The 56,231-nt window shown below is 64.8% G+C and carries 55 protein-coding genes and 4 pseudogenes (2 of these 59 only partly in view); 42 read left to right on the forward strand and 17 right to left on the reverse strand.

Going from position 1 to position 56,231, the window contains the following annotated elements; all coding sequences use genetic code 11:
- The 4 genes in view from ABT23_RS05100 to ampD are tightly spaced (at most 42 nt apart) and all read right to left on the reverse strand, a layout consistent with a single transcriptional unit that may run on beyond the window.
- Positions 1-107, reverse strand: the 5' portion of a protein-coding gene (locus tag ABT23_RS05100; protein WP_296632091.1) for a group II truncated hemoglobin. It extends 244 nt beyond the left edge of the window; 107 of the gene's 351 nt are visible here — the first part of the coding sequence; its start codon is at positions 105-107; its stop codon lies off the left edge, out of view.
- A 3-nt stretch (positions 108-110) separates the two neighbouring features.
- Positions 111-1,307 carry a formate-dependent phosphoribosylglycinamide formyltransferase gene (purT, locus tag ABT23_RS05105; RefSeq protein WP_296632092.1) on the reverse strand — a complete coding sequence of 399 codons (1,197 nt, stop codon included), beginning with the start codon at positions 1,305-1,307 and terminating at the stop codon, positions 111-113.
- A 42-nt stretch (positions 1,308-1,349) separates the two neighbouring features.
- Positions 1,350-2,930 carry a phospholipase D family protein gene (locus ABT23_RS05110; protein WP_296632094.1) on the reverse strand — a complete coding sequence of 527 codons (1,581 nt, stop codon included), beginning with the start codon at positions 2,928-2,930 and terminating at the stop codon, positions 1,350-1,352.
- Entirely contained in the window at positions 2,914-3,474 is a 561-nt protein-coding gene (gene ampD / locus ABT23_RS05115; RefSeq protein ID WP_296632096.1) for a 1,6-anhydro-N-acetylmuramyl-L-alanine amidase AmpD, read from the reverse strand. The genes ABT23_RS05110 and ampD overlap by 17 nt, the downstream gene beginning before the upstream one ends.
- 88 nt (positions 3,475-3,562) lie before the next feature.
- Between ampD and ABT23_RS05120 the strand changes: the two genes are divergently transcribed.
- The 6 genes from ABT23_RS05120 (at position 3,563) to ABT23_RS05145 (ending at position 6,846) form a co-directional block, all read left to right on the forward strand.
- Entirely contained in the window at positions 3,563-4,108 is a 546-nt protein-coding gene (locus ABT23_RS05120; protein ID WP_296632098.1) for a hypoxanthine-guanine phosphoribosyltransferase, read from the forward strand.
- A gap of 1 nt (position 4,109) precedes the next feature.
- Positions 4,110-4,871, forward strand: a complete 762-nt coding sequence (locus tag ABT23_RS05125; RefSeq protein WP_296632102.1) for an S-methyl-5'-thioinosine phosphorylase — start codon at positions 4,110-4,112, stop codon at positions 4,869-4,871.
- An 18-nt stretch (positions 4,872-4,889) separates the two neighbouring features.
- On the forward strand, positions 4,890-5,612 hold the full coding sequence (locus ABT23_RS05130; protein ID WP_296632105.1) for a 16S rRNA pseudouridine(516) synthase: 723 nt from the start codon (positions 4,890-4,892) through the stop codon (positions 5,610-5,612).
- A complete protein-coding gene (def, locus tag ABT23_RS05135; RefSeq protein WP_296632110.1) occupies positions 5,591-6,124 on the forward strand; it encodes a peptide deformylase in 534 nt (177 codons plus the stop codon). Before ABT23_RS05130 ends, def begins: the two co-directional genes overlap by 22 nt.
- Before the next feature lie 117 nt (positions 6,125-6,241).
- On the forward strand, positions 6,242-6,625 hold the full coding sequence (locus ABT23_RS05140) for a flagellar biosynthesis regulator FlaF (RefSeq protein WP_296632114.1): 384 nt from the start codon (positions 6,242-6,244) through the stop codon (positions 6,623-6,625).
- Positions 6,622-6,846 carry a hypothetical protein gene (locus ABT23_RS05145; protein WP_296632117.1) on the forward strand — a complete coding sequence of 75 codons (225 nt, stop codon included), beginning with the start codon at positions 6,622-6,624 and terminating at the stop codon, positions 6,844-6,846. Before ABT23_RS05140 ends, ABT23_RS05145 begins: the two co-directional genes overlap by 4 nt.
- Positions 6,847-6,859: 13 nt before the next feature.
- Here ABT23_RS05145 and ABT23_RS05150 read toward each other — a convergent pair whose 3' ends face one another.
- The 4 genes from ABT23_RS05150 to ABT23_RS05165 all read right to left on the reverse strand — a co-directional run bounded on the left by ABT23_RS05150 (position 6,860) and on the right by ABT23_RS05165 (position 11,020).
- A complete protein-coding gene (locus ABT23_RS05150) occupies positions 6,860-9,406 on the reverse strand; it encodes a [protein-PII] uridylyltransferase (RefSeq protein WP_296632119.1) in 2,547 nt (848 codons plus the stop codon).
- The gene (gene map, locus ABT23_RS05155) at positions 9,403-10,182 is read right to left on the reverse strand and encodes a type I methionyl aminopeptidase (protein WP_296632282.1); all 780 of its coding nucleotides are present in this window, start codon (positions 10,180-10,182) and stop codon (positions 9,403-9,405) included. The genes ABT23_RS05150 and map overlap by 4 nt, the downstream gene beginning before the upstream one ends.
- A 172-nt stretch (positions 10,183-10,354) precedes the next feature.
- Positions 10,355-10,657: a hypothetical protein gene (locus ABT23_RS05160; RefSeq protein WP_296632122.1), complete on the reverse strand. Its 303-nt coding sequence runs from the start codon at positions 10,655-10,657 to the stop codon at positions 10,355-10,357.
- Positions 10,658-10,681: 24 nt separating this feature from the next.
- Positions 10,682-11,020 (reverse strand): hypothetical protein, encoded by a 339-nt coding sequence (locus ABT23_RS05165; RefSeq protein ID WP_296632125.1) that lies wholly within the window; start codon positions 11,018-11,020, stop codon positions 10,682-10,684.
- Positions 11,021-11,280: 260 nt separating this feature from the next.
- On the opposite strand from ABT23_RS05165, the gene ABT23_RS05170 reads away from it, so the two are divergent.
- The 18 genes and pseudogenes from ABT23_RS05170 (at position 11,281) to ABT23_RS05255 (ending at position 27,912) form a co-directional block, all read left to right on the forward strand.
- Complete coding sequence (locus ABT23_RS05170; RefSeq protein ID WP_296632128.1) at positions 11,281-11,997, forward strand: response regulator; 717 nt, start codon at positions 11,281-11,283, stop codon at positions 11,995-11,997.
- On the forward strand, positions 11,994-13,316 hold the full coding sequence (locus tag ABT23_RS05175) for an ATP-binding protein (protein ID WP_296632131.1): 1,323 nt from the start codon (positions 11,994-11,996) through the stop codon (positions 13,314-13,316). Before ABT23_RS05170 ends, ABT23_RS05175 begins: the two co-directional genes overlap by 4 nt.
- 148 nt (positions 13,317-13,464) lie before the next feature.
- Entirely contained in the window at positions 13,465-14,208 is a 744-nt protein-coding gene (gene rpsB, locus ABT23_RS05180; RefSeq protein WP_296632135.1) for a 30S ribosomal protein S2, read from the forward strand.
- A 98-nt stretch (positions 14,209-14,306) separates the two neighbouring features.
- On the forward strand, positions 14,307-15,167 hold the full coding sequence (gene tsf, locus ABT23_RS05185) for a translation elongation factor Ts (protein WP_296632285.1): 861 nt from the start codon (positions 14,307-14,309) through the stop codon (positions 15,165-15,167).
- A gap of 6 nt (positions 15,168-15,173) precedes the next feature.
- Positions 15,174-15,887 (forward strand): UMP kinase, encoded by a 714-nt coding sequence (gene pyrH, locus ABT23_RS05190; protein ID WP_296632138.1) that lies wholly within the window; start codon positions 15,174-15,176, stop codon positions 15,885-15,887.
- Between the two features lie 9 nt (positions 15,888-15,896).
- The gene (frr, locus tag ABT23_RS05195) at positions 15,897-16,466 is read left to right on the forward strand and encodes a ribosome recycling factor (RefSeq protein ID WP_296632141.1); all 570 of its coding nucleotides are present in this window, start codon (positions 15,897-15,899) and stop codon (positions 16,464-16,466) included.
- Positions 16,467-16,489: 23 nt separating this feature from the next.
- The gene (gene uppS / locus ABT23_RS05200) at positions 16,490-17,236 is read left to right on the forward strand and encodes a polyprenyl diphosphate synthase (protein ID WP_296632143.1); all 747 of its coding nucleotides are present in this window, start codon (positions 16,490-16,492) and stop codon (positions 17,234-17,236) included.
- A gap of 22 nt (positions 17,237-17,258) precedes the next feature.
- Positions 17,259-18,065, forward strand: coding sequence for a phosphatidate cytidylyltransferase (locus tag ABT23_RS05205; RefSeq protein ID WP_296632146.1), 807 nt, complete (start codon positions 17,259-17,261; stop codon positions 18,063-18,065).
- Positions 18,062-19,258 carry a 1-deoxy-D-xylulose-5-phosphate reductoisomerase gene (gene ispC / locus ABT23_RS05210; RefSeq protein ID WP_296632147.1) on the forward strand — a complete coding sequence of 399 codons (1,197 nt, stop codon included), beginning with the start codon at positions 18,062-18,064 and terminating at the stop codon, positions 19,256-19,258. The genes ABT23_RS05205 and ispC overlap by 4 nt, the downstream gene beginning before the upstream one ends.
- Positions 19,255-20,607: an RIP metalloprotease RseP gene (gene rseP, locus ABT23_RS05215; protein ID WP_296632149.1), complete on the forward strand. Its 1,353-nt coding sequence runs from the start codon at positions 19,255-19,257 to the stop codon at positions 20,605-20,607. The genes ispC and rseP overlap by 4 nt, the downstream gene beginning before the upstream one ends.
- Before the next feature lie 8 nt (positions 20,608-20,615).
- A pseudogene (bamA, locus tag ABT23_RS05220) lies at positions 20,616-22,885 on the forward strand (outer membrane protein assembly factor BamA).
- Between the two features lie 24 nt (positions 22,886-22,909).
- Complete coding sequence (locus ABT23_RS05225) at positions 22,910-23,413, forward strand: OmpH family outer membrane protein (protein WP_296632154.1); 504 nt, start codon at positions 22,910-22,912, stop codon at positions 23,411-23,413.
- A 45-nt stretch (positions 23,414-23,458) separates the two neighbouring features.
- The gene (lpxD, locus tag ABT23_RS05230) at positions 23,459-24,490 is read left to right on the forward strand and encodes a UDP-3-O-(3-hydroxymyristoyl)glucosamine N-acyltransferase (RefSeq protein ID WP_296632157.1); all 1,032 of its coding nucleotides are present in this window, start codon (positions 23,459-23,461) and stop codon (positions 24,488-24,490) included.
- A complete protein-coding gene (fabZ, locus tag ABT23_RS05235) occupies positions 24,487-24,930 on the forward strand; it encodes a 3-hydroxyacyl-ACP dehydratase FabZ (RefSeq protein ID WP_018507626.1) in 444 nt (147 codons plus the stop codon). Before lpxD ends, fabZ begins: the two co-directional genes overlap by 4 nt.
- Before the next feature lies 1 nt (position 24,931).
- The gene (lpxA, locus tag ABT23_RS05240; RefSeq protein ID WP_296632160.1) at positions 24,932-25,708 is read left to right on the forward strand and encodes an acyl-ACP--UDP-N-acetylglucosamine O-acyltransferase; all 777 of its coding nucleotides are present in this window, start codon (positions 24,932-24,934) and stop codon (positions 25,706-25,708) included.
- Positions 25,705-26,838 carry a lipid-A-disaccharide synthase gene (gene lpxB / locus ABT23_RS05245; protein WP_296632163.1) on the forward strand — a complete coding sequence of 378 codons (1,134 nt, stop codon included), beginning with the start codon at positions 25,705-25,707 and terminating at the stop codon, positions 26,836-26,838. Before lpxA ends, lpxB begins: the two co-directional genes overlap by 4 nt.
- Positions 26,835-27,449 carry a ribonuclease HII gene (rnhB, locus tag ABT23_RS05250; RefSeq protein WP_296632167.1) on the forward strand — a complete coding sequence of 205 codons (615 nt, stop codon included), beginning with the start codon at positions 26,835-26,837 and terminating at the stop codon, positions 27,447-27,449. The genes lpxB and rnhB overlap by 4 nt, the downstream gene beginning before the upstream one ends.
- 22 nt (positions 27,450-27,471) lie before the next feature.
- Positions 27,472-27,912: pseudogene (locus ABT23_RS05255) on the forward strand (CopD family protein).
- 39 nt (positions 27,913-27,951) lie between these two features.
- Here the strand turns inward: ABT23_RS05255 and ABT23_RS05260 are convergent.
- The gene (locus ABT23_RS05260; protein ID WP_296632170.1) at positions 27,952-28,347 is read right to left on the reverse strand and encodes a thioredoxin family protein; all 396 of its coding nucleotides are present in this window, start codon (positions 28,345-28,347) and stop codon (positions 27,952-27,954) included.
- On the opposite strand from ABT23_RS05260, the gene ABT23_RS05265 reads away from it, so the two are divergent.
- On the forward strand, positions 28,346-29,347 hold the full coding sequence (locus ABT23_RS05265; protein WP_296632175.1) for a sodium:calcium antiporter: 1,002 nt from the start codon (positions 28,346-28,348) through the stop codon (positions 29,345-29,347). The genes ABT23_RS05260 and ABT23_RS05265 overlap by 2 nt on opposite strands.
- A 66-nt stretch (positions 29,348-29,413) precedes the next feature.
- Here the strand turns inward: ABT23_RS05265 and ABT23_RS05270 are convergent, their stop codons facing one another.
- Entirely contained in the window at positions 29,414-30,340 is a 927-nt protein-coding gene (locus ABT23_RS05270; RefSeq protein WP_296632177.1) for a PEPxxWA-CTERM sorting domain-containing protein, read from the reverse strand.
- A gap of 86 nt (positions 30,341-30,426) precedes the next feature.
- On the reverse strand, positions 30,427-31,629 hold the full coding sequence (locus tag ABT23_RS05275; RefSeq protein ID WP_296632179.1) for a GNAT family N-acetyltransferase: 1,203 nt from the start codon (positions 31,627-31,629) through the stop codon (positions 30,427-30,429).
- A 10-nt stretch (positions 31,630-31,639) separates the two neighbouring features.
- On the opposite strand from ABT23_RS05275, the gene sucC reads away from it, so the two are divergent.
- The 4 genes from sucC (at position 31,640) to ABT23_RS05295 (ending at position 35,740) form a co-directional block, all read left to right on the forward strand.
- On the forward strand, positions 31,640-32,800 hold the full coding sequence (sucC, locus tag ABT23_RS05280; protein WP_296632182.1) for an ADP-forming succinate--CoA ligase subunit beta: 1,161 nt from the start codon (positions 31,640-31,642) through the stop codon (positions 32,798-32,800).
- Between the two features lie 106 nt (positions 32,801-32,906).
- The gene (gene sucD / locus ABT23_RS05285; protein WP_296632184.1) at positions 32,907-33,782 is read left to right on the forward strand and encodes a succinate--CoA ligase subunit alpha; all 876 of its coding nucleotides are present in this window, start codon (positions 32,907-32,909) and stop codon (positions 33,780-33,782) included.
- A 9-nt stretch (positions 33,783-33,791) separates the two neighbouring features.
- Entirely contained in the window at positions 33,792-35,405 is a 1,614-nt protein-coding gene (locus ABT23_RS05290) for an NAD+ synthase (RefSeq protein WP_296632187.1), read from the forward strand.
- On the forward strand, positions 35,402-35,740 hold the full coding sequence (locus ABT23_RS05295; RefSeq protein ID WP_296632190.1) for a P-II family nitrogen regulator: 339 nt from the start codon (positions 35,402-35,404) through the stop codon (positions 35,738-35,740). The genes ABT23_RS05290 and ABT23_RS05295 overlap by 4 nt, the downstream gene beginning before the upstream one ends.
- A 51-nt stretch (positions 35,741-35,791) precedes the next feature.
- Here ABT23_RS05295 and ABT23_RS05300 read toward each other — a convergent pair whose 3' ends face one another.
- Complete coding sequence (locus ABT23_RS05300) at positions 35,792-36,619, reverse strand: outer membrane protein assembly factor BamD (protein ID WP_296632193.1); 828 nt, start codon at positions 36,617-36,619, stop codon at positions 35,792-35,794.
- Here ABT23_RS05300 and rluD point away from each other — a divergent pair.
- From rluD to ABT23_RS05315, 3 genes are all read left to right on the forward strand, one after another.
- Positions 36,618-37,595: a 23S rRNA pseudouridine(1911/1915/1917) synthase RluD gene (gene rluD, locus ABT23_RS05305; protein ID WP_296632196.1), complete on the forward strand. Its 978-nt coding sequence runs from the start codon at positions 36,618-36,620 to the stop codon at positions 37,593-37,595. The two genes, ABT23_RS05300 and rluD, sit on opposite strands and share 2 nt — an antisense overlap.
- The gene (pgeF, locus tag ABT23_RS05310) at positions 37,592-38,311 is read left to right on the forward strand and encodes a peptidoglycan editing factor PgeF (RefSeq protein WP_296632202.1); all 720 of its coding nucleotides are present in this window, start codon (positions 37,592-37,594) and stop codon (positions 38,309-38,311) included. The genes rluD and pgeF overlap by 4 nt, the downstream gene beginning before the upstream one ends.
- A gap of 69 nt (positions 38,312-38,380) precedes the next feature.
- Positions 38,381-38,965, forward strand: a complete 585-nt coding sequence (locus ABT23_RS05315; protein WP_296632205.1) for a TMEM175 family protein — start codon at positions 38,381-38,383, stop codon at positions 38,963-38,965.
- Between the two features lie 2 nt (positions 38,966-38,967).
- Here ABT23_RS05315 and ABT23_RS05320 read toward each other — a convergent pair whose 3' ends face one another.
- Genes ABT23_RS05320 through nadC form a run of 3 tightly spaced genes read right to left on the reverse strand, consistent with a single transcriptional unit; the run spans position 38,968 to position 41,139 of the window.
- Positions 38,968-39,819, reverse strand: a complete 852-nt coding sequence (locus ABT23_RS05320) for a DNA ligase (protein ID WP_296632207.1) — start codon at positions 39,817-39,819, stop codon at positions 38,968-38,970.
- The gene (locus ABT23_RS05325) at positions 39,807-40,289 is read right to left on the reverse strand and encodes a GNAT family N-acetyltransferase (protein ID WP_296632208.1); all 483 of its coding nucleotides are present in this window, start codon (positions 40,287-40,289) and stop codon (positions 39,807-39,809) included. Before ABT23_RS05325 ends, ABT23_RS05320 begins: the two co-directional genes overlap by 13 nt.
- Positions 40,290-40,296: 7 nt before the next feature.
- Positions 40,297-41,139 (reverse strand): carboxylating nicotinate-nucleotide diphosphorylase, encoded by an 843-nt coding sequence (nadC, locus tag ABT23_RS05330; protein WP_296632210.1) that lies wholly within the window; start codon positions 41,137-41,139, stop codon positions 40,297-40,299.
- 91 nt (positions 41,140-41,230) lie between these two features.
- Here nadC and clpB point away from each other — a divergent pair.
- The 9 genes and pseudogenes from clpB to yrfG all read left to right on the forward strand — a co-directional run bounded on the left by clpB (position 41,231) and on the right by yrfG (position 53,983).
- Positions 41,231-43,809: pseudogene (clpB, locus tag ABT23_RS05335) on the forward strand (ATP-dependent chaperone ClpB).
- Positions 43,810-43,957: 148 nt separating this feature from the next.
- Positions 43,958-44,404 (forward strand): SRPBCC family protein, encoded by a 447-nt coding sequence (locus ABT23_RS05340; protein ID WP_296632212.1) that lies wholly within the window; start codon positions 43,958-43,960, stop codon positions 44,402-44,404.
- Positions 44,405-44,474: 70 nt separating this feature from the next.
- Positions 44,475-46,211, forward strand: coding sequence for an autotransporter assembly complex family protein (locus ABT23_RS05345; RefSeq protein WP_296632214.1), 1,737 nt, complete (start codon positions 44,475-44,477; stop codon positions 46,209-46,211).
- Positions 46,212-46,216: 5 nt separating this feature from the next.
- On the forward strand, positions 46,217-49,933 hold the full coding sequence (locus ABT23_RS05350) for a translocation/assembly module TamB domain-containing protein (RefSeq protein WP_296632288.1): 3,717 nt from the start codon (positions 46,217-46,219) through the stop codon (positions 49,931-49,933).
- A 103-nt stretch (positions 49,934-50,036) separates the two neighbouring features.
- Positions 50,037-50,763 (forward strand): annotated as a pseudogene (gene surE, locus ABT23_RS05355) (5'/3'-nucleotidase SurE).
- Entirely contained in the window at positions 50,748-51,428 is a 681-nt protein-coding gene (locus ABT23_RS05360) for a protein-L-isoaspartate(D-aspartate) O-methyltransferase (RefSeq protein ID WP_296632216.1), read from the forward strand. The pseudogene surE and the gene ABT23_RS05360 overlap by 16 nt, the downstream one beginning before the upstream one ends.
- Positions 51,428-52,360, forward strand: a complete 933-nt coding sequence (locus tag ABT23_RS05365) for a peptidoglycan DD-metalloendopeptidase family protein (protein WP_296632220.1) — start codon at positions 51,428-51,430, stop codon at positions 52,358-52,360. Before ABT23_RS05360 ends, ABT23_RS05365 begins: the two co-directional genes overlap by 1 nt.
- The gene (gene rpoS / locus ABT23_RS05370; RefSeq protein ID WP_296632221.1) at positions 52,357-53,307 is read left to right on the forward strand and encodes an RNA polymerase sigma factor RpoS; all 951 of its coding nucleotides are present in this window, start codon (positions 52,357-52,359) and stop codon (positions 53,305-53,307) included. Before ABT23_RS05365 ends, rpoS begins: the two co-directional genes overlap by 4 nt.
- Before the next feature lie 22 nt (positions 53,308-53,329).
- Complete coding sequence (gene yrfG / locus ABT23_RS05375) at positions 53,330-53,983, forward strand: GMP/IMP nucleotidase (protein ID WP_296632225.1); 654 nt, start codon at positions 53,330-53,332, stop codon at positions 53,981-53,983.
- Between the two features lie 623 nt (positions 53,984-54,606).
- Here yrfG and ABT23_RS05380 read toward each other — a convergent pair.
- Both ABT23_RS05380 and ABT23_RS05385 read right to left on the reverse strand, forming a co-directional pair.
- Positions 54,607-54,924, reverse strand: coding sequence for a hypothetical protein (locus ABT23_RS05380; RefSeq protein WP_296632229.1), 318 nt, complete (start codon positions 54,922-54,924; stop codon positions 54,607-54,609).
- A 6-nt stretch (positions 54,925-54,930) separates the two neighbouring features.
- The gene (locus ABT23_RS05385) at positions 54,931-55,311 is read right to left on the reverse strand and encodes an Mth938-like domain-containing protein (protein WP_296632231.1); all 381 of its coding nucleotides are present in this window, start codon (positions 55,309-55,311) and stop codon (positions 54,931-54,933) included.
- A 166-nt stretch (positions 55,312-55,477) separates the two neighbouring features.
- Between ABT23_RS05385 and ABT23_RS05390 the strand changes: the two genes are divergently transcribed.
- Positions 55,478-56,231, forward strand: partial view of a pyridoxal phosphate-dependent aminotransferase gene (locus ABT23_RS05390; protein WP_296632233.1) — the 5' portion only. 491 nt of this gene lie beyond the right edge of the window; 754 of the gene's 1,245 nt are visible here — the first part of the coding sequence; its start codon is at positions 55,478-55,480; its stop codon lies beyond the right edge, outside the window.

Here is a 56,231-nt window from a genome sequence, read left to right on the forward strand (position 1 = left end):
CGCGATTCGCCGTAGTAATCCGGATCCTCGTCCATCAGGTCGTAGAAGCGGTCGACCAGTTTGCGGATGACGTCGCCGCCGCCGAGGCGTTCGTAATGGGTTTGCATGGTTCAGACCTTCACCGGTTTGACTGCGGCTGCTGCAGTTTTGGCGCGCAGACGCGCCTCGTCCGTGTCGGAGGCGGTGGCGAGCGCCACGCCCATGCGGCGGCGGGCGAAGGCCTGCGGCTTGCCGAACAGGCGGATATCGACGCCGGGCATGGCGAGCGCGTCGGCGACGCCGTCGAACGCAATGCCGGTCGCCTCCATGCAGCCGTAGATCACTGCGGAGGCCCCGGGTTCGCGCAGGCTGACGTCGACCGGCAGGCCGAGGATGGCGCGCGCGTGCAGCTCGAATTCGTTCTGCCGCTGCGTCGCCATCGTCACCATGCCGGTGTCGTGCGGGCGCGGGCTGACCTCGGAGAACCACACGGTATCACCCTTGACGAACAGCTCCACGCCGAAGATGCCGCGCCCGCCGAGGTTGCCGGTGATGGCGGCGGCGATGTCCTGCGCGCGTTTGAGTGCGGTGGTGGACATCGCCTGCGGCTGCCACGATTCGACGTAGTCGCCCTTCACCTGCACGTGGCCGATGGGGGCGCAGAAATGGGTCTCGATCTCGCCCGACAGCCCGCGTGCACGCACGGTCAGCAGTGTGATTTCATAATCGAAGTCGATCACGCCCTCGACGATGACGCGGCCCTTGTCCACCCGCCCGCCGCTGGCGGCATAGTCCCACGCTGTTTGCAACTGGCTGGCGTCGTCCACCCGCGACTGGCCCTTGCCGGACGACGACATCACCGGCTTGACGATCACCGGATAGCCCAGTTTCTCCGCTGCGGCCGTCATCTCGGCCAGGCTGTCGGCGAACACGTAGGGCGAGGTCGGCAGGTTCAGCGTTTCGGCGGCGAGCCGGCGGATGCCCTCGCGGTTCATGGTGAGGTTGGCGGCACGTGCCGTGGGAATGATTTCGGCCAGGCCGGCCGCCTCGATCTCCAACAGGGTCTCGGTGGCGATGGCCTCGATTTCCGGCACCACCAGATGCGGTTTCTCGGCCTCGATCAGCGCGCGCAGCGCCGAGCGGTCGCTCATGTCGGTCACGTAGGCCCGATGCGCGACCTGGTGACCGGGCGCATTGACGTAGCGGTCGACGGCGATGACTTCGACGCCGAGGCGCTGCAGCGCGATGATGACTTCCTTGCCGAGCTCGCCGGCGCCCAGGAGCATGACACGGGTGGCGGAAGGGGAAAGTGGGGTGCCGAGTCGCATAGGTCAATCCAGCAAAAACAGAAAAGCCGATTTTACCGTGGCTTACAGGTATTCCTCGATCGGCAACGCCTGCAATATGCGCAGCAGGCCGCGCTGGATCGGGGTGGTGTCGGGTTCGCGATCGAACGTGCGCGGGCTGCCTTGGTGCACGTCGGTCCATTGCAGGCGTCGCTCGATCTTTCCGTTGACGGTTTCGATGGCGAGTCGCGGCCGGAAACTGCGTTCGGGCCGCATTGCGTTCTCGGCCATGTCGGTGACCTCGCGGGCGAGTTCAGGCGAATGGATCACCAGGCCCATTTCGGTATTGAGCAGGGTCGAGCGTGGATCGAAGTTGAAGCTGCCGATGAACACGTGCTCGTCGTCGAATACGAAGGTCTTGGCATGCAGGCTGGCGCGCGACGAGCCGCCGGAGAGATCGCGCAGGCGGCCGCCGATGGGCTCGGCCACCGGTTTCAGCTCGTAGAGATTGACGCCGGCCTCCAGCAATGGGATGCGGTAGTTGGCATAGCCGGCGTGCACGATCGGCACGTCGCTGGCGGCGTAGGCGTTGGTCAGGACGTCGACCTGTATGCCCTGGCTGCGCCAGTAGTCGAAATAGGCCATGCCTGCGGCGCCGGGCACGAAATAGGGCGATACGATGAGGACGTGCCGGGTGGGGTTGACCCAGAGTCCGGCGAGTTGGCCGACCAGCAGACTGGAAGGTGATTTGCTGCGCTTGAGTACTTTTTCCGGCGGGTCGACGATGAGATCGGCGGACGCAATGCGCCAGGACGTGTCGCCTTTCAACAGTCCGGGAATGGGGTCGGCCGCGGTCAGGGCGCGGCCATACGCACTGTCGAGCTGCTGGGCGCGGAATTCATACAAACGCCGGGTGGTGCGTTGCAGCCGCTTGTCGCTGAGCGTGATCGGCAGGGCGGAGGCGGGTACGGCGGCCTCGCTGTTCCAGTAGGTATCGAACGACTGCGCCAGCGCATTGACGATGGCACCGGCCGCGATGACGTCGAGGTCGATGAAGGCGAGATCGTGGTCGGCACCGAAATATTCGTCGCCGATGTTGCGCCCGCCGGTGATGCCGACCTGGCTGTCGGCGATGAAGACCTTGTTGTGCATGCGGCGGTTGAGGCGGACGCTTTCGCGCAATGCCTGCCAGCCCCTGACCAGCAGACTGGTACTGCGGGTGTGGAAGGGATTGAACAGCCGCACCTGGATATTGGGGTGGGCATTCAGCGTGGCGAGCCCCAGTTCCTTGTCGGCGGTGTCGATGTCGTCGACCAGCAGGCGCACGCGCACGCCGCGGTCGGCTGCAGCCAGCAGCGAGGCGGCGACCATTTTGCCCGTGGTGTCGTTGTGGAACAGGTAGTACTGCACGTCCAGCGTACGGGTGGCGCGCTGTGCCAGCGCCAGGCGGGCCGCCAGTGCCGCCTGGCCGCTCTTCAGCAGATGAAAGCCCGATTCGCCGGGTGGAATCCGGGCCGCCAGCTGGGTTCTCAGCGGGCTGTCGGCGTGGCTGGACAGTGCTTGCGTGGGCAGGCGCCGGGCGTCGAGGTTGAGCATGGGCGCACAGCCGGCAAGCAGCAGCGCAAGCAGGCCGACGAAGACGAACGGGTCAGGCCGTATGCGCATCCAGCCGTTGCCAGGCGAAATGGGGGCCGGGGTCGGTCTTGCGGCCCGGCGCGATGTCGCTGTGGCCCACGACTGCCTGGATCGGGTAGGCCGTTTTGAGCGTGGTCAGCAGCGGGATCAGGGCCGCGTACTGGGCATCGGTAAAAGGCAGGTCGTCGCTGCCTTCCAGTTCGATGCCGATGGAAAAGTCGTTGCAGCGTTCGCGTCCCTGCCAGGTCGACTTGCCCGCATGCCAGGCGCGCAGTGCGCAGGGCACGAACTGGATCAGCGTGCCGTCGCGGCGGATGAAGAAGTGCGCCGACACCTCGAGGCCGCGTATGCCTTGGTAGTAAGGATGCGCATCCCAGTCGAGCCGGTTGGTGAAGAGGTCGATCACGGCGTCGCCGTCAAATACGCCGGGCGGCAAAGAAATATTGTGGATGACGATGAGCTCGATCGCCGCACCTTCCGGTCGCGCATCGCAATTCGGCGAAGGCAGGCGGCGTGCGCCGGCCAGCCATCCGGCGGCATCGAGCTCGCTGGGATCAAAGGCGGAAATCGACATGGCGCAAGCTTACTCGACCCGCGCAAAGTCTGGAAACATCGGCTGACACCGCTTAGACTGCCGACTTTCCAGGAATCCCGGGGGCCGCATGTCACGGCTGGATGCGCAACAATTGCTGGACCACGCCGAGTGCATCGCATCGGAAGAAGCGGTGCAGGCTGTGCTCGACCGCCTGGCGGACGAGATCGGACGCGGGCTGGCAGATTCATTTCCGCTGGTGCTGGCCGTCATGGGCGGGGCGGTGGTGTTCGCCGGCCAGCTGCTGCCGCGGCTGCGGTTCCCGCTGGAATTCGACTACCTGCACGTCACCCGCTACCGTGGCAAGACCGAGGGTGGCGAGGTGGAATGGCGGGTGCTGCCGGGGCAGAACGTGGTCGGCCGCAACGTGCTGGTGCTGGACGATATCCTGGACGAAGGCGAAACCCTCGCAGCCATCCGCGACAAGCTGGTCGGGATGGGCGCGGCGCACGTCTGGTCGGCGGTGCTGACCAACAAGGACAACGGGCTGAACAAGCCGATCCGGGCCGATTTTGTGGGGCTGGACGTGCCCAATCGCTACGTGTTCGGCTGCGGCATGGACGCTTACGGGCTGTGGCGCAACCTGCCGGCCATTTACGCTTTGAAGGACAAATAACATGCTGGGCATCATTGGTGGTACCGGCCTCACGCAACTGGCCAATCTTGAAATCACCCATCGCCAGGTGGCACGTACGCCCTACGGCGAACCCTCGGGCGCATTGACCTTCGGTCGCATCTGCGGGCAGGAGGTGATCTTCCTGGCGCGTCACGGCTACGGCCATACCATTCCGCCGCATGAGGTGAACTATCGCGCCAATCTGTGGGCGCTGAAGGAACACGGCGTCGACCGCGTGGTGTCGGTGGCCACGGTCGGCGGCATCCACCCCGAACTGATCCCCGGTACGCTGGCCATCCCCGACCAGATCATCGACTACACGCACAGCCGTGCCGCCACGTATTTCGCGGGCAGCGACAAGCCGGTGACCCATCTCGATTTCACCACCCCCTATTGCGGCGCCATGCGTACGGCGCTACTGCAAGCCGCCACCCGAGCCGGCATCAGCCTGCGCGACGGCGGCGTCTACGGTGCGGTACAGGGGCCGCGCCTGGAAACGGCGGCCGAAATCAACCGCATGGAGCGCGACGGCGCCGACATGGTGGGCATGACCGGCATGCCGGAGGCCTATCTGGCGCGCGAATTGGCGCTCTGCTACGCGACGGTGGGCGCAGTGGTCAATTATGCGGCTGGTCGCGGATTGTCCGCTGAGGGCATCCAGATGGGCGAAATCCAGGCCGTATTGGGCGAAGTGATGCTGCAGGTACGGCATCTGCTGGAACAGCTGGTGACCGACGACGCGGCCGGTTTGTGCACGTATTGAGCAGGGAATGGCTACCGCATGAAACTCTATCGCGCTCTGCAGTCGCAGGGGTTCGGCTCGCGCAAGGGCTGCGTGGCACGCGTGCGGTCGGGCGCCGTGGCAGTCAACGGCACGGTCTGCGACGACCCGGAGGCCGAGGTCGACCCGGCCGGGCTGCAACTGACGCTCGACGGCGTCGCCTGGGCATATCGCGAGAAGGCCTATGTGCTGATGCACAAGCCTGCCGGCTACGAGTGCTCGCATCATCCCAGCCATCACCCCAGCGTGTTTTCCCTGTTGCCGCCCCCGCTGCTGCAACGCGGGGTGCAGTGCGTGGGACGGCTCGACCAGGACACCACCGGCCTGCTGCTGTTTTCCGACGACGGGCAGTTCATCCACCGCATGATCTCGCCCCGAAAGGGCATTGCCAAAATCTACCGTGCCACCTGTGCCGAGCCCGTGACCGACGCCATGCTGGAGGCCTTGCGTCAAGGCGTGGCATTGAACGACGAACCGGCGCCGATTGCCGCGCTGGCCTGTGACAGACTCGATGCGCGCACGTTGCGCCTGACGCTCGCCGAAGGCAAATACCATCAGGTCAAACGCATGATCGCGGCGACGGGCAACCGGGTCGAGACGCTGCATCGCGAAACCATCGGCAGTCATGCCTTGCCCGCAGACCTGCCGCCCGGCGGCTGGCGCTGGCTGGAGCCTGCCGACCTGCAACAGCTGGAGCAGCCATGGCCATCCGCGAGGTCCTGAAAATGGGCGATCCGCGCCTGCTCGCGCAGGCGCAACCGGTGGAAGATTTCGCGTCGCCCGAACTGGCGCAACTGATCGTCGACATGCACGACACCATGCGTTCCCTCAACGGGGCCGGCTTGGCGGCGCCGCAGATCGGCATCGGCCTGCAGGTGGTGATTTTCGAAGTTGCCGCCAATCCGCGTTATCCCGATGCCGAGAACGTCCCGTTCACAGTGCTGATCAATCCCGTACTGACCCCCTTGTCCGACGTCATGGAAGACGGTTGGGAAGGGTGTCTGTCGGTACCGGGCATGCGCGGGCTCGTGCCGCGCCACGTATCCCTGCGCTACCAGGGCTTCGATGCCACCGGGCAGCCGATCGATCGCAGCGTGAGCGATTTCCATGCCCGCGTGGTGCAGCACGAGGTCGACCATCTGCGCGGCATTCTGTATCCGATGCGGATTCGCGATCTGCGCGATTTCGGTTTCACCGAGATACTGTTTCCGGGACAAACCTTGCAGGACGATTGACGGGTTTTCGACGCTTTCGGGCATGCATTTAGCTTGCCTAAAGTTGCGACGGTCCGCGCCGCTAACTTGTAGCGTAACCGTGGGCGATGTGCCCCGGCACACGCAGCAAGGACACCCATGATCCCGGAACATCAGATCCAGCAGGCCCAGCGTCATATCCACCACGCCGACGTGATGATGGACGAAGCAGCCCAGCTCGACGACATTGCCGCCCAGTTGATGGCCGTGCAGCGGCACTGGACCGATCCCAGTCGCCCGCTGCGCCTCATGGCCGCGCTGGAGGCCAGCCGCGGCGTCTGGCATGCGATCCAGGCCGGACTGGCCGAAGGCACATTGGCGCTGCCGCTGGACGTGCAGCACAACCTGCTGATCCTGTCGGTGTATGCCGACAGCAAGATCGGTTTGTGCGAGGCCACGCCCGACGTCGATACCCTGGGCAGCCTCATCGCCTTGACGCGCACGCTGGCCGGCAGCCTCAAGGAATGGCGGGAGGCGGCATGAGTGTGTTCCAGGATTACGAACGGTATTCTGGTCTGAATCTCGCCGACGTGGCGGGGGTCAGTACGTCGGTTCGCCCCGGGCGCGGGCGCAATCGCGTCAAGACCGAAGTGGACGAAAAGGTCAAGAAACCGGCCGACGGCGTACGCAAGAAATCGCCGCCTGCCCGCAAAACGCCGTCGCGCGGCCGTTACGTCGACGAATACGCGCGCCCGGCCGTCTAGGGCCCGACGCAGGTCACTTCAGCGCTTCGATCGTCTCGGCTTCCAGCGCCTCACGGCCCGCGGGCGTCTGCAAGGCCGTGCCCCGGATCAGAAACGTATCCTCCACCCGCTCGCCCAGGGTGTCGATCTTGGCGGCATAGACGTTCACGTCATGCCGCATCAGCACTTCCGCCACTGCGAACAGCAAGCCCCCGCGATCCGCGCAGGTGATCGACAGCATATGGCCGTGACCCTGGGCGTCGGCTTCCAGCCGTACCGTGGTGGGGTAGGGGTGGTGGCGCTGATGGCGTGACAGGCGGCCGCGCGGCACAGGCTGCATCGGACGCGCGGGGTCGAGGTCGCGCGCCAGTTCGTATTCCACGAAATTCAGGAAATCGCGGTAATGGATGCCGCGATTGGCCAGGTCCATCACCTGGAAACTGTCCAAAGCATACCCATTGCGCGTGGTGTGGATCTTGGCTTCGAGAATGGTGTACTGGATGCGGGCGAAAAAGCCGCAGATACGGGCGAAAAGGTCGGCCCGGTCGGGCGTGTAGACCAGCACCTGGATGCCCTCGCCGGCCGGCGACAGCCGCGCCCGCACGATGGCGTCGGCACTGTCGGTGCGGCGCCACAGCATGCGCGCCTGCCAGGCCATGTCGCGGGCGTCGAAGCGGACGAAATAGCGTTCGTCGAGATGCGCCCATAGCGCATCGGCGGCGCTGGCCGGCAGGCCGTACAGGGCGAGATTGACCCGTGCTTCGTTCTGCCGGGCGGCAATGTCTGCCACCGCGGCATCGCTGCCGGCCAGCCGAGCACGGGTGGCGTGATACAGGTCTTCCAGCAGCTTGCCTTTCCAGGCGTTCCAGACCTTCGGGCTGGTGCCGCGGATATCGGCCACGGTCAGCAGGTACAGGGCGGCCAGCCGGCGCATGTCGCCGACCCGGGCGGCGAAGGCGGCGATGACCGCGGGGTCGCTGATGTCTTCTTTTTGCGAGGTGCGCGACATCACCAGATGCATGTCCACCAGCCAGGCAACCAGCTCGCTGTCCGCCTTGTCGAGCTGGTGCTGGCGACAGAACCGTCGCGCATCGACGGCGCCGAGTTCGGAATGGTCGCCGCCGCGCCCTTTGGCGATGTCGTGAAACAGGGCGGCCAGGTAGAGCAGTTCGGGCTTGTCGAACGTGGCGATCAGCCGGCTGGCAAGCGGGAACTCGTGCGCCAGGTTCGGCACGGTGAAGCGCCGCACGTTGCGCAGCACGGTGAGAATGTGTTCGTCGACCGTGTAGACGTGGAAGAGGTCGTGCTGCATCTGTCCGACGACGCGGCCGAATGCCGGGATATAGCGACCGAGCAGACCGTAGCGATGCATCGCGCGCAGCGCCCGGGTGATGCCGACCGGCTGGCGCAGCAGCGTCATGAACAGGGCACGATGCAGCGGATCGGCGCGAAATGCGGCATCGATGCGCGTGCTGCCGCGCCACAGTGCGCGCAGCGTCGCCGGCTCGAAACCGGCAAGCGTCGGGTGCTGGGCATAGACAATGAAGGCGCGCAGCAGGGCATCCGGTTTGTGCTCGAACAGGTCGGCTGCGCGCGCTTCGAGCAGATTGGCACGCAACTGGAAATCGGCATCGATCGGCTCGGGCGGCGCGGTCACCGGGAACAGCCGTACGCGCAGCGACTGGATGAGGATGTCGTTGACGCGCTGGATCAGCTTGGCGGCGCGGTAATAGCCCTGCATCAGGCGCTCGCCGGGGCGGCGATGGGGCGTGGCGGTGAGCCCGAGGCGGGCGGCGAGTTCGGTCTGGTAATCGAAGGCGAGGCGGTCTTCGCGCCGCTTGGCCAGGAGGTGCAGATGAATCCGCAGCGCCGACAGCGTGCGCTCCTCGCGCGCGATGCGGCGAGCCTCGGCGTGGGTGAGCAGGCCGGCGCGCGCGATGCCGCTCCAGCCGCCCAGAATGCCGCAGGCCTGTGCCAGCCAGTGGACGGTGTGCAGGTCGCGCAGGCCGCCGGGGCTGTCCTTCAGGTTGGGTTCGAGCTTGTAGGCGCTGTCGTCGAAACGTGCGTGGCGCGCCTGCTGCTCGGCCAGCTTGCCGTCAAAAAAGTGCTGGGGGTCGAAACGCGCCTGGAAGCGGCGGCCGAATTCGTCGAACAGGTCCGCAGCCCCGCACACGAAGCGCGCCTCCAGCAGGTTGGTTTCCACCGTGATGTCCGCGGCTTCGGCCAGGCAGGCGTCGACCGTGCGCACGCTATGGCCGATCTCCAGCCCGACGTCCCAGCAGGCCTGCACCCAGTTTTCCAGCGTGGCCTGCTGGTCGGGGGTGGGGTCATGGGGCAGTACCATCAGTACGTCCACGTCGGACCCGGGGAACAGTTCGCCGCGTCCGTAGCCGCCGACGGCCGCGAGGCAAAACGTGGGGGGCAGGGCGAGCCGCGCCGAGAGCTCGATCAGCACGCTGTCGACCAGCGCAGCGTGGCGGCTCAGGTAGTGGGCGGTGGATTTGCGCAGAAAGGCCGCAGCCAGATCGGCGCGGCCCGATTTGAGCCGCTCGCGAAGATCGGCGAACGGCGGTTTGCTCACGCAGCGTGACGGATGTGGTCGGGAATGGCCGGGGTGCCGGCCGAGACGGTCAGGACTTCATAGCCGTTGTCGGTCACCAGGATCGTGTGTTCCCACTGCGCAGAGAGGCTGCGATCCTTGGTGACGATGGTCCAGCCGTCGGGCATCTGGCGGATGTCGCGGCGGCCGGCGTTGATCATCGGCTCGATGGTGAAGGTCATGCCCGGCTCCAGCACGAGGCCGGTGCCGGGCTTGCCGTAGTGCAGCACCTGCGGGTCCTCGTGGAAATTGAGACCGATGCCGTGGCCGCAGAACTCGCGTACCACGCTGTAGCCATGGTTTTCGGCGAAGCGCTGGATGGCGTGGCCGATGTCGCCCAGCCGGGCGCCCGGCTTGACGTGATCGATGCCGACCCACATGGCTTCGTAGGTGATCTGGATCAGGCGCTTGGCCTGGATCGATCCCTCGCCCGCCACGAACATGCGGCTGGTGTCGCCGTGCCAGCCGTCCTTGATGACGGTGATGTCGAGGTTCACGATGTCGCCGTTCTTCAGCGCCTTGTCGCCCGGCACGCCGTGGCAGACCTGGTTGTTGATCGAGGTGCAGATCGACTTGGGGTAGGGGGTGTGGCCGGACGGCGCGTAGTTCAGCGGCGCCGGGATCGTGCCCTGCACGTTGACCATGTAGTCGTGACACAGCCGGTCGAGCTCGCCCGTGGTGACGCCGGGTTTGACGAAGGGCGTGATGTAGTCGAGCACTTCCGAGGCAAGTCGTCCGGCGACGCGCATGCCTTCGATTTGACAGTCATGATGTTTGGGCTAGATGCGGAGCTTAAAGCAGCATTCTAGCGCGCCCGGCAGGCGCCGGAAAAACCATGCTTACGTCATGGGGGTGTGCAAGCGGGGGACGCACCGCTGCATCCCCGCTTGCATGCCTGGCCGGAAACTGCTCCGGCTATCTGCGTCGTCCCTACTGGCCCGCGGGTGACGCGCCGTTGCTACGAACCTGTTCGCGGGTTTCGGTGCGGATCTGGTCGCGGTTCTGGTTACGCTGCGCACTGTTGGCCTGGGCGCCATCGCGCGTCTGGATGCGCTTTTCATCGCGGCTTTGGATGCGCGTTTCCTTGCGTTGTGCCGAATCAGGGGAGGACATGCCGGTATTGCCCATTCCCATGCCGCCCCCCATCCCGGCGTGGCCGCCCTTGGCGTGGACTGCGCCGCTGGCCAGGCCGGCGGCAAGCAGGATGGCGGAAAGAATTTTGGTCGATTTCATGGTGCTCTCCTTGAATTGGTGGAATTAACGACCCCGTCGTCCGGCGCCGGCGCCAGGAGCGGCACCGGGACTGACGCCTGGCGCCGCCATGTCCTGGTGGCGATGCTCGTAGCCTGTGCCATAAGGCAGGGGGGCCGGAGCCCGCTGACTGTCCTGGGTTGGCGCGGGCGCGCGCAGATTGCGCTGCACCGCCTCGTCGACCTGACTTGTGCCGGGGGGATGCGGGAGATCGCGCGGCAACGACAGGTTGAGGGGGCGAGGCTGCGCGCTGTTCGCGTTGCCCTGGCGTGCCTCGGCCAGTGCCGGCATGGCAAGGGTCAGGACGGACGGGACAAGGAGCAGGCTCAGGCGGGGCAGGGTCATGTAGGGTTCGGGTTTCGTTGAGGCCGCGGGATTGCGGTGGAATGCAGTGTGGGCCGATTGTGTCTCTGGGCGATGTCGGCTGGATGGCACTGCATGTCAGTGTGTGTCCGTTTGTGACAGGCGGGCCGGAAAGGCCCTGTTGTGGGGTAGGATAAAACTATCGGACGCAGGGCCCGAAAACCGTAACCCGCCACCCAATCCGGACGCCGCATGATGCAATCGTTCAAGCCTGTTGTGCCCAACCCTGCCCGGAGTGCGTTGTGACGGTGTCCGCCGCGGCACGCATCCTGGTGGTGGACGACGACCCGGGGTTGCGCACCCTGTTGGAGGCGTATCTGGGCGACAGCGGATTCGCGGTGGAGACGGCGATGGACGGACCGGCAATGTGGCAGGTGCTGGAGCACGGCATGCCGGATGCCATCGTGCTCGACCTGATGATGCCCGGCGAGGATGGGTTGTCGCTGGCGCGCCGCCTGCGCAGCCAGTCGAACGTGCCGATCCTCATGCTGTCGGCGCGCGGCGAGGAAATCGACCGCGTGGTGGGCCTGGAAATGGGCGCCGACGATTACCTGGCCAAGCCCTTCAGTCCACGCGAGTTGCTGGCCCGCCTGCGTGCGCTGTTGCGGCGCAGCCAGGGTCAGGGTGAGCCAGTCTCTCAGCCGGCGCTGCCCAGCTTCGGGCCGTACCGGCTGGATGCGGCCAGCCACCGGCTTACCCGCGACGGCGTCGAGGTGAAACTGTCGACCGCCGAATTCGCCCTGTTGCGCATCTTCGTCGAGCACCCGCTGCGGGTACTGTCGCGCGATACCCTGATCGACATGCTGAAAGGCTACGAGCGCGATCCGTTCGACCGCAGCGTCGATACCCGCGTCACCCGCTTGCGCCGCAAGATCGAGCCCGATTCCACGGAGCCCGTCTATATCCGTACCGTGCGTGGCGAGGGCTATCTGTTCAATCCGCGCGGCAGCGAGGCGTGAGACTGTCGTCGCGTCTGAGCCTGACGCAGCAGAGCGCCTTGCTGCTGCTGGTGTTCTTCATCCTCTTCGAACTGCTGGTGGTATCGGCCATCACCTACTTTTTGATGGTGCCGATGGCGCGCCGTTCGGCGGCCGACCTAGCGGGTTTGATGACGTTGTCGGCACAGACCTGGAGCGAACTGCCACCGGTCACCCGTCCTGCTTTCGAGATCGAGTTGGCACGCTCGCATGCGCTGGCGCTGCGCGCCGAACCGCCGCACAACGCCGAGCCACCGTCATGGCGAGAGCCCTACCTGCGCTTCCTGGTGGCGTCCCTGAGCGTGCGAGTGGGTGGACCCGTTGCGACCTCGCGCGAGGAAATCCGGGGGCAGGAATGGTTCTGGGCGTCACTCCCTGCCGGCGATGGACGTCTGTCGGTAGGATTTCCCCACAGCCGCATCGGCCCGCGCCCGATCCATGCCGTGCTGGCCTCGTTGGCTGGCGGCACGCTGCTGACCCTGCTTGCGGCCTGGTGGCTGGCCCGTCGGACCACCCGGCCGCTGCAACGACTGCAGCAGGCGGTCACCTCGTTGGGCCGTGGGCAGACGCCGGAGCGTCTGCCCGAGACCGGGCCGCGTGAAATCGCAGCCCTGAGCCGCCGCTTCAACGAGATGACGAAACAGGTGGAGGACCTGCTGGCTGCCCGCACAGTGCTGCTGGCCGGCGTGTCGCATGACTTGCGTACGCCGCTGGCACGGCTGCGGCTGGCGGTGGAAATGCTGGTGAAGAAGCCGAGCGCGGAACTGGCGGCGCAGGTGGAGGGCGACATCGAGGCGATGGACCGTCTGATCGGCGATGTGCTGACGCTGGCACGCGGCTTCGGTCATGAGGCTGCCCGGCGGGTGGTACTGGCCGATCTACTGGCCGATCTGGTACGGTCCACGCCCGGCGCGGCCGAGCACGTGCAGATCGAGGCGGCCGATATTGCGCTCGAGGTGCCCATCGGCGCTTTGCGCCGCATCCTGGCCAACCTGCTGGAAAACGCCCTGCGCTATGGCGGAGGCCAGCCAGTGACGCTGCGTGCCGAGGCTGCGGAAGGAGGGTGTCGCATCGGCGTGCTCGACCGCGGCCCCGGGATTCCCGAGTCGGAGCAGGAGGCGGTGTTCCGTCCGTTCTACCGGATGGAAGCCTCGCGCAACGTTGCCACCGGCGGCTCAGGGCTGGGGTTGGCGATCGTGCGCCAACTGGCGGCCGCACAAGGGTGGGCGGTCAGCCTGCAGGACCGGCCCGGCGGCGGGCTGGCGGTGTGGCTGCAGATTGCCCTGCCGTCGGCACCTTGAAATAAGTGCCCGTTCGAATTAGAATCGCGGGCTGTCCGGAATGGTTCGGACAAATTCGCACACCTGTCATTAAAGGGTGGTTGCGCGTTCAGACTGAGACGGCGCGCGGCTGCTGACGGGTGGAGGCTCAACCCTTTAGGAGATTTTCATGTCTGTCACCATGCGCCAAATGCTGGAGGCCGGTGTCCATTTCGGCCACCAAACCCGCTTCTGGAACCCCAAGATGGCCCCGTTCATTTTCGGTCATCGCAACAAGATCCATATCGTCAACCTGGAAAAATCGCTGCCGATGTTCCAGGAGGCGCAGAAATTCGTGCGCCAGCTGGCCGCCAACAAGGGCAACGTGCTGTTCGTCGGCACCAAGCGCGCCGCACGCGACATCGTGCGCGAAGAAGCGCAGCGCGCCGGCATGCCTTACGTCGACAACCGCTGGCTCGGCGGCATGCTGACGAACTTCAAGACGGTCAAGCAGTCCATCAAACGCCTGAACGAACTGGAAGCCTCGCTGGCCGAACCGGGCCGTCTGTCGAAGAAGGAAATCCTCACCGTCCAGCGCGAAGTCGACAAGCTGAACCGCAGCCTGGGCGGCATCCGTGAAATGGGCGGCCTGCCCGACGCGCTGTTCATCATCGACGTCGGCTACCAGAAGGGCGCCGTGGTCGAGGCCAAGAAGCTGGGCATTCCGGTGATCGGCGTGGTCGACACCAACAACAGCCCGGAAGGCGTGGACTACATCGTCCCCGGCAACGATGACTCGGCGCGCGCGATTCGCCTGTACGCCCGCGGCATGGCCGATGCGGCGCTGGAAGGCCGTGCCCAGGTCATCAGCGAGATCGTCGGTGGCGAGGAGTTCGTCGAAGTGGAAGAAGAGGGTGGCGTCGCCGCTGAATAAACGCGACGTGCTCAATATCGCCGGGAGACATTCCCGGCGAACGTATTCGAGGAGGGGCGTTGGCCCCTCTTTCTGTATTGGCTGAATTTAATCGAGTAATTTGGGATAGGAGTTCGGACCTGCGCGAGAAAACCGACGCACCGATGATGGACTGCAAGAAGGCACTGTCGGAAGCCGGCGGCGACATGCAGAAGGCAGAAGAAATCCTGCGCGTGCGCTTCGGCAACAAGGCTGCCAAGAGCGCCGGCCGCGTGGCTGCCGAAGGGATCGTGACCATTGCCATCAGCGCCGACGGCAAGTCCGCCGCCATGGTCGAAGTCAACTGCGAAACCGACTTCGTGGCGAAGAACGACGACTTCATGGCGCTGTCCAATGCGCTCGCCGGCATGGTGCTGGAACAGAATCCGGCCGACGTCGCCGCCTTGTCCGCGCTACCCTACAAGGGCGCCACGGTGGAAGCCTTCCGCACCGAACTGGTCGGCAAGATCGGCGAAAACATGTCGGTGCGCCGCTTCGTGCGCCTGAACGGCCAGGGCAAGTTCGCCAGCTACATCCATGGCGGCAAGATCGGCGTGCTGGTCGACGTGACCGGCGACGAAGCGCTGGCGCGCGACATCGCGATGCATATCGCAGCATCCAAGCCGAAGTCACTGGATGCCTCGGGCGTCTCGCAGGAGCTGATTGACACGGAACGTCGTGTCGCGATCGAAAAGGCCAAGGAAGCCGGCAAGCCGGAAGCCATGCTGGAAAAAATCGCCGAAGGCACGGTACAGAAGTTTCTCAAGGAAGTCACGCTGCTGTCGCAGCCTTTCGTCAAGGACGACAAGCAGACCGTCGAGCAGGTGCTGAAGTCGAAGAACTCGCAGTGCCACGGCTTCGTGATGTACGTGGTGGGCGAGGGCATCGAGAAGAAGGTGTCCGACTTCGCCGCTGAAGTCGCGGCAGCCTCCAAGGTCTGACCGGGCATGGCGCCGGTGCGACGCATCCTGCTGAAGCTGTCCGGCGAGGCCCTGATGGGGCCGGACAACTTTGGCTATCACGCCGAGACCATGGCCGGCTTCGTCGGACAGATTCGTGAAGTCGTTGCGCTGGGTATACAGGTCGGTATCGTGGTCGGTGGGGGCAATCTGTTCCGTGGCGCCACCGGCGCACTGTCCGGAATGAACCGCGCCACCGCCGATTCGATGGGCATGCTGGCGACGGTGATGAATGCGCTGGCGCTGAAGGATGCGCTGCAGCAGGCCGGGGTCGAGGCACGCGTGCAGACGGCCGTGCACATCGCCCACCTGGGCGAAGATTTCGAGCGTGACGCGGCGGTGCGCGAACTGGAAGCCGGGCGGGTGGTGATTTTCGGCGGGGGAACCGGCAATCCGTTTTTCACCACGGATACCGCCGCTGCCCTGCGCGCGGCCGAGATCGGCGCCGACCTGCTGCTGAAGGCAACCAAAGTCGACGGCGTCTATACCGCCGACCCCAAGAAGGATGCGAATGCCCGCCGTTACGAGACCCTGAGTTTCGACGAGGCGATCGCCAACAATCTCGGCGTGCTCGACACCGCCGCCTTTGCCTTGTGTCGCGAACAGAAACTGTCGCTCGTCGTGTTCAACGTCTTCAAACCCGGCGCGCTGAAGCGCGTGGTGATGGGCGAGGACGAGGGTACGCGGGTAAGCAACCATTGAGGAGCTGAAATGGCTGAAACCACCATTGCCGACATCAAGCAGTCTGCCGAACAGAAAATGGGCAAGTCGCTGGAAGCGCTGAAGAACGATCTGGCCAAAGTGCGTACCGGACGCGCGCACGCCGGTATTCTCGACCACGTCATGGTCGACTACTACGGCAACCCGACGCCGGTGCCGCAGGTTGCCAACGTATCGCTGATCGATTCGCGCACGCTGGGCGTGCAGCCATACGAGAAAAACATGGTCGGCAAGGTCGAGAAGGCGATTCGCGATGGCGATCTGGGCCTGAATCCGGCGACACACGGCGACATCATCCGCGTGCCGATGCCTTCGCTGACCGAGGAGCGTCGCAAGGATCTGATCAAGGTCGTGCGCGGCGAGGCGGAAAATGCGCGCGTCGCGGTACGCAACATCCGCCGTGACGCCAATGGCACGTTGAAGGACATGGTCAAGGCCAAGACCGCGACCGAGGATGAAGAGCGCCGTACCCAGGACGAGGTGCAGAAACTGACGGACAAGTTCATCGGCGAGATCGACAAGATGCTGGCCGAAAAAGAGAAGGACCTGCTCGCGGTCTGAGCAATCAGGCGAGCATATCCAGCGTGTCTACCCGCAAGAAGCAAGCGACGCCTGCCGGCACTGACGTGCCGCGGCACATCGCCATCATCATGGATGGCAACGGTCGCTGGGCGAAGCGCCGGCTGATGCCGCGTGTTGCCGGGCATCGCAAGGGCGTCGAGGCGCTGCGCGGCGTGATCCGCGCCTGCGCCGAGCGCGGCGTGTCGCATCTCACCGTATTCGCCTTCAGTTCAGAGAACTGGCGACGTCCGCAGGAAGAAGTCACGCTGCTGATGGAGCTGTTCATGCGCGCACTGGAAAATGAGGTCGCGCGCCTGCACGAAAATGGCATCCGTTTCCGCGTCATCGGCGACCTGTCGGGCTTTTCCGAGCGTATCCAGACCCTGATCCGCGATGCGGAAGCGCTGACGCGCGGCAATACCCGCCTCACCTTCACCGTCGCGGCCAATTACGGCGGACGCTGGGACATCGTACAGGCGATGAAGAAATTGATGGCGGCCGGCGTGTCGCCGGACGAAGTGGATGAAGCGGCGCTGGCGCAGAAACTCAGTATTGCCGACATGCCCGAGCCGGACCTGTTCATCCGCACCGGCGGCGAGCAGCGCATCAGCAATTTTCTGCTGTGGCAGCTGGCCTACACTGAGCTTTATTTCACCGATGCGCTGTGGCCTGACTTCGATCCGGCGGCGCTGGACGAAGCGATCGCCTCCTATCGAACCCGTGAACGCCGTTTTGGCCGCACCAGCGAGCAGGTGCGATCCGCGTCGTGACGGCATTCCGGAGACGCCATCCATGACGCCGCTCCTCAGCAGGATAGGCACCGCCGTATTGCTGTTGGCCGTGTTCGTACCGGCCGCACTGTGGGCGCCAGCATGGTTGTGGGGGGTACTGATGGCGGGCGTGGTGGGCATGGCGGCTTACGAATGGGCGCGCCTGAGCCATTTTTCGCTACTGTCTGCGCGCGTCTACGCCATCGTGCTGACGCTGTGCGCACTGGTGCTGCCGTATGGGCTGGCCGGTGACTGGCCGATTTTCCAGCGCGTCCTGATTGTTCTGGCCATTGTCTTCTGGTTGCTGGTTGCCCCCCTGTGGCTGTTGGGACGCTGGGAAGCATCCCGCGTGTTCGTGCGTGCCGCGATCGGGGTCGTGCTTCTGCTGCCGACCTGGGCGGCGTTGCTCTATCTGCATGCGCGCGGGCCTGCCGTGTTGCTGGGCGTGATGGCGGTCGTCTGGATCGCCGATACCGCTGCCTATTTCTCCGGGCGTCTGTTCGGGCGCCACAAGCTCGCACCCGCCATCAGTCCCGGCAAGACCTGGGAAGGCGTGGCGGGCGCGTTCGTGGCACTGGCCGTGTATACCGTCGCCTTGAGTCTGTGGAGCGCTCTGCCTGTGCGGCCGTTGTTTTTCATGGTGTGCGGGCTGCTCTACCTGTCGGTACTGGGCGATCTGTTCGAGTCGTGGATCAAGCGCGTGTCGGGCATGAAGGACAGCGGCGACACCTTGCCGGGGCACGGCGGCGTGCTCGACCGGATCGATGCACTGACTTCCACTCTGCCGATCGCCACGGGCATGTGGATGTGGCTGGAGCATTCCCCATGAATGAACGCGACATGAAACCGCGTGTCCTCACCATCCTGGGCGCCACCGGCACCATCGGCGTCAACACGCTCGATGTCGTGGCGCGCCACCCCGGTCGTTTCAAGGTGTTCGCCCTCAGCGGCGCGACCCAGGTCGAACGCATGGTGGAGCAGATCCGTACGCACCGCCCGCGCTTCGCGGTGATGAGCGAGCCAGCCGCTGCTGCTGCCCTGCGCGATCGGGTGACTGCCGAAGGCCTGGCGATCGAGGTGCTCGAGGGGGCTGCCGCGCTCACCGAGGTGTCGACGGCGCCCGAGGTCGATACCGTGATGGCGGCGATCGTGGGCGCGGCCGGTCTGCCCGCGACGCTGGCGGCCGCCCAGGCCGGCAAGCGGATCCTGCTGGCCAACAAGGAAACCCTGGTGGTGTCCGGCCAGCTGTTCATGGACGCCATTGCCGCCAGCGGTGCCGAACTGCTGCCGATCGATTCCGAGCACAACGCCATTTTCCAGGCACTGCCGCGCGACTTCGACGGCGACTTCCAGCGCGCCGGGGTGAGGGCGCTGTGGCTGACCGCGTCGGGCGGGCCGTTCCGCACCCTGTCGGCCGAGGCGATCGCCGCCGCCACGCCGGCACAGGCGGTGGCGCATCCCAACTGGGTGATGGGCAGGAAGATTTCGGTCGATTCGGCAAGCCTGATGAACAAGGGGCTCGAAGTGATCGAGGCGCGCTGGCTGTTCAACGCGCGCCCCGAGCAGATCAAGGTGGTGGTGCATCCACAGAGCATCGTGCATTCCATGGTCGAGTACGCCGACGGCTCGGTGATCGCGCAGATGGGCACGCCCGACATGCGCACGCCGATCGCCTACGCGCTGGGCTTTCCCGAGCGCATCGAGGCCGGCGTGTCGGCGCTGGAACTGATGGGCAGGCAGCTGACGTTCGAAGCCCCCGATACCGTACGCTTCCCGTGCCTGCAACTGGCGTTCGATGCCCTGCATGCGGGGGGCAATGCCGCGGCGGTGCTGAATGCCGCCAACGAAGTCGCGGTGGCACGTTTCCTCGATGACGCGGTTCCGTTCAACGCCATCGCTGCCAGTATTGCCCACGCGCTGGACACGCTGGCGGGCGGCCCGGCGGATACGCTGGACGACCTGCTCGAAGCGGACCGCCAGGCGCGCCGCGTAGCGGGCGCCTACCTGGAGACCTGCGCATGAGCGTGCTGCATACCGTCGTCTGGTTCCTGGTCGCCATCGCCATCCTGGTGGTGGTGCACGAATTCGGTCACTACCTGGCGGCCCGGTTGGCCGGCGTCAAGGTGCTGCGTTTTTCGCTCGGATTTGGCCAACCCCTGTTCAGTCGTCGTTTCGGCCGCGACCAGACTGAATGGGCGCTGGCCGCGCTACCCTTTGGCGGTTACGTCAAGATGCTCGACGAACGCGAAGGCGTGGTTCCGGCCGCAGAGGCGCATCGCAGCTTCAATCGGGCGAGCGTCTGGCGCCGCATCGGTATCGTCGCGGCGGGTCCGATCGCCAATTTCCTACTGGCCATCGTGTTCTACTGGGCGCTGTTCCTGCACGGCATGCCAGCGATGAAGCCGCTGATCGGCGAGCCACCAGCCGGCACGCCGGCCGCGCAGGCGGGATTGGTGTCAGGGGATGAAATCCGCCGCGTCAATGGCACCGACACCCCGTCATTCCAGGACCTGCGACTGGAATTGCTACGCGCCGGTGTGGCGGGTGACCCGCTTGTGCTGGAATTGGCCGATGGCCGTAGCGTGCAGCTCGACGCGCCGCCGATGGATACCGATAACCTGGAACGGGACACCCTGCGCCCGCTCGGGATCGTGCGCTACGACCCCGAGATCGATCCGGTCATCGGCGAAGTGCTGCCCGGCGGCGCGGCGGCGCGTGCTGGCTTCCAGAGCGGAGACCGGCTGGTCGCCGCCGACGGGCAAGCCGTGTCGAACTGGCAGGACTGGGTGAAACTGATTCGCCAGCATCCGTCGCAATCCTTGCGCATCGAATACGAACGCGAAGGGCAGATGCACATATTGACGGTCGTGCCCGATACGGTGGATGAAAATGGCCAGCGTATCGGCAAGATCGGCGCTGGTCCCAAGGTCGATCCCGCGTTGATGGACGACCTGATGACCGAGGTACGCTACGGACCGATCGAGGCGCTGGGACGCGGCGCAGAAAAAACCTGGGACATGAGCCTGTTCACGCTCGAGATGATGGGGCGCATGGTGCTGGGGCAGGTGTCCTGGAAAAACCTGTCGGGCCCGCTGACCATTGCCGACTATGCCGGCCAGAGTGCCACGCTCGGGTGGATCAGTTTCGTCGGTTTTCTGGCGCTGGTGAGCGTGAGCCTGGGGGTGCTGAATCTGCTGCCTGTCCCGCTGTTGGATGGGGGACACCTCATGTATTATGTTGCCGAAGTTTTGACCGGTCGCCCGGTGTCCGAGCGCACCATGGAAATAGGGAGCCGGATCGGCATGATGCTCCTGCTCCTGCTGATGTCGTTTGCCCTGTTCAACGATTTGCAACGCCTGATAGGCGGATGATAACAACCATGATCCTGAACCGTTTGACGCTTGCCCTTGCCGTCGTATTCGCCGCGCAGCCCGTGTTCGCAGCAGAACCCTTTGTCGTCAAGGACATCCGGGTCGAAGGGATCCAGCGCACCGAGGCGGGCACGGTGTTCAGCTACCTGCCGGTCAAGGTCGGCGACACGATGACCGACGAGAAGACCGCCGCGGCGATCAAGGCGCTGTATGCCACCGGTTTCTTCAAGGACGTGCGCCTGGAAGCGCGCGACGGGGTAGTGATCGTCACCGTCGAGGAGCGTCCGTCGATCGCCAAGATCACCCTGACCGGCATCAAGGAGTTTTCCGAGGATGACCTGAAGAAGGGCCTCAAGGAAACCGGACTGGCCGAGGGCCGCGTGCTCGACCGCTCCCTGCTGGACAAGGCCGAGCAGGAACTGCAGCGGCAATACTTCAACCGCGGCAAGTATGCCGTCGAGATCAAGTCCACCCTGACGCCGCTGGAGCGCAACCGGGTCGCCGTCCAGTTCGACGTGGTGGAAGGCAACAGCGCAAAGATCCAGCAGATCAACATCGTCGGCAACCAGGCGTTCAAGGAAAAGGAACTGCTGAAGCAGTTCACCTCGACCACGCCGGGCTGGCTGACCTGGTACACCAAGAACGATTTGAAGCCCTGCGCTCGTTCTACCTCAATCGCGGCTATCTCGAGTTCAACGTCGATTCAACCCAGGTATCCATCTCGCCGGACAAGCAGGGCATCTACATCACCGTCAACGTGACCGAGGGCCCCCAGTACAAGGTGTCCGACGTCAAGCTGGCCGGGCAGATGCTGGTACCGGAAGCCGAACTGAAAAAGCTCATCACCATCAAGCCGGGCGAGGTGTTCGCGCGCGACCGTCTGACCGAGACCACCAAGGCCATTGGCGACCGTCTCGGCAACGACGGCTATGCTTTCGCCAACGTCAACGCGGTGCCCGACCTCGATAAGGAGAAGCGCACGGTCGCGTTCACGCTGTTCGTCGATCCGGGCCGCCGCGTATACGTGAATCGCGTCAACGTCTCGGGCAACACCAAGACCCGCGATGAAGTGGTGCGCCGCGAAGTACGCCAGATGGAAGGCGCGTATTACGACGCCGAGAAGATCAACCTGTCGCGCGACCGCCTCAATCGCCTGGGCTACTTCAACGAAGTGAACATCGAGACCCCGGCGGTGCAGGGCACCACCGACCAGGTCGACGTCAACGTGAGCGTGGCCGAGAAATCCACCGGCAGCATCATGCTGGGCGCAGGCTTCTCGTCGTCCGAGGGAATCGTTCTGTCGGGCTCGGTCTCGCAGAGCAACGTGTTCGGCACCGGCAACCGGCTGTCGGCGCAGATCAACTCGGGCAGCGTCAACACCGTGTATGCGCTGTCGTTCACCAATCCCTACTACACCATCGATGGCGTCAGCCTGGGCTATGACCTGTATCGCCGCGACGTCGATGCCACCTCGCTTTCCAACGTGGGCGCCTACAAGACCTCGACCTATGGCGCCGGCGTGCGATTCGGCCTGCCGGTCAACGAGCGCGATTTCCTCTCGTTCGGCCTGACCTACGAACAGACTTCGCTCACCACCTATTCGGACAGCCCGGTGCAGTACACGCGATTCGTCAACGAGTTCGGCAAGGACAACGATACCGTGCGTCTGGATACATCCTGGTCGCGCGATACCCGCGACAGCTACCTGTTCCCGACCAAAGGCTTGATGCAGCGGGTGGCGGCGGAGGTGGGCACGCCGGGCGGCAGCCTGCAGTACTACAAGCTGTCGTTCCAGCACCAGCAATATATCCCGCTGAGCAAGAGCTTCACCCTGATGCTGAATGGCGAGGTGGGGATAGGCGACGGCCTGTCCGGCAAGCCCCTGCCGTTCTTCAAGAACTTCTATGCGGGCGGCAACAGCTCGGTGCGTGGCTTCAAGACGGGCACCCTGGGACCCAAGGACGCGAACGGAGACGCGCTGGGCGGCGACAAGCGCGTGGTCGGCAATGCGGAGGTCTTCTTCCCCCTGCCGGGTCTCAAGGATGACCAGTCGCTACGCATGTCGGCGTTTGTCGATGCGGGCGCCACCTTCGGGCCCGACGACAAGGACAACCTGTACAAGACGTTCGCATTCGGCGACTTGCGCTATTCGGCGGGCATTGCCGTCCTCTGGGTTTCGCCGCTCGGCCCGCTCAAATTCAGCCTGGCGCAACCGATCGTCAAAAAGACGGGCGACAAAGCTGAAATGTTTCAATTCACCCTTGGCAATGTGTTCTGAGGGTAGGCCGTTACTGGAGTATTCATGATGAAGTTCAAGCAGCTGGCAGTTTCCCTGATCCTTGCGTCTGCGTTCGCGGCCGCGCCCGTCCTGGCCGACACCAAGATCGGCTTCGTCAACACCGAGAGGCTGCTGCGCGAGGCGCCCCTGTCGATTGCCGCGCAGAAAAAGCTGGAACGTGAGTTTGCCGGACGCGACCAGGAACTGCAGAAACTGGCCAAGCAGGCCCGTGACCTGCAGGCGCAGCTCGACAAGGATGGCGTGACCATGTCGGACAGCGACCGCAAGTCGAAGGAACGCGATCTCAACAATCTCAATCTCGAACTGCAGCGCAAGGGGCGCGAATTCCGCGAAGACCTCAACCTGCGCCGCAACGAAGAATTGAGCCAGATCCAGGAGCGCGCGCGCAAGGCGATCCAGGACATCGCCAAGACGGAGAAATTCGACCTGATCGTCGAGCAGGCCGTCTACGTCGATCCCAAGAACGACATCACCGATCGCGTGATGAAGGCCCTGGGTGGAAAATAAACGTGGCCGTGGAAAATAAACTCGGCCGCGGAAGCTAAGCAGCCAATGGCCTCTACGCTGACCGAACTGGTTGCGCGTTTTGGCGGGGAGTTGCTGGGCGATGGCAGCATCACGATTCGCCAGGTTGCGCCGCTGGACCAGGCGCAGGCAGACGAAATCGGCTTTGTCTCGCAAGCCAGGTACTTGGCTCAACTGGCCGGCACGCATGCCGCCGCCGTGATCCTGCCGCTGGAGGCGCGCGACGCGACGGCGCTGCCGCGCATCCTTACGCCCAACCCTTACCTGTATTTCGCGCGCGTTTCGGCACTGTTGAACCCGCCGCCGCGCCCGCCCGCGGGCGTCCATTCCGCGGCGACGGTTGCCGTTGACGCCAGGATTGCCGCCGACGCCAGCATTGGCCCCGGCGCGGTGATCGGCGCCGGCGCCGTGGTTGGCGCACGCACGGTGGTCGGCCCCAACTGCGTCGTCGGCGACCATGCCCGCATCGGCGACGACTGTCTGCTGCACGCCAACGTCACGCTGTATCACCGCTGCGAAGTGGGTGATCGTGCCGTCCTGCACGCGGGCTGCGTGATCGGCGCGGACGGCTTCGGTTTTGCGCCGAACGACGGCCGCTGGGAGAAGATCCCGCAGATCGGCCGCGTGCTGATCGGCGACGATGTCGAGGTCGGCGCCTGCACCACCATCGACCGCGGGGCGCTGGAAGACACGGTGATCGAGGAGGGCGTCAAGCTCGACAACCTGATCCAGGTGGCGCACAACGTGACGATCGGTGCGCATACGGCGATTGCCGCCTGCACCGGCATCGCCGGCAGCGCGAAAATTGGTCGCCACTGCACCATCGGCGGTGCGGCAATGATCTTCGGCCACATCGAGATCGCCGACGGCACCCGCATCTCGACCAATACGCTGATCACCAAATCGCTGCCGAAAGCGGGCACCTACACGTCGGCGCTGCCCTTCTCGGAACACGACGTGTGGCAGAAGAATGCCGTACACATGCGCAACCTCGACAAGCTGGTGAACCGCATCAAGCAGCTCGAAAAACGCCTAACCGAACTGGAAAGCAAATCATGATCATGGACATCGAGCAGGTCATGCAGTACCTGCCGCACCGCTACCCCTTCCTCCTGATCGACAAGGTCATCGAACTCGAACTCGGTAAAAGCATCACCGCGATCAAGAATGTCACCATCAACGAGCCTTTTTTCCCGGGCCACTTCCCGGGGGCGCCGGTGATGCCGGGCGTGCTGATCCTGGAAGCGATGGCGCAGGCGGCAGGGATCCTGTCGTTCAAGACCAAGAATTACACGCCGGATCAGATCGGCATCATCTACTTCGCGGGCATCGACAATGCGCGCTTCAAGAAGCCGGTCAGACCGGGCGACCAGCTGGTCCTCAAGGCGGAGATCGTGCGCGAGATGCGCGGCATCTGGAAGTACACCGGCCGGGCCGAAGTGGATGGCGCGCTGGTCGCCGAAGCCGAGCTGATGGCCACGTTGCGCGACAAGCCCTGACATGGCGACGATACACCCCACCGCGCTGGTCGCGCCGGGCGCACGGCTTGCCGACGACGTCGACATCGGTCCCTACACGATCATCGGCGAGCACGTCGAGATCGGCGCCGGCACCACGGTTGGCGCCCATGCCGTCATCACCGGCCACACCCGGATCGGCGCGCGCAACACGATCTTCCATTTCGTCTCGCTCGGTGAGGCGCCGCAGGACAAGAAATACGCCGGCGAACCGACCCGCCTGGAAATCGGCGACGACAACGTCATCCGCGAGTTCTGTACCTTCAACACCGGCACGGTGCAGGATCGCGGCGTCACCACCATCGGCAGCCACAACTGGATCATGGCCTACGTCCACATCGCGCATGACTGCGTGGTGGGCGACCGCACCATCTTCGCCAACAACGCCTCGCTGGCGGGCCATGCCGAAGTCGGCGACTGGGCGATCCTCGGCGGCTTCACCGGCGTGCACCAGTTCTGCAAGATCGGCGCGCATGTGATGACCGGCATCTCCAGCGTGGTGTTCAAGGACATTCCACCCTTCGTCATGGCGTCGGGCCAGCCGGCCGCACCGCACGGACTCAACAGCGAAGGCCTCAAGCGGCGCGGGTTTTCCGCCGAAGCGCTGACCGCTCTCAAGCGCGCCTACAAGACGCTCTACCGAGAAGGCAACACCCTGGCCGAAGCGCAGGCCAAGCTCGCGCCAGAAGGCGTGAAGCATGCCGAAGTGCAGCAACTGCTCGATTTCCTTGCACGCGCCGAGCGCGGCATCATTCGGTGATCGATCTGGGCGTGGTCGCCGGCGAAGCGTCCGGCGATCTCCTGGGGGCGCACTTCATTGCCGCGCTGCAACAAAGCCGCCCCGATTTGCAGGCTGCCGGCATCGCCGGCCCGCGCATGATCGAGACCGGCGTCAAGGCGATCTACCCGAGCGAGAAACTGGCGGTCAACGGCTATGTCGAGGTACTGCGCCATCTGCCGGAATTGCTGTGGATCCGTTCGCGCATCACGCGTTATTTCCTGAACGAACGGCCGCGCGTGTTCGTCGGCATCGACGCGCCGGACTTCAATTTCACGCTGGAAGCGAAGCTCAAGCAGGCCGGCATCCCCACCGTGCATTTCGTCAGCCCATCGATCTGGGCATGGCGACCCGAGCGGATTCATCGCATCAGGCAGGCGGTGTCGCACATGCTGGTGGTCTTTCCGTTCGAGGAGGAAATCTATCGGGGTGCGGGCATACCTGTCAGCTATGTGGGCCATCCGCTGGCCGACGTCATTCCACTGGAACCCGATACCGTCGGTGCACGTGCGGCGCTGGGCCTGCAGACGGGGCCGGTCGTCGCGCTGCTGCCGGGCAGCCGGCTGTCCGAGGTGACGCGTCATGCACGACTGATGCTGGAGGCCGCCGTGCGCATCCTGCGCCATCACCCTGACGCGCAGTTCGTACTGCCTGCCGCAAGCGAAGCCGCCAGCCGGCTGATCCGACAGGCCGGGCAGGGACTGGACGTGCCGCTGCATGTTCTGGCCGGGCAGTCTCATACCGCGCTGGCGGCCTGCGACGTGGCGCTGGTGGCGTCTGGCACGGCCACGCTCGAAGCCGCATTGTTCAAGAAACCAATGGTCATCACCTACCGCGTGCCCGCGCTGACCGCGCACCTGATGCGGAAAAAGGCGCTGCTGCCCTGGATCGGACTGCCGAACATCCTCGCGCGCGGTTTCGTGGTGCCGGAACGGGTGCAGGAAGACGCGACGCCCGAGAACCTGGCAAACGACACCCTGGCATGGCTCGACGATGCGCCGCGTCGACGTGCCGTCGTCGAGACGTTCCGCGACATCCACTTGAGCCTGAAGCAGCATGCCAGCGCGCGCATCGCCGAGGCGGTTGCGCCTTATCTGGCGGGAAGGACATGAAACCGCGTTCATCCGTCGTTCTGCATGTCGGCCCGCTCGGCTTGTGCGGCGTCGATGAGGCGGGCCGCGGGCCGCTGGCAGGTCCCGTGATGGCCGCCGCCGTCATGCTCGATCCTGGCGACCCCATAGCGGGCCTGCGCGATTCCAAGAAACTGTCCGCCGCCGCCCGCGAACGCCTGGCCGACGAGATTCGCAAACGAGCCATTGCCTGGTACGTGGCCGAAGCCAGTGTCGCCGAAATCGACAGGCTCAACATCCTGCATGCCACCATGCTGGCGATGCAACGTGCCGTGTCGGGGTTGGGCCGCACGCCGGATGAGGTGCTTGTCGATGGCAACCGCTGTCCCGAGTGGCCGTGGCGTTCGCAAGCCGTGGTCAAGGGTGACGACAAAGTGGCGGCGATCGCCGCAGCCTCGATTCTCGCCAAGACTGCGCGCGATCAATTCATGTGCAGCCTGCATGACGAATATCCCGTCTACGGCTTTGCCCAGCACATGGGCTACGGCACCGCCGCCCATCTCGATGCATTGAAGGCACACGGCGCCTGCCCGCAACACCGCAGGAGCTTCGCCCCGGTCAAGCTCGTGCTCGACCAGATAACTTTGTTTTGAACCTGTTCTGAAAGGAAATCGCGTGAACCTGACCTTGTTGTTGCATGTTCTTAGCATCGTCGTCTGGGTGGGCGGCATGTTCTTCGCCTAGGCGGCCAGCGTGCTGGAGCCACCACAGCGTCTGACGCTGTGGGCCGGCGTGTTCGGCAAGTTCTTTCCGTGGGTGTGGGTTTCGGTCGTTCTGATTCTGCTGAGCGGCTTGCACATGCTGATGAAGCTCGGCGGTGCCGCAGCGCCGCACTATGCGCTGACCATGCTGGTATTGGGCGTGGTGATGATGCTGATTTTCGCCCATGTGTTCTTCGCGCCCTACAAGAAACTCAAGCGAGCGGTGGGTGCACAGGACTGGAAAGCGGGCGGTGCGGCACTGGCACAGATCCGCAAACTGATCGGCATCAATCTCGCCATCGGGCTGCTGACAATTGCAGTCGTGTTTGTCGGGCGCGCACTGATGTTGAACTAGACATACGATTCCGCGCGTACTTCAGCACGTGCGTGGCGTCTAGGGTTCGTCCTGCGGCGGCGCTGCGAGCAGTTGTTGCGCAACCTCCCGTATGATCTCGGGCCGTGCCTCGCACTGCAGTTCGGCATGAAACCGGCCATCGCGATAGAGGTAGATCGTGGGCAGGTGGAAGATGCCGAAGTAGCGCGCCACCCCGGTGGCCTCGCTGACGTCGACTTCGTGGAATTCGTTGGCCAGGTCGGCGAGCGCCTGCGGCAACACCTGTTTCCATGCCCGGCATGCACCGCAGTGCGGTGCGGTGAACAACACGACACCGACGCCGAAAGAGCCGGCGAGACGAGCGTGGTAACTGCCTTCGGCCAGGCGTGAAAACCCAGCCGGGGCAAGCCGGCCCCGACTGGTAGAATCGCGGTTTTCCTCGCGGCTGCTTCCCATGCTGTTTCTCGAACTCTTCGGTTATCTGCTGCTCATCCTCGTGGCGGCGGAAGTCTTTGTCAACGCGCTCGAACACCTGGGCGAGAAACTACACATCTCGGAAGGCGTGACCGGTTCGCTGTTTGCGGCGATCGGCACCGCCATGCCCGAAACCCTGGTGCCGCTGCTGGCGATCTTTGCCGGCGGCGGCAACACCGTCACCAACGAGGAAATCGGCGTCGGCGCCATCCTGGGCGCGCCCCTGATGCTGTCGACGCTGTCGCTGTCGCTGATGAGCGTGGCCGTGCTGAAACGCCGTGGTATCCAGGGTCATCTCACGCCCGAGAAGACCGGGCTCAAGCGCGATCTGGATTTCTTCCTGATGGCCTTCCTGCTGGCGTTTGCCGCCATGTTCGTGCCGCATGACGGCGGCTGGGTGCGCGTTGCACTCGCCTTCGTCATGGTGATGATCTACTTCGTCTATGTGATGCTGACCCTGCGCGCATCGGCCAAACTGGTCGAAGACGGGCATGCGACCGAGGCGGGGTCGCCCATGCTGCTGACGCGTCTGGGCCTGCCGCAAAACCTGTTTTTCATTCTGGTGCAGCTGGCTCTGGGTTTGGGATTGCTGATTGCCGGCGCCAAGGGCTTTATTCACGGCGTCGAGCTGGCTGCGCCCATCCTGGGCATCTCCGCACTGCTGTTGTCGCTGATGATCATCCCGATCGCGACCGAGTTGCCGGAAAAGGTGAATTCGATCCTGTGGATACGCAAGCGCAAGGACACGCTGGCGTTTGGCAACATCACCGGCGCCATGGTGTTCCAGGGCACGCTGCTGCCCGCCATCGGGATTTCGCTGACCCCCTGGATGCCGCAAAAGGAAGTCCTGCTGGGCGTGGTGGTCACGCTGGTCGCGGCATTCTGGCTGCGCTGGGCCGCCCTGAACGGCGGCTTGCGCGTGTGGCACCTGTTCGTCAACGGCGCGCTGTATGTCACCTATCTGACGGCGGTGCTGGCCTGAGAAATCGGCGCGTGCAATAAGAAACGGCGGGACTCCCCGCCGTTTCTTATTGGCTGCAACCGACGCTCAGGCCGTCCGCCGGCGTGCGGCGAACCCGACCAGCCCCAGTCCTGCCAGCAGCATCGCCCAGGTATCGGCTTCCGGTACGGCGGTGACCTGCCAGCCGATGTCCTGCATGGCGGCGAAGTCGAGGGCGGTGAAGTATTTGCGCTGGCCGTTGTAGATGGCGGGGCTCATTGAGGTTTCCTGGCTGACGCCATTGACGGTGCTGAGCGTGCCGTCCGCCCAGTGGCCGAGATCGGCGGACAGCGCGACCGAGCCTGTGCTTGCGCCAATGAAGTCGCTGCCGAACGTCAGGGCTTCGAAGGAATCGGAGGTGCCGAATCCGAGGACGTGGGCCAGTTCGTGCACGGCAACCGAGTAGAAATCGTATTCGGACGAATTGAGGCCGGCCGTGGTCAGGCCGAAGTACCAGTTGGTCGAAGCGTTATCGAAGCTGATCGAGCCGCCCCACGGTGCGACATCGACGGCGTTGCGGGACAGCAAGGCGCCGTTGCTATCGTACAGGTTCTGCGTTTCGCCCTGCCCGCGTTGCGTGTCAGTGTTGCAGAAACTGCTGAAGCCGGAGCAGTTGTATCCGCCCGGACCGCCGATTCCCAGGGTCGAGCCGCCCAGGTTGGCGGCGCCGGCATAGATGCGGATGACGTCGGTGGACACGCTCTGATTGCTCAGCGTGACATCGGTCCCGGGCGTGGAAGGATTGAAGAATACCGTACTGAAATGGTTGGGCCCGGACGACGTGATCGCGGTCAGGTTGTCCGCAAAACGTGTCTCGAATACGGACGCGGCGGCATTCAGTGCGGCGACGCTGTCGGGGTTGGACGAAAAGAAATTGGACGTGTCGTAGCTGAAGTCGAACTGGATATCGATATTCGCCAGCGCGGGTTGCGCGGCGGCCAGCAGGCTCAGGCTGGCCAAGGTTCTTGCAAGCATGTTTCCCCCTCGGGTGGATCGGTTGATACACATCCGCTTATCGTTTTCCGCGAGTGTAAAACAAGTGCGCAGGGCCGGCCAGCGATTCAGCGGCCCGATGACGCGTCTTTTGGCGCGGCGGCCGGCGGCTCGCGGCGGAACGGGGTCTCGAGTTCGTCCATGTAGTGGCCGATGGCATCGGTCTCGCGTTCGAGGAAACGGTCGACCGCTTCGCGGAATTCGGCATTCTCCAGCCAGTGCCAGGAATGCGTGGCGGTGGGGACAAGGCCGCGCGCGAGCTTGTGCTCGCCCTGTGCGCCGCCTTCGAATACCGAAAGCCCATGCGCGATGGCATATTCGATGCCCTGCTGATAGCAGGTCTCGAAATGCAGTCCAGGCAGGTATTCCAGCGTGCCCCAGTGACGGCCGTACAGGCGCTGGCCATCTTTCATGCAGAACGAGCAGGCGACGGGCTCGCCATCCTTGTCGGCAATGATGAGCACCAGATTGTCGGGTAGCGTCGCGCGCAGTTCGGCAAAGAAAGCTCGGTTGAGATGCGGTTCGCTGCGGTGGCGAGCGTAGGTGTCGGCATAGCAGCGATAGAAATGGTCCCAATCGGCATCCGTGCTCTCCGCGCCATCGACCCAGCGGAACGTCACGCCGAGGTTGGCGAGCTTCTTTCTTTCCTGACGGATTTTCTTGCGCTTGTCGTGTGTCATCGCGGCGAGAAATGCGTCGAAATCGGCATAGCCCGCGTTATTCCAGTGGAACTGGAAGCCGCTGCGGTGCATGAGCGGCGTTGCTTCGAGCGCGACGTGGTCTGGCGCGGTCGGGAAGAGGATGTGAAAGGATGAAAATCCCAGATCACGGGTGAGTTTCAAGGCTGCCTGGATCAGCGTCGTGCGGTCCGCATCGTTGCCTGCCAGCAGGCGCGGCCCGGGAACCGGCGAGAAAGGGACGCAGCACACCAGCTTGGGGTAATAACTCAAGCCATGCCGGCGGTAGGCGTCAGCCCATGCCCAGTCGAACACGAACTCGCCCCAGGAGTGATGCTTGACGTAAAGCGGCATCGCGGCGTCGAGATGGCCGTTGCGGAACAGCGCCAGGTGCACCGGCTCCCAGCCGATGTCGGGCCCGACGCAGCCGGTGGCTTCCAGTGCGTGCAAAAAGGCATGCTGCAGGAAAGGCGAATCGCCGGCCAGGGCATTCCAGGCGTCGGCGGCCAGTTCTGCAATGCGCGGAACGACGCGGATGACAGCTTCCGCATCGGAGGGGTTTGCTTCAAAATGCACGTTTTGGCGAGCTTCCATCGAAAAACAAATGAACCTGCATGAATATCAGGCCAAACAAATCCTGCGGTCAGGCAACATTAACACGCCGCGCGGCCTTGCAGCAGCCAGTGCCGAGGCCGCGGTTGGCGCCGCGACCGAACTGGGCGGCGACGCCTGGGTAGTGAAGGCGCAGATCCATGCCGGTGGACGCGGCAAGGCGGGTGGGGTCAAGGTGGTGAAGTCGCTCGACGAGGTTCGTGTCGTGGCTGAATCTCTGCTCGGCAAGCCACTGGTGACCAACCAGAACGCCCCCGACGGCCAGCCGGTGAACCAGATTCTGGTCGAGGAGACGCTGCCGATCGCGCGCGAACTGTATCTCTCGCTGCTGGTCGACCGTGAAACCGAGCGCGTCGCCATCGTCGCATCCGCCGCCGGCGGCATGGACATCGAGGAGGTGGCGCATACCACCCCGGAAAAGGTCCTGACCGAAGCCTGCGATCCCTTGCTGGGCGTGCAGGATTTCCAGTGTCGTGCCCTGGCCTTCGCGCTGGAACTGACGGGTGAGGCCTACAAGGATTTCTGCCGCCTGTTGCCGCAGCTGTACCGCGTGTTCCTCGCCAACGACCTTTCCCTGCTTGAGATCAATCCGCTGGTGGCGACGGCCGACAACCGCGTGCTGCCGCTCGACTGCAAGATGAGCGTCGACGACAATGCCCTGTACCGCCGCAAGGTGCTGGCCGAGCTGCGCGACGACAGCCAGATCGACGCCAAGGAAGCTGCCGCCAATGCGGCCAACGTCAACTACGTCGCGCTCACCGGCAACATCGGCTGCATGGTCAACGGCGCCGGTCTGGCGATGGCGACGATGGACCTGATTCAACTGGAGGGCGGCACGCCGGCCAACTTCCTCGACGTCGGCGGCGGTGCCACGCCGGAGACGGTGGCACAGGGCTTCAAGATCATCCTGCTCGACCCCAACGTCAAGGCCGTCCTGATCAACATCTTCGGCGGCATCGTGCGCTGCGACGTCATTGCCGAGGGCATCATCCAGGCGGTGAAGGAGGTCGGCGTGAAGGTTCCGGTGGTGGTGAGGCTGGAAGGTACCAACGCCGAGCTGGGCCGCACGCTGCTGGCCGAATCGGGGCTGGCGATCCTCGCGGCGGAGAGCCTGACGCATGCGGCGAAACTGGCAGTGGAGAAGGCGGCATGAGCAGGGAGCAGGGTTCCCGCTTGCGGGATGCGACCGGCCGCGAATGCCGCCCGTCGCCGACGCGCAGCCGTATGGCTCTGTATGAACTTTTCAGAGGCGACGCCCAATGAGCATCCTCGTCAACAAAGACACCAAGGTCATCTGCCAGGGCTTCACCGGCAAGCAGGGCACATTCCATTCCGAACAGGCGATCGCCTACGGCACGCGGATGGTCGGCGGCGTCACCCCCGGCAAGGGCGGGCAGACGCATCTTGGCCTGCCTGTGTTCAACACCGTGCGCGACGCCGTGCGGCAGACCGGCGCGCAGGCCACGATGATCTATGTGCCCGCCGCGTTCGCCGCCGACTCGATCCTGGAAGCGGCCGACGCCGGCATCGAAGTCATCGTCTGCATCACCGAGGGCATCCCGGTGTTGGACATGCTGAATGTGAAGGCCGCCCTGCGTGCCAACGGCGCCAAGCTGATCGGCCCGAACTGCCCCGGCATCATCACCTCGGGCGAATGCAAGATCGGCATCATGCCGGGCGTGATCCATCAAAAAGGCAAGATCGGCATCGTCTCGCGTTCCGGCACGCTGACCTACGAGGCGGTGCACCAGACCACGCAACTGGGGCTGGGCCAGTCGACCTGCGTCGGCATCGGCGGCGACCCGATCAAGGGGTTGGATTTCATCGACTGCCTCGAACTGTTCGAGGCCGACCCGCAGACCGAGGCGGTGATTCTGGTCGGCGAGATTGGCGGCAGCCGCGAGGAAGAAGCGGCCGAGTACATCCGCTCGAACATGAAGAAGCCGGTGGCCGCCTACATCGCCGGGCGCACGGCGCCCAAGGGCAAGCGCATGGGCCACGCAGGCGCGATCATCGCCGGCGGCGCCGGAACGGCCGACGCGAAGATCCGTGCGCTGGAATCGGCGGGGGTCGTCGTCGCGGCAAGCCCGGCCGGCCTGGGTGAGGCAGTACAACTGGCACTGGGTGCCCGGTAAAGGCGCGCGATGAAACTCGGCATCGCGCAACTCAACCTCACGGTTGGCGACATCACCGGCAACGCGGCGCGGCTGCTGGCCGCGGCGAAGGACGCGCATGCCGCCGGCGCCGACCTGCTGCTCACGCCTGAAATGTCGGTCTGCGGCTATCCGGCCGAAGACCTGGTGCTGCGGCGCGATTTCACTGCAGCATGCGAGACGGCTGTACAGCAACTGGCTGCCGATGCGCCGCCCGACCTCGCCCTGATCGTGGGTTACCCCGAGCGTAGCGACGACGGGTTGTTCAATGCGGGGGCGCTGCTACGCGGCGGCCGTGTCGAACGGGTGTATCGCAAGCACCATCTTCCGAATCATTCCGTATTCGACGAACGACGCGTATTCGACAGCGGCGCTGACGCGTGCGTGTTCAGCTGTGGTGGCGTGACGTTCGGCCTCAACATCTGCGGCGACATCTGGGAGCCGGGGCCGGCGACGCGTGCAATGGAAGCCGGTGCCGAGTGGCTGCTGGTTCCGAACGCCTCGCCCTATCATCTCAACAAGGAGCGCGAGCGCTTTGCCGTCGCGCGCTCGCGCCAGCTCGAGGCCGGCCTGCCGATCGTGTACGCGAACATGGTGGGGGGACAGGACGAACTGGTGTTCGACGGCGCGTCCTTTGTGCTGGACGCCGATGGCAAGGTCGCGGCACAGTGCCCGGCCTGGCAGGAAGGCCTGTTCTATGTGGACATCGCGGGTAGCCGCTGCAGCGGGCCGCAACAGGCCTTGCCGGACGAGGATGCCGCCGTCTACGACGCGCTGGTGATGGCGGTACGTGATTACTTCGGCAAGAACGGCTTCAAGGGCGTGCATCTGGGCTTGTCGGGCGGGATCGATTCGGCATTGACGCTGGCGATCGCGGTCGATGCGATCGGCCCCGACCGTGTGCATGCGGTGATGATGCCGTCGGATTACACGGCCGGTATCAGCGTCGAAGACTCGCGCGACATGGTGAAGCGGCTGGGCGTGCGCTATTCCGAAATCGCCATCAAGCCGATATACGAGGCGTTCGTGTCGCAGCTGGCCGGCGAGTTTGCCGGACGGGCTACCGACACGACGGAAGAGAACCTGCAGGCGCGCGCGCGCGGCACGCTGCTGATGGCGCTGTCCAACAAGTTCGGCACGCTGGTGCTGACCACCGGCAACAAGAGCGAAATGGCGGTCGGTTATGCCACCTTGTACGGCGATATGGCGGGCGGCTTCGCGGTGCTGAAGGATGTGGCGAAAACGCGGGTCTACCGACTGGCGAATTATCGCAACCGCCTGTCTGCCGTGATTCCGCAGCGGATCATCGACCGTCCGCCGTCGGCCGAACTGCGTCCCGACCAGACCGATCAGGACAGCCTGCCGCCCTACGACGTGCTCGACGCCATCCTTGCGGCCTATGTCGAACGCGACCTGCCGGCACACGACATCGTCGCATCGGGATACGATGCCGCCGTCGTGCGCAAGGTCATCCGCATGGTCGATCTCGCCGAATACAAACGCCGCCAGGCCCCGCCCGGTCCGCGCATCACGCCGCGTAACTTTGGAAAAGACCGGCGCTACCCGATTACCTCGAAATACCGACCCGAAGGAGACCTGCCATGAAAAAAATCGAAGCCATCATCAAGCCGTTCAAGCTGGACGAAGTGCGCGAAGCGCTGTCCGATATCGGCGTGACCGGGCTGACCGTGACCGAAGTCAAAGGCTTCGGTCGCCAGAAAGGCCATACCGAGCTGTATCGCGGCGCCGAATACGTCGTCGACTTTCTGCCCAAGGTGAAGGTGGAAGTGGTCGTTGCAGACAGTCTGCTGGAACGCGCGATGGAAGCGATCACCACTGCCGCGCGCACCGGCAAGATCGGCGACGGCAAGATTTTCGTGACGGCGGTGGAGCAGGTGGTGCGTATCCGCACCGGCGAGTCGGGCGAGGCGGCGGTCTGATCCCGATTCGCGCGCGGACCGGAATCAGACGGACTCAATCCGGATTCCGGCTCACCAGAAGCGGTACCAGGCTTTTTCCTTGACGTTCACGCCCTTGAGATACTTGCTGTGGGGGAAGTTGAGCTTCAGCACCCGCAGCGCATCGTCGCGCGGCCCCGTGAGGTGCAGGTTGTCGTAGGCCACGACCATGATGCCCAGCGCCTCTTCCAGCGCGGGAGCCTGAGGGTAGTCAGTCAGCACGACCTTGGCACGGTTGGCGGCAGCCACCCAGGCTTTGCGTTTCAGGTAATACCGGGCGACATGGACCTCGTTGCCAGCCAGCGCGTTGACCAGGTATTTCATGCGGGCGGTCGAGTCCTCGGCATATTTGCTGTCGGGGAAGCGTGTGACCAGTTCCTTGAATGCCAGGAACGCATCGCGCGCAGCCTTGGGATCACGTTCGCTCATGTCCTGGTCGACCAGGTTGCCGAGCAGTCCCAGATCGTCGTTAAAATTCGCCAGGCCCTTAAGATAGTAGGCGTAATCGACGTTAGGGTGATTGGGGTGCAGCTTGATGAAACGATCGCATGCGGCAATGGCTGAAATCGGTTCGTTGTCCTTGTAGTAGGCGTAACCCACTTCCAGTTGCGCCTGTTGTGCATAACGTCCGAAGGGGTAACGCGCTTCCAGCGTTTCGAACAATTTGACCGCGCGTTCGTAGTTGCCGCTGTTGAGATTATCCTTGGCTTCGGAGTAGAGTTTTTGCGCCGACCAACCCGAGGTTTCGTCCTTGACCGCGGGCAACAGACCGCAGCCGCCCAGGGTGAGTGCGGCAGCGAGCAGCACACCACCCAAAACCCGATTGAATGCGGTGGAACCGGATGAACATTGCTTAAGCATGGGAAAAGACACAGAAAATTTGTCGGACGATTATAAGGGAAATACCGGGGACGGCGTCCGCGAGCTGGTAATCCCCGACGAGCAGGGGGGGCAGCGCCTGGATCAGGCCCTGTCGGCCCTGCTGCCGGAGTTCTCGCGCAACCGCATCCAGAACTGGATCCGTGCGCGCAAGATCGCGGTGGACGACGCCTGGGCCACGACCAAGATGAAAGTCAGCGGCGGCGAATCGGTGCGGGTCGAGGTCGAGCCCGACCCGAATGCCACGCCCGATGCGCCTGAGGCCATCCCGCTTGACGTGGTGTTCGAGGACACCATGCTGATGGTGATCAACAAGCCGGTCGGCCTGGTGGTCCATCCCGGCAGCGGCAATCGCCAGGGCACGCTGCTCAATGCGCTCCTGCATCGCGTGCCGCAGGTGGCTGAACTGCCGCGCGCCGGCATCGTGCACCGGCTCGACAAGGACACCTCGGGCCTGCTGGTTGTCGCCAAAACGCTGAGGGCCCACACCGACCTGGTGCGCCAGCTGCAGGCGCGCACCGTCAAGCGTGAATACCTGGCCCTGGTCTACGGCGAGGTCGACCATGCGGGCACGGTCGACGCCCCGCTGGCGCGCGATCCGCACAACCGCACCAAGCGCACTGTGCACAGCATGGGCAAGGAGGCGGTCACGCACTATGACGTGGTCGAGCGCTTCCCCGGGATCACCCTGCTGCGCTGCAAGCTCGAAACCGGGCGTACCCACCAGATCCGCGTGCACATGCAGCATATCGGCCATCCGCTGGTGGGCGAATCGGTCTACAGCGCCAGCCGCCGCAGCCACCTCAAGATTCCCTTCCCGCGCCAGGCGCTGCACGCGGAAAGACTGGGCCTGATCCATCCGGTCACCCAGGAATTCATGCAATGGGAATGCCCGCTGCCGCCCGACTTCGCCTCGCTGTTGGCGGCGCTGCGGGAAAACACCGACTGGGTCAAGTGAACCTGATCGTCCCCGACTGGCCCGCGCCTGCGCGGGTCAAGAGTCTCATGACCACCCGTGTCGGCGGCGTGAGCCAGCCTCCCTGGGCCAGCCTCAATCTCGGCGACCACGTCGGCGACGATCCGGATCACGTCGCCGCCAACCGTGCGCACCTTCGCCAGCAGCTGCCCGCGGAGCCGGGTTGGCTCAGGCAGGTACACAGCGCCCGGGTGGTCGAGCTTGGGCACGAGACGAATCCTGAAGCCGATGCGGCGTTCACGCGCGAACCCGGGCAGGTCTGCGCGGTGTTGACCGCCGACTGCCTTCCGGTGCTGTTCTGCGACCGCAGCGGCAGCGTCGTGGCTGCCGCCCATGCCGGCTGGCGAGGCCTGGCCGGCGGCGTGCTGGAATCCACGGTCGCAGCGATGCGGGTGGCGCCGGGAGACATCCTGGCCTGGATGGGGCCCGCCATCGGTCCGCACGCATTTGAGGTGGGCGATGACGTGCGCGAAATCTTCATGGTGTCGCATCCCGAAACCGCCGCCGCCTTCGCGCCGCATGCGCCGGGCAAATGGCTCGCCGACATCTATCAACTCGCGCGCATTCGCCTCGGGCATATTGGCGTGCAGGCCGTCTACGGCGGCGGACGTTGCACATTCAATGAATCGGACAGCTTCTATTCCTATCGCCGCGACGGCGTGACCGGGCGCATGGCCTCGTTGATCTGGCGGAGCTGAGCGCCAACACCCGGGTTGGCCGGAGCACGCCTGCGCTACCATGGAAAAAATATCCGGCTGGGAGAGCCCATGGGGAAAAATAGATTAGAAGCTTTCAGCGACGGCGTACTGGCCATCATCATCACCATCATGGTGCTGGAGTTGAAGGTACCGCATGGGGAGCAACTGGATGTCCTGCTGCCGCTGGTGCCGGCCTTTCTCAGCTATGTGCTGAGCTTCGTCTACATCGGCATCTACTGGAACAACCACCACCACATGCTGCATGCCGCGACCACGGTCAGCGGCCCCATACTGTGGGCGAACCTGCATTTGTTGTTCTGGCTGTCCCTGTTTCCGTTTGTCACGGGCTGGATGGGCGAGAACCACTTTGCAGCCGTGCCTTCGGCATTGTATGGGCTGGTATTGCTGATGGCGGCGATTGCCTATTGGATGCTGGAGCAGGCGATCATCGCGTCCGAGGGCCCCGGTTCGGTACTCAAGCGGGCCGTTGGGCGGGACTGGAAGGGCAAGCTGTCGCCCGTTCTCTATGGTACAGCCATCGCCGCCACCTTCTGGGCCCCCTGGATTGCTCAGGCGATTTATGTATTCGTCGCAATCCTCTGGCTGGTGCCCGATCCTCGTATCGAACGGGCGCTGCATCGAGGGGAGCCCTAGCCCTAGAAATCTGCTCTTGTGCGCAGATAGTGTGGAAAGCGCGGCACACCCTTTTTCGTCAGGTGCTGGTAGCGATAGGTGATGCGTGTGCCGACGGGCGGCGGCTGGCGGCGCAATGAATCGGAGAGGCCGCTGCCGAGGCGGAAGCGTCTGCCGTCCGGCATTTCCATCAGCAGCGCGCCGGTCAGGCCCAAGTATTTTCCCTTGCCAGGAATGTATCCGACGACAATCGCTTCGGCGTCCAGCCAGGGCTTCAACTTCAGCAGTGCGTCGTTACGGCCGGTGAGATAGGGCGCGTCGGCGCGGTGCAGCATCAGGCCTTCGCCGCCTGCGCGCACCACGGCGTCGAGCCGTTTCATCAGCGTGGCGCGATCGGCCACGCGTGTCTGTTCCACAGCCTGCAGCCAGGGCACGCCAGCCTGCGCGACGAGCGTCCGCATCTGAACGACGCGCGCGCTGAAATCGCCGTCTGCGCCGGGCAATTCGAAAACCAGATAGCGCACCTGCCGCCATTCAGCGTCCGCCGGCTCGATCCTGCGCACGATGCCCGACAGCGCGTCGAAGCGCCCGCGGCCGATCCAGAGTTCGCCATCCAGCGGCGTCGCCGGGAAGCCGGCCGTGAACCACGCCGGCGCCGGCACGCGGCCGCCGCCGCGGAAGCGCAGGGCATGGCCGTCCCACTGGGCGCGCACGCCGTCGTATTTCTCGCTTACCCAGTATTGCGTGACGTCGACGTCGGCGGCGTAGACCTCGGCCAGCAGCATCGCCGGCGCGGGATCGCTCCAGGCCGGCGTCGAGACCGGCAGCCATAGCGCCAGCCACAATGCCCACAGGATGCGGCTCAGTCCAGCCACTTCTGCATGAACTGCGCGTGGCCCATGGCCGGATCGAGCCGATAGTCGTCGAAGCCCAGCCGTTCGTAGAGTCCGCGTGCGGCGCGGTTGCCGGAGAGTACTTCCAGCGTCAGCTTGCAAGCACCGCGTTCGCGCGCGATGGCTTCGACCTCGGCGAACAGCTGGGCGGCGATGCCGCGGCCGCGATGGCTGGGCAGCACGACGACATCGTGCACGTTGACCAGCGGGCGGCAGGCGAAGGTGGAAAAGCCCTCGATGGCATTGACGAGGCCGACCGGGGTATCGTCGTCGAAAGCCAGCACGCTGAAGATGAAGGGTCGCGCCGCAAGTTCGTCGACCAGGTTGGCGCGGGCGAAGTCGCTGAGCGGCTCGCCGCCTCCCGCGGGATCGCGCGCATAGGCATCCAGCAGGTCGACCAGCGCGGCGGCGTGGGCCGGGTCGTCGTAGCGCACGCGGGCAAGCTCGATCATGGCTGGATCACTGGGTGTCGATGCGCATCGAAAGATCCACCGCGCGGATATGCTTGGTGAGGCTGCCGACGGAAATGCGGTCGACACCGGTCTCGGCCACGGCGCGCACGGTGTCCAGCGTGATGTTGCCGGAGGCTTCGAGCAGGGCGCGGCCATGGGCGAGCCCAACCGCACGGCGCATGTCGTCGAGGCTGAAATTGTCGAGCAGGATCAGTGATGCGCCGGCCGCCAGCGCCTGATCGAGTTCGTCCAGGCTTTCCACCTCGATCTGGACGCCGACCTTACCTGCGGCCAGCTTGAATGCGGCATCGAGCACCGGCGCGATGCCGCCCGCCGCCGCAATGTGGTTTTCCTTGATCAGAATGCCGTCGTACAGCCCCACGCGCTGGTTCTGCCCGCCGCCTACCCGTACCGCGTATTTCTCGGCCATGCGCAGGCCGGGCAGGGTCTTGCGGGTATCGAGAATCGCGGCATGGGTGCCGCGCACGGCCTCGACGTAGGGCCGTGTTGCGGTGGCCACTGCCGACAGGGTCTGCAGGAAGTTCAGCGCCGGGCGTTCGGCGGTGAGCAGCGCGCGCGCATTGCCACTGAGTTCGACCAGCACGCTGCCGGCCGCGACCGGGGCGCCTTCGTTGACCCGCCAGTCGATGGCACAGCCGAGGTCGAGCGCCCGGAAGCAGGCGTCGAACCAGGGCCCGCCGGCGATCACGGCGGGTTCGCGGGTGATGACGCGGGCGCGGGCGGTCTGCGTCGCCGGGATGAGCAGGGCGGTGAGATCGCCACTGCCGACATCCTCGGCCAGTGCGCGGTTCACATCGGTTTCGACGACGGAAGCAAGCAAATCGGACATGACTGGTCTTTAATTAAGACATGACGGGTTGAAATGGGCGGAAACGCCTCTATTTGGTTGCCATTGAATATAACCCAGCACGAGGTTACTTATGCGTTTCGACAAGCTCACCACCCAGTTCCAACAGGCGTTTTCCGACGCGCAAAGCCTGGCCGTCGGCGGCGACCATGCCTATATCGAGCCGCAGCACCTGCTGCTGGCGCTGCTGAATCAGGAAGGCGGCGGCGCCTCCTCGATCCTGTCGCGGGCGGGCGTGCAGGTGCCCGCGCTGAAGGCGTCGCTGACCCAGGCGCTGGATCGCCTGCCCAAGGTCGAAGGCCAGGGCGGCGAGGTGAGCATCTCGCGCGAACTTAATAATCTCTTGAACCTGACTGACAAGGAGGCGATGAAGCGCAACGACGCCTTCATCGCCTCCGAGTTGTTCCTGCTGGCAGCGCTCGACGACAAGGGCGAGACCGGTCGCCTGCTGAAGCAGCACGGCGCCCAGAAAGCGGCGCTGGAACAGGCGATTGCGGCCGTGCGCGGCGGCGAGGGCGTGACGTCGCAGGAGGCCGAAGGCCAGCGCGAGGCGCTCGCCAAGTACACGCTCGACCTCACCCAGCGCGCGCGCGACGGCAAACTCGACCCGGTGATCGGGCGTGACGACGAAATCCGCCGCTCGATCCAGATCCTGCAGCGCCGCACCAAGAACAACCCGGTGCTGATCGGCGAGCCTGGCGTCGGAAAAACGGCAATTGTTGAAGGTTTGGCGCAGCGGATAATTAATGACGAAGTGCCCGAGACACTCAAGGGCAAGAAGGTGCTGGTGCTCGACCTCGCCGCGCTGCTGGCGGGCGCCAAGTACCGCGGCGAATTCGAGGAACGCCTGAAGGCGGTGCTGAAGGAGCTGGCGATGGATGCCGGCCGTTACATCGTCTTCCTCGACGAAATCCATACGCTGGTCGGCGCCGGCAAGGCCGAAGGCGCGATCGACGCCGGCAACATGCTGAAACCGGCGCTGGCCAGGGGTGAATTACATCTCATCGGCGCGACCACGCTAGACGAATACCGCAAGTACATCGAGAAGGACGCCGCGCTGGAGCGCCGCTTCCAGAAGGTCATGGTCGACGAGCCCTCGGTCGAATCGACCATCGCGATCCTGCGCGGCCTGCAGGAACGCTACGAATTGCACCACGGCGTCGACATCACCGACCCGGCGATCGTCGCCGCGGCCGAACTGAGCCATCGCTACATCACCGACCGCTTCCTGCCCGACAAGGCCATCGACCTGATCGACGAGGCCGCCGCGCGCATCAAGATGGAAATCGACTCCAAGCCGGAGGTGATGGACAAGCTCGACCGCCGCATCATCCAGCTGAAGATCGAGCGCGAGGCGGTGAAGCGGGAAACCGACGAGGCGTCGAAAAAACGCCTCGGCCTGCTGGAAGCCGAAATCGACAAGCTCGGCCGCGAATACGCCGACCTCGAGGAAGTCTGGAAGGCCGAGAAGGCGCAGGTGCAGGGCTCCGCGCACATCAAGGAAGAAATCGACAAGCTGCGCGGCGAGATGGTCGAACTGCAGCGCCAGGGCAAGCTCGACAAGGTCGCCGAGATCCAGTACGGCAAGCTGCCGCAGTTGGAGGCCCAGCTGAAGCAGGCCGAAACGGCGGGTGAGGGCAAGCCCGCCTTCAAGCTGTTGCGTACCGAAGTGGGCGCCGAGGAAATCGCCGAGGTCGTCTCGCGGGCCACCGGCATTCCGGTATCGAAGATGCTGCAGGGCGAACGCGACAAGCTGCTGCACATGGAAGACAAGCTGCACAGCCGCGTGGTGGGGCAGGACGAGGCCGTGCGCGTCGTCTCCGACCCGGCCTGTCCGACCCCAACCGCCCGCTCGGCTCCTTCCTGTTCCTCGGCCCGACGGGCGTCGGCAAGACCGAGCTGTGCAAGACGCTGGCCGAATATCTGTTCGACTCGGCCGACCACATGATCCGCATCGACATGAGCGAATTCATGGAGAAGCATTCGGTCGCGCGCCTGATCGGCGCGCCGCCCGGCTACGTCGGCTACGAGGAGGGCGGCTACCTGACGGAAGCGGTGCGCCGCAAGCCTTATAGCGTCATCCTGATGGATGAAGTCGAGAAGGCGCACCCGGATGTCTTCAACGTGTTGCTGCAGGTGCTGGATGACGGCCGCCTGACCGACGGCCAGGGCCGCACCGTCGACTTCCGCAACACCGTGATCGTGATGACGTCCAACCTCGGCAGCCAGATGATCCAGCAGATGGCGGGCGACGATTACCAGGTGGTGAAGCTCGCCGTGCTGGGCGAAGTGAAGTCCTACTTCCGCCCCGAGTTCATCAACCGCATCGACGAGGTCGTCGTGTTCCACGCGCTGAGCGAGCAACACATCGCCAGCATCGCGAAGATCCAGCTGCAAGGCCTGGAGCAGCGCCTGGCGCAGATGGAGATGAAGCTCGACGTCAGCGATGCGGCGCTGGCCGAAATCGCCAAGGCCGGCTTCGATCCGATCTACGGCGCGCGGCCGCTCAAACGTGCGATCCAGAGCGAACTCGAAAACGCGCTGGCGAAGGAAATCCTGTCCGGACGCTTCGGTCCCAAGGACACCATCCGGGTGGATGCGCAGGGCGGGGTGTTCAGCTTCGAGAAGGCGGCCATCGCTCAAGCAGCCTGACCGCTTGGCCGACAGGGAAAAGAGGGCGGAATCCGCTCTCTTTTTTTGAGGTAATGTACGGGAGGCTGTCGAAATCGAGCCGGCTCGTTCGTCGACCTGATATGCCACCCTGGCATATCACGCACTCACCTTGAAAGGAGAAGGACCCATGGCGACCCATACCGTCCAGCTTCACCGTGTGCTTCGAACGACGCCCGAGAAAATCTACCGGGCATTCCTCGACGCGGACGCACAGGCCAAATGGCTTCCACCGAACGGATTCACCGCAAAGGTCCACCACCTGGAGGCGAAAGTGGGCGGCACCTACAAGATGTCGTTCACGAACTTCAGCTCCGGGCACAGCCACCATTTTGGCGGCACCTATCTCGAGCTCGTGCCGAACGCACGCATTTGCTATTCGGATCAATTCGACGACCCTAATCTGGCGGGCGAGATGCGGACGACGGTCAGCCTGAAGCCCGTATCCTGCGGGACCGAGCTGAGCATCGTGCAGGAAGGCATCCCTGGCGCCATTCCCGTCGAGTCCTGCTATCTCGGCTGGCAGGAATCGCTTGCCCATCTGGCGGACCTCGTCGAGCCGGATATCCCGGATTAGCCCGGTCGCAGGGTTTCCGCCACGCGCCACACCCCCTAGAATGGCCTGACCTCTTTCCGTCAGGACCGTCTTGCCTGCTCGTCTTTTGAAAGCCTTGCTGCTGCTGGCCGCGCTGTGCGCGACGCCGGCGCACGCATTGACCGTGGAGGTGGATGCGCCCGACGCGCTGAAGGCGCTGCTGATGCAGCACCTCGAAACGGCCCGGGCGGCACGGTCGGGCGAGAAGCTGGATGCCGACGAAATTGCGCGGCTGCAGCGGCAGAGCGATCAGACGGCGCGCGATCTGCTGGCGACCGAAGGCTATTTCTCGCCCCAGGTGGAGAGCGCGGTGGAACGGGTGGGCGACGACTGGCGGGTGGATTACCGGATCGACCCTGGCACGCGCACCACGGTCCGCAACGTGGCGCTGGTTTTTGACGGCGCCCTGAACACGCGTGCCGACGCGGCCGGCCTGCGGGGGCGTATCGAGCGCAGCTTTTCGCTGAAGCAGGGCATGCCGTTTCGCCAGGCGGACTGGGACGCGGCCAAGCTGGCCGTCCTGCGGCCCTTGCTGGCGAGCCGGTATCCGGCGGCGCAACTGGTGGCGAGCGAGGCGCGCATCGATCCCGCCGCGCAGGCCGCCGACCTGACGCTGACGATCGACAGCGGACCGGCGTTTTTCTACGGCGAACCGGTAATCAGTGGCGCCCGGCGCTATCCCGAATCGATCATCCGCAATCTCAGCCCCGTCAAGCCCGGGAAACCGTTTCGCCAGCAGGACCTGCTCGACTACCAGATGGCGCTGGAAACGAGCGGCTATTACACGCACGCCACGGTCCGCGTCGAACCCGACCCTGCGCTGGCGGCGGCGGTGCCGATCCGGGTCGAGGTGGTGGAGCGGCCGGAAAAGCGCTTCAGCGTGGGCGCCGGGATGAGCACGGATACCGGTGCGCGGGTACAGGTGGGATGGCTGGCGCGCGACATCGCCGATCGCGGGTTGCGCCTCAAGCTCGATGCGCGCATCGAAACCACGCAACAATCCGGCGCGGCGGAACTCGCCTGGCCACGCACCTCCGCCGGCTACGAGAACAGTCTCGGGACACAGATCAAGCACGAGGACATCAAGGGCCAGAAGACCCGCTCTGTGCTGGCGGTGGCCAAGCGCAGCCGCACGCGCGGACAGATCGAGACCACGGTTTCACTGCAGTACCAGACCGAACAGCAGAGCATCGGCGACGTGGTCAATGAGCGCAACCAGGCACTGACCGCCAACTACGCGTGGACCCAGCGTACGGTGGGACGCGCGTTCTATCCCCGCCGGGGCCATGTGCTGACCCTGCAGGGGGGCGGGGCCGCAGCCGCCCTGCTGTCGGATACCAATTTCATTCGCCTCTACGGCCGCCACACCCAGTATTTCCCGGCCGGCGCCAACGGTCGGCTGGTCCTGCGCGGCGAGCTCGGCAGCGTGCTGGCAGATACGCGCGACGGCATTCCCACCGATTTCCTGTTCCGGGCCGGCGGCGACAATTCGGTGCGCGGCTACGCCTACCAGAGCCTGGGGCGCACCCTTGCCGGCGGCGTGGCGTCGGTGCGTTACCTCGCCACCGGCAGTGTCGAGTACAACTATTTCTTCAACCGCGACTGGGGCATGGCGCTGTTCGTCGATGCCGGCGATGCGGCCGATACGCCGCGCCAGCTGTCGCCGGTGTTCGGCTACGGCGTCGGCGCGCGCTACCGCTCCCCGGTGGGGCCGGTGAATCTCGATCTGGCGTATGGCGAAGCCACCCGTCAATTCCGCCTGCATTTTTCGCTCGGGGTGTCGTTTTGAAGCGCGTGCTGAGAGGACTGGCCGCCCTGCTGGCAACGCTGGTTCTGCTGGTTGCCGTGGTGATCGGAATGGCGACGACGGACACGGGATTCCGCTGGCTGGGCGAGGCGGTGGTTTTCCTGGGCGGCGGGCGGCTGACCGTCGAGGGCGTGGACGGACATGTCGGCGTTCCCATCAACATCGCGAAATTCGTTTTCACGTCGGATACGAAGCGCGTCACACTCGAACAGGTCCGGCTGGAATGGCAGCCGCGCGCGCTGCTGCTGCGGCGGCTCCACATCGGCCTGCTGGCGGCGCAAACCGTACGGGTCGAGACCCTGAAGCCGGACCTGACACCTTCGACGCTGCCCGCCAGCCTGCGCCTGCCAGTCGACATGCACGTGGCCGCCTGGGACGTGGCGCATCTCGCTGTCGTCGATGGCGGGAGCACGCTCGACTTCAAGAACCTGCACGGACGCATCGACGACGATGGCGACCGCTATCGATTCACCGGCATGACGGCCACCACGCCCTGGGCGGATGTCGGCGGCCGGTTCGAGCTCGACAAGGACGCGCCGTTCAAGCTGCAGGGACGTTTCGACGCCGCGCGCCGCGACCCCATCCCGATCGGCGCTGCGCTCGACGTGCAGGGGCGGCTGGCAGCCATCGTCTTCCGGTTCGATGCCCAGGCCCGAAGCATGACCATGATGGTCAGCGGCGAAGCCGCGCCCTTCGCGCGCGTGCGTTTGCCCAGGCTGCTGGTGGTCGGGCAGGGCATCGACCCGCGCCTGTTCGCCGCGGGCGCGCCGCGTGCCGACCTGGCGTTTTCCGGCGTGTTCGAAGGCCAGCCGGGCGAGCGCCTGCTGGGCAGCTTCAGCCTCAGCAACCGGCTGGCCGGGCGGCTCGACCAGGACCGCCTGCCGCTCGCCAATCTGACCGGCGCAGTGGTGGGCGACAGCGTGCGGGCCGATTTCAGTGCACTGGCGATCGATCTGGGTGCGGCCGGACAACTGAACGGGAGCGGACAATGGCGCAACGGCCGCCTGAGCGTGAACCTGGACAGTCCACGCCTCAATCTCGCCGGGCTGCATCGCCAGTTGTATGCCACGCGCCTGCGGACGGCCTTGCAGCTGGAGGGTGATGCGACGCGCCAGACGCTTACGGCCGATGTCAGCGAAAGCTGGGGGCAAGGCCGCTTTACGCTGACGCACGCTGACGCGGTACTGCGTCTGGAGTCGGCGAGTTTTACCGGACAGGCGGGGCGCCTGACGGCAGAGGGCGCGCTCCATCTCGACGCCACGCGTGCCTTCAGCGCTGCGTTCGATGCCACGCAAATCAATCCGGCCCGTTTCGGCAAGTTTCCGCGCGGACGGCTCAACGCGCGCGGCCAGGCCAGCGGCGCCTTGTTGCCCATGCCGCGCGTGCAGGCACAGTTCAACCTGCCACCGGGCGACCTCGAAGGCCGTCCGGTGAGCGGACAGGGACGGCTGCGTTATGAAAACCGGCATCTCGTCGACGCTGACATCGATCTGGATCTGGCCGGCAACCGGGCAAAGCTGAAAGGCGCGTACGGCCGGGCGGGCGACCGGCTCGTCTGGGACGTCGATGCGCCGGCGCTGGCGCGCCTGAACCTGGGTCTGGCCGGGCGGCTGACCAGTCGCGGCAGCGCCAGCGGCGATCCTGCCCGCCTGGAGGTCGACGCGCAGCTCGCCGCCCGCAGCCTGCACCTGCCCGGCGACATCGCCGCCGAGTCCGTGGATCTGCGCATGAACATGCAGGCCGCCGACAACGGCACGTTCAACGGGCAGCTCGACGCGAGCGGAGTGCAACTGGCCGGGCAGCATCTGGACACTCTTCGGGCCATCCTGCAGGGGCGCCGCAATGCCCACACGCTGACGCTCGATGCCCGCTTGCCGGCGTGGCGGTTGACCGCGAACCTGGCAGGCGGCCTGGATGCGAATCAGGTGTGGCGCGGACAATTGAACCAGGCCGAGGTGCAGGGCGACTGGCCAACGAAACTGGTGGCCCCGGCCCACCTGCTGCTGTCGAGCGAACGACAGCAGGTGAACGATCTGGCGCTGACCGTGGCAGGCGGCCGGCTGACGGTCGAACGCTTCGATCGCCAGGGCGCGCATCTGGCCAGCCGCGGCACGCTTGCCAATCTGCCGCTGGCCCCCGTGCTCGCGCTGTTGGAGACGGCGCCGCCTTTCACCACCGACCTGCGCGTGAACGGCGACTGGGACCTGCGCGCGGGCGAGTCGCTCGATGGCCGGCTGCAGCTGCGTCGCCAGTCCGGCGATGTGCGGCTGACCGATCCGGCGCTGGCCATGGGGTTGACCGCCCTCACGCTCGATGTCGATGCGGCCGGCAGCCAGGCCCATCTTCGGCTCGCCGCCGACACGCACGAGGCAGGACAGTTGCGTCTGGATGGCCGGGGCATGCTGGCCCGCACGGAGACCGCATTCACCCTGTCGCGCAGCGCGCCGCTGACGTGGAATGCCCAGTTCGACGTGCCGGACCTGCGACTGTTGAAGCCGTTCATTCCGGTCGGCATCCGCGCCGATGCCCGCGTCAATGCGCAGTTGAGCGGCAGCGGCAGCCTGGCGGCACCGCGCATCGACGGCCGGGTTGCCGCCGACGCCATCCGTTTCTCCATGCCGGAGCAGGGCGTGGCGATCACCGACGGCACGCTCAAGCTCCAGTTGACGGACGACCGGGTCCTGGTGCAGGAGGGCGTGCTGAAAGGCACCAGCGGCCGCATCGTGGTGAGCGGCGACGCCCAGCTGAAAAACCCGCAGGCCGGGCTCACGCTCACGTTCGAGAAATTTGCGGCGACCAACCGCAGCGACCGCCGCGTGACCGTATCCGGCACGACCCGGCTCAACCTCGACCAGAAACGCCTGCAACTCACTGGCGAGCTCACCGCCGACCGGGCCCGTCTGGAAATGCCCGAGGCGAGTCGTCCCGAATTGTCGAGCGATGTCGTCGTCATCGGCCGGCCGCCGCGCGAGAAGCCGGTGGCCCAGCGTTTCCCGCTGGCGCTCGATCTGACGCTCAAGCTGGGCGACGACTTTCTGTTCAAGGGCGCCGGGCTCGACGCGCGGCTGGGTGGCCAGCTGCGCGTGTTCACCGTGAATCAGGCCCTGCGCGGCGACGGCACGATCCAGGTGGAGAAAGGGCGCTACGCCGCCTATGCGCAGACGCTGGACATCGAGCGCGGCGTCCTGCGCTTTGCCGGACCCATCGACAACCCCGGGCTCGACGTGCTGGCGGTACGCAAGACGCCAGACGTGAAAGTGGGCGTACAGGTCGGCGGCACGGTGCAGCGTCCACTGGTGACGCTCTATTCCGATCCGGCCATGCCCGACACCGAGAAGCTCGCCTGGCTGGTGCTGGGACACGGCCTGGAAAGCAGCGGCCAGCAGGAGTTCGTCTTGCTGCAGGTGGCGGCAGGCGCTTTGCTGAGCCAGACCGAGTCCGTGAATCTGCAGGCGAAGATGGCGGAAACTCTGGGTATCGACAGCTTCGACGTGCGTGCGGGCAGCAGCGAATCCCTGACCAGCACTGTGGTCAGCGTCGGCAAGCGTTTGTCCTCGCGCGCGACGCTGAGTTACGAGCAGAGCCTCGACGGCCTGAGTCAGGTGGTCAAGGTGCTCTACCAGTTGTCCACGCACGTGCGGCTCGAAGCGCAGGCCGGACAGCCCAGCAGCTTCGATGCGTTCTACACCCGGGAATACGACTGAACAGATCAAATCCCGATGGTAGAATCGGACGCATGTTAGAAGTTCGCATCGCTGCCATGAGTATTCCGTTCCGTTTGCCTGCCCTGCCCGGAGGCTGCCGCTGATGCGTATCCTGCTATCCAACGACGACGGTTACTTCGCCCCCGGCCTCGCAGCGCTGGCGCAGGCGCTCGCACCGCTCGCCGACATTACCGTGGTGGCGCCCGAACGCGACCGCAGCGGCGCGTCCAATTCGCTCACGCTCGACCGTCCATTGATGCTGCGCCAGGCGCCGAGCGGCTTCTACTATGTCAACGGCACGCCGACCGACTGCGTTCATCTGGCCGTCACCGGCATGCTGGACCATATGCCCGACATGGTGATTTCAGGCATCAACCACGGCGCCAACATGGGCGACGACACGATTTATTCCGGCACGGTCGCGGCCGCCACCGATCCCGTCGATCGCGGTCTCGCTCGCCAGCCACAATGCGAAGCACTTCGACACCGCCGCGCGCGTGGTGGCCGACCTGGTGCAGCGCATCCAGACGCGCCCGCCGACCGAACCGATGCTGCTCAACGTCAACGTCCCGGACTGTGCCACTGCCGAATTGAATGGCGTCTCCGTGACACGGCTGGGCAAGCGCCACAAGGCCGAGTCGGTGGTGAAGACGACCAACCCACGCGGACAGACCGTGTACTGGGTGGGCGCTGCCGGCGCGGCGCAGGATGCAGGCGAAGGCACCGATTTCCATGCCGTCGCCAATGACCAGGTTTCGATCACTCCGCTGCAAATGGACCTCACCCGTTTCAGCCAGATGGACAGCGTGAACGCATGGCTGAAACCCTGAATCCCCGTGCCGGCATCGGCATGACCTCGGCGCGTACGCGCGGCCGCATGATCGAGCGCCTGCGCGAGCAGGGCATCAAGGATGAAATGGTGCTGGCGGCGATGGGCAGTGTGCCGCGCCACCTATATGTCGACCAGGCCCTGGAGTCGCGCGCCTACGAAGACACGGCCCTGCCGATCGGTTTCGGGCAGACGATTTCCAATCCCTATATCGTGGCACGCATGGCCGAACTGGCGCGGCACGGCGAGAACGGACATGGCCACGAACTGGGCCGCGTGCTCGAAATCGGACTGGGTTGCGGCTACCAAGCGGCGGTCCTGGGCAAGCTGGCGCGCGAAGTGGTATCGATGGAACGCATCGCGGCACTGGTCGGCAAGACCCGGGTGCGTTTGCGGGAATTGCGGGTCAACAACGTCAAACCCAAGCATGGCGACGGGATGACGGGCGCCCGGGATTTTGCGCCGTTCGATGCCATCGTGATCGCGGCCGCGTTTGCGGAAGTGCCGCACGTCCTGCTGGAGCAACTGGCCGACGGCGGACGTCTGGTGATGCCGCTCGGCAACGCCACGCAGACGCTGTGCGTGATGGAACGCCAGGGCGAGTCGTTCACCGAACGCATGCTCGAAGGCGTGAAGTTCGTTCCCCTGCTGCCGGGAGTGGCGTAATGCGCCAGGCTGTGGGACGCCGTGCCGCCTGGCTGGGTTTGATGCTGCTGGGACTGGCGGGTTGCACGTCGCCCGGGATGGCACCGGTGGATGAGCGGTCGCCGGCGCATCGCACCGTGAAGTCCGAGGGTGCGCGCCCGGCCACGCCGCAGATCGCGCCGTCCACCAATGGCCTGCATACCGTGCAGCGTGGCGACACGCTGTATGCCATCGCCTTTGCCAACGGCCTCGACTATCGCGAGATCGCCATCTGGAACCAGCTCGAATCCGCCGACCGCATTCTGGTCGGCCAGGTGTTGCGGCTCACGCCGCCGACTGACGCTGTCGAGATCAAGCCGCTCGACGACGAACCCGCGCCGAGCGCCCGGCCGCTGACCGATCCGCCCGTGCTGCGCGAACCGCAGGCGCAGTTGCTGACCTACTCCGACGCCAACTGGGCCCAGGTGTCCGGCGCCCGCCCGGCCACGCCGCCCGCGCCCGTTGCGGCCAGCCCGACGCCCGCAGCCCCCGTCCCGGCTACCGCGCCGCCGGCGCCAACGCCCGCGGCCTCCGCCAGCGCGTCGGTCGACACCTGGCTGTGGCCGGTGGACGGTACGCTGATCGGCCGCTTCGGTGCGGCGGGCGGCAAGGGGATCGACATCGCCGGCGCGCGCAATACGCCGGTGAGGGCCGTGGCGGCGGGCAAGGTGGTATACAGTGGCAGCGGCCTGCGCGGCTATGGACGCCTGCTCATCGTCAAGCATGCCGGCGAATTCCTGTCGGCCTATGCGCACAACGAAACCATCCTGGTGAAAGAGGGTGACATGGTGACGGCCGGACAGAAGATCGCCCTGATGGGCGACAGCGATGCCGATCGGGTCAAACTGCATTTTGAAATCCGCCGTTATGGCAAACCACTCGATCCCTTGACCTATTTGCCGGAGCGCTCATGAGCCGCGAACCCAGCGACGAATCCGATGACCTGACCCCCGAGCAATCTGAAGCCGACCTGGAGCAGCAGACCGCCGCGGATACCAACGAGGAGTTGGCATCGGCCATCCTCGACGAGCCGCAGGTCGACGTCACCCAGCTGTATCTCAATGAAATCGGGCTGGCACCGCTGCTGACCGCCGAGGAGGAAGTCGCCCTGGCGCGGCGCACCGTGCAGGGAGATTTCGAGGCACGGCAGACCATGATCGAGCGCAACCTGCGCCTGGTGGTGAACATCGCCAAGCATTATTCCAACCGCGGGCTGACGCTGCTCGACCTGGTGGAAGAAGGCAACCTCGGCCTCATCCATGCGCTGGAGAAATTCGATCCCGAGCGCGGTTTCCGTTTCTCGACCTATGCCACCTGGTGGATACGCCAGAACATCGAGCGCGCGATCATGAACCAGTCGCGTACCATCCGTCTGCCGGTGCACATCATCAAGGAACTCAACATCTACCTGCGGGCGAAGCGGCATCTGGAAACGCATGGCATCACCGATGCCAGCGCAGACGACATCGCCGCGTTGACCGGGCATGCAGTCGAGGACGTCCGTCGCATCATGCAGCTGAACGAGCGGGTCGCCTCGCTCGACGCGCCGCTCGACGTCGATCCCACACTGTCGCTCGGCGAGGCGATCGCCGACGACAACGCGCACCTGCCGGACGAGATGCTGCAGCTCGAGGAAATCGAGCACCACGTCCACGAATGGCTGACCCAACTCAACGACAAGCAGCGCTGGGTGATCGAGCGCCGTTTCGGCCTGAACAACTGCGAGGCCTGCACGCTGGAAGACCTGGCACTCGAACTGCAGGTCACCCGCGAGCGCGTGCGGCAGATCCAGATGGAATCCCTGCGTGTGCTGCGGCAGCTTCTGCGGCGGCGCGGCGTATCCAAGGACGAGCTGTTCTGACCCGGACCCGCGTGCCTTTGCCATGATCGACTGGGCGCAGATCGACACCGTCTTCCTCGACATGGACGGCACGCTGCTCGACCTCCATTTCGACAACCATTTCTGGCTCGAGCACATGCCGCGGCGCTATGCCGAATACCACGGCCTCGCGCCGGAAACGGCACGCGCGCATCTCAACGCGCATTACGCCCGCCATGCCGGCACCCTCAACTGGTATTGCCTGGATTTCTGGAGCAGCGAACTCGCGCTCGACATCGTGCAGCTGAAGGAAGAGGTCGCGCACCTGATCGCGGTTCGCCCGGACGTGCCGGCGTTCCTGCAGGCGGTGCGCGCAGCGGGCCGCAGGATGGTGATGGTGACCAATGCCCATCCCAAGAGCCTCGGCCTGAAAATGCGCGAGACCCGCATCGACACCTATTTTGATGCCTTGCTCTCGTCGCACCAGGTCGGCCTGCCCAAGGAGCATCCTGATTTCTGGCAGGGTTTGCAGGCGGTCGAACCGTTCGACAAGACGCGTACCCTGTTCGTCGACGACAGCCTGCCGGTGCTGGAGAGCGCGCAGGCTTACGGGATTGCACAACTGCTGGCGGTGTGCAATCCGGATTCGCGGCAGCCGCACAAGGATTGCGGGGCGTTTCAGGCGATTACGAGTTTCGAGCAGGTGATGCCGGGGTGAGCGGGATGGGCCTTGCTGCCCGTGTTTGATTGCTGATCGAATAGAGTGCCACACTCAATCCAGTTCGCCCTGAGCTTGTCGGGGGGGCGCCGCACAGTGGCGGGAACTCACCGGCGCCCCTCTTGCAGAGGCTGTCGAAGCCTGTCCTGAGCTTGTCGAAGCCACTTCACCCCGCACCGTTCGCGCTGAGCCTGTCGAAGCGCTGTTCGGAGTAGTGAAGGCTTTCGCAGGACGGCTGACCGTTGGCCGGGGGTAGCCCGGCAGCTAGTTACTTTTCTTGTCTCGCCAAGAAAAGTAACCAAAAGAAGGCGACCCCGACAGTCCCGAATTCCCGAAGATCAAGCGCGTCGGGTGGGCGGCAAAGAACTCGCCCCGCTTTTGTTATGCCTTTTTGATTTTTGTGAGCGGGGCTCAAACACCTTCGCCGCTGATCCACCCGACACACTTGATCTTCGGCGGGGCTGTAAGGGGAGGAAAGTCAAAACCAGTTTGCCAATGCGCAATCATCACGAACCGAGTTGAATGCTTCGCATCGGCGCTGTTGCGTCCACACCCAAGCACTCAATCCGTCCTGTCATTACGGACCTGGTTTGGCTTTTCCCCCTCACAGACCCGCCGGAAATCTAACCTGCCGGGCGGATCAGCGGCGAAGGTGTTTGAGCCCCGCCCACAAAAAACCAATTAAAAACAGCAAGGCGGGGCGAGTTCTTCGCTGCCCGTCCGGCAGGTTCGATTTCCGGGAATTCGGGACTGTCGGGGTCGCCTTTCTTTGGTTCCTTTCTTTGGCGAGACAAAGAAAGGAACTTGCCGCCGGGCAACCCCCGGCCAACAGTCAGCCGTCCTGCGAAAGCCTTCACTACTCCGAACAGCGCTTCGACAGGCTCAGCGCGAACGGTGCGGGGTGAAGTCGGCTTCGACAAGCTCAGGGCGAACGGCGCCAAGCCCGCTCAAACCGGTTCGATCAGCAACGCCGCCCCCACCCTCCGCCCCTCTCCCGCCAGGATGTTGTAGGTACGGCACAGCGCCCCGATGTCCATCACCTCCAGCCCGATGCGTGCCTCCACCAGCGCACGCGTCAGCGAAGGGTGGGGAAAACGCAGCCGGGTGCCGGTGCCCAGCAGCAGGATGTCGAGCTCGCGTTGTGCCACCCATTCGAAATGCGCGGCGGTCAGGGCGTCGAAACCGAGACCGGCCCAGGGGGCGATCTCGATGCCGCGGGCGCTCAGCAACAGGCTGGCGTCATGGCGATGGCCGTTGATGAGGACGTGGTCTTCGCCATAGCCGGTGAACAACAACTGGCCGACATCGGTGTTGAGGTGCAGTTTCATGCTGAAACCTTAGCAGATTCCAGCCGGGCGGTAAGCCGTCGTGCGCCCGTTCATGCGCCGTAGCGCCCGGTTTTGTTTGCCGGGGGAGGGCGCCTCCGGTAAAATCGGGCGTTTCCCAAGGTGTTGTTTTGCCTTGATTTTACGCAGGTTGACCAGGAAGACCGCCGTGACGGCTGACAACAAACCACGCTTACGCACCATCCACAAATCGTCCAAGCTCGACAATGTCTGCTACGACATCCGTGGCCCCGTGCTGGCGCGCGCACGGCAGATGGAGGAAGAGGGGCAGCGCATCATCAAGCTGAACATCGGCAATCCTGCACCGTTCAATTTCGAGTCGCCCGAGGAAATCGTCCAGGACGTGATCCTCAACCTGCCGAACGCGTCGGGCTACAGCGACTCCAAGGGCCTGTTCTCGGCACGCAAGGCGATCATGCACGAGACCCAGCGCAAGGGCATCGCCGGGGTGACGATCGACGATATCTTCGTCGGCAACGGCGTCTCCGAGCTGATCGTGATGTCGATGCAGGCACTGCTGAACAACGGCGACGAAGTACTGGTGCCGGCGCCGGACTATCCGCTGTGGACGGCGGCGGTCAGCCTGGGCGGCGGCAAGCCGCGTCACTACTTGTGCGACGAGGGCGCCGGCTGGCTGCCCGATCTGGACGATATCCGCGCCAAGATCACGTCCAGTACGCGGGCGATTGTCATCATCAACCCGAACAATCCGACCGGCGCGCTGTACCCGACCGAACTGCTGCTGGAAATCCTGGAGATCGCGCGTCAGCACCAGCTGATCGTGTACGCCGACGAAATCTACGACAAGGTGCTGTACGACGGCGTGGTGCATACCTCGATCGCCTCGCTGGCCGATGATGTGCTGGTCGTCACCTTCAACGGCCTGTCGAAGAACTATCGTT

It is taken from the genome of Thiobacillus sp. SCN 63-57, from assembly GCF_001725555.1.
In the GTDB taxonomy this organism is placed as follows: domain Bacteria; phylum Pseudomonadota; class Gammaproteobacteria; order Burkholderiales; family Thiobacillaceae; genus Thiobacillus.

Excerpts from the sequence above, each read along its gene's own strand:
- ABT23_RS05120 (WP_296632098.1), top strand. The coding sequence starts at position 3,563 with ATGTCACGGCTGGATGCGCAACAATTGCTGGACCACGCCGAGTGCATC.
- sucC (WP_296632182.1), top strand. The coding sequence starts at position 31,640 with ATGAACCTGCATGAATATCAGGCCAAACAAATCCTGCGGTCAGGCAAC.
- ABT23_RS05300 (WP_296632193.1), bottom strand. The coding sequence starts at position 36,619 with ATGCTTAAGCAATGTTCATCCGGTTCCACCGCATTCAATCGGGTTTTG.
- fabZ (WP_018507626.1), top strand. The coding sequence starts at position 24,487 with ATGATCATGGACATCGAGCAGGTCATGCAGTACCTGCCGCACCGCTAC.
- ABT23_RS05110 (WP_296632094.1), bottom strand. The coding sequence starts at position 2,930 with ATGCGCATACGGCCTGACCCGTTCGTCTTCGTCGGCCTGCTTGCGCTG.
- purT (WP_296632092.1), bottom strand. The coding sequence starts at position 1,307 with ATGCGACTCGGCACCCCACTTTCCCCTTCCGCCACCCGTGTCATGCTC.
- ABT23_RS05130 (WP_296632105.1), top strand. The coding sequence starts at position 4,890 with ATGAAACTCTATCGCGCTCTGCAGTCGCAGGGGTTCGGCTCGCGCAAG.
- ABT23_RS05360 (WP_296632216.1), top strand. The coding sequence starts at position 50,748 with ATGGCTGAAACCCTGAATCCCCGTGCCGGCATCGGCATGACCTCGGCG.
- def (WP_296632110.1), top strand. The coding sequence starts at position 5,591 with ATGGCCATCCGCGAGGTCCTGAAAATGGGCGATCCGCGCCTGCTCGCG.
- ABT23_RS05385 (WP_296632231.1), bottom strand. The coding sequence starts at position 55,311 with ATGAAACTGCACCTCAACACCGATGTCGGCCAGTTGTTGTTCACCGGC.
- sucD (WP_296632184.1), top strand. The coding sequence starts at position 32,907 with ATGAGCATCCTCGTCAACAAAGACACCAAGGTCATCTGCCAGGGCTTC.
- ABT23_RS05295 (WP_296632190.1), top strand. The coding sequence starts at position 35,402 with ATGAAAAAAATCGAAGCCATCATCAAGCCGTTCAAGCTGGACGAAGTG.
- ABT23_RS05265 (WP_296632175.1), top strand. The coding sequence starts at position 28,346 with ATGCTGTTTCTCGAACTCTTCGGTTATCTGCTGCTCATCCTCGTGGCG.
- ABT23_RS05125 (WP_296632102.1), top strand. The coding sequence starts at position 4,110 with ATGCTGGGCATCATTGGTGGTACCGGCCTCACGCAACTGGCCAATCTT.
- rpsB (WP_296632135.1), top strand. The coding sequence starts at position 13,465 with ATGTCTGTCACCATGCGCCAAATGCTGGAGGCCGGTGTCCATTTCGGC.
- lpxA (WP_296632160.1), top strand. The coding sequence starts at position 24,932 with ATGGCGACGATACACCCCACCGCGCTGGTCGCGCCGGGCGCACGGCTT.
- ampD (WP_296632096.1), bottom strand. The coding sequence starts at position 3,474 with ATGTCGATTTCCGCCTTTGATCCCAGCGAGCTCGATGCCGCCGGATGG.
- ABT23_RS05145 (WP_296632117.1), top strand. The coding sequence starts at position 6,622 with ATGAGTGTGTTCCAGGATTACGAACGGTATTCTGGTCTGAATCTCGCC.
- yrfG (WP_296632225.1), top strand. The coding sequence starts at position 53,330 with ATGATCGACTGGGCGCAGATCGACACCGTCTTCCTCGACATGGACGGC.
- frr (WP_296632141.1), top strand. The coding sequence starts at position 15,897 with ATGGCTGAAACCACCATTGCCGACATCAAGCAGTCTGCCGAACAGAAA.
- ABT23_RS05270 (WP_296632177.1), bottom strand. The coding sequence starts at position 30,340 with ATGCTTGCAAGAACCTTGGCCAGCCTGAGCCTGCTGGCCGCCGCGCAA.
- pyrH (WP_296632138.1), top strand. The coding sequence starts at position 15,174 with ATGGCGCCGGTGCGACGCATCCTGCTGAAGCTGTCCGGCGAGGCCCTG.
- ispC (WP_296632147.1), top strand. The coding sequence starts at position 18,062 with ATGAATGAACGCGACATGAAACCGCGTGTCCTCACCATCCTGGGCGCC.
- ABT23_RS05260 (WP_296632170.1), bottom strand. The coding sequence starts at position 28,347 with ATGGGAAGCAGCCGCGAGGAAAACCGCGATTCTACCAGTCGGGGCCGG.
- ABT23_RS05290 (WP_296632187.1), top strand. The coding sequence starts at position 33,792 with ATGAAACTCGGCATCGCGCAACTCAACCTCACGGTTGGCGACATCACC.
- rluD (WP_296632196.1), top strand. The coding sequence starts at position 36,618 with ATGGGAAAAGACACAGAAAATTTGTCGGACGATTATAAGGGAAATACC.
- ABT23_RS05325 (WP_296632208.1), bottom strand. The coding sequence starts at position 40,289 with ATGATCGAGCTTGCCCGCGTGCGCTACGACGACCCGGCCCACGCCGCC.
- nadC (WP_296632210.1), bottom strand. The coding sequence starts at position 41,139 with ATGTCCGATTTGCTTGCTTCCGTCGTCGAAACCGATGTGAACCGCGCA.
- ABT23_RS05165 (WP_296632125.1), bottom strand. The coding sequence starts at position 11,020 with ATGACCCTGCCCCGCCTGAGCCTGCTCCTTGTCCCGTCCGTCCTGACC.
- rpoS (WP_296632221.1), top strand. The coding sequence starts at position 52,357 with ATGAGCCGCGAACCCAGCGACGAATCCGATGACCTGACCCCCGAGCAA.
- ABT23_RS05140 (WP_296632114.1), top strand. The coding sequence starts at position 6,242 with ATGATCCCGGAACATCAGATCCAGCAGGCCCAGCGTCATATCCACCAC.
- lpxD (WP_296632157.1), top strand. The coding sequence starts at position 23,459 with ATGGCCTCTACGCTGACCGAACTGGTTGCGCGTTTTGGCGGGGAGTTG.
- ABT23_RS05205 (WP_296632146.1), top strand. The coding sequence starts at position 17,259 with ATGACGCCGCTCCTCAGCAGGATAGGCACCGCCGTATTGCTGTTGGCC.
- rseP (WP_296632149.1), top strand. The coding sequence starts at position 19,255 with ATGAGCGTGCTGCATACCGTCGTCTGGTTCCTGGTCGCCATCGCCATC.
- ABT23_RS05160 (WP_296632122.1), bottom strand. The coding sequence starts at position 10,657 with ATGAAATCGACCAAAATTCTTTCCGCCATCCTGCTTGCCGCCGGCCTG.
- rnhB (WP_296632167.1), top strand. The coding sequence starts at position 26,835 with ATGAAACCGCGTTCATCCGTCGTTCTGCATGTCGGCCCGCTCGGCTTG.
- ABT23_RS05315 (WP_296632205.1), top strand. The coding sequence starts at position 38,381 with ATGGGGAAAAATAGATTAGAAGCTTTCAGCGACGGCGTACTGGCCATC.
- ABT23_RS05225 (WP_296632154.1), top strand. The coding sequence starts at position 22,910 with ATGATGAAGTTCAAGCAGCTGGCAGTTTCCCTGATCCTTGCGTCTGCG.
- ABT23_RS05340 (WP_296632212.1), top strand. The coding sequence starts at position 43,958 with ATGGCGACCCATACCGTCCAGCTTCACCGTGTGCTTCGAACGACGCCC.
- ABT23_RS05275 (WP_296632179.1), bottom strand. The coding sequence starts at position 31,629 with ATGGAAGCTCGCCAAAACGTGCATTTTGAAGCAAACCCCTCCGATGCG.
- ABT23_RS05365 (WP_296632220.1), top strand. The coding sequence starts at position 51,428 with ATGCGCCAGGCTGTGGGACGCCGTGCCGCCTGGCTGGGTTTGATGCTG.